Source organism: Parviterribacter multiflagellatus (assembly GCF_056863265.1).
Genome location: NZ_JBXPIZ010000002.1, coordinates 388,291 through 444,816, shown reverse-complemented (window position 1 = coordinate 444,816; position 56,526 = coordinate 388,291). Strand labels below are relative to the sequence as shown.

The 56,526-nt window shown below is 74.7% G+C and carries 48 protein-coding genes and 1 tRNA gene (2 of these 49 cut by a window edge); 32 read left to right on the top strand and 17 right to left on the bottom strand.

Features of this window, described 5'->3' with window-relative positions; translation table 11 throughout:
* From obgE to rsfS, 7 genes are all read left to right on the top strand, one after another.
* Positions 1 to 999 carry the 3' portion of a GTPase ObgE gene (obgE, locus tag AC1UE5_RS05635; protein WP_482921101.1) on the top strand. The gene continues 318 nt to the left of window position 1, outside the view, so only the last 999 of its 1,317 coding nucleotides appear in the window; its start codon lies off the left edge, out of view; the stop codon is at positions 997 to 999.
* Between the two features lie 72 nt (positions 1,000 to 1,071).
* Positions 1,072 to 4,089: a TolB-like translocation protein gene (locus AC1UE5_RS05630; RefSeq protein ID WP_482921100.1), complete on the top strand. Its 3,018-nt coding sequence runs from the start codon at positions 1,072 to 1,074 to the stop codon at positions 4,087 to 4,089.
* Between the two features lie 15 nt (positions 4,090 to 4,104).
* Positions 4,105 to 5,193, top strand: coding sequence for a glutamate 5-kinase (gene proB, locus AC1UE5_RS05625; protein WP_482921099.1), 1,089 nt, complete (start codon positions 4,105 to 4,107; stop codon positions 5,191 to 5,193).
* Positions 5,193 to 6,116, top strand: coding sequence for a hypothetical protein (locus AC1UE5_RS05620; RefSeq protein WP_482921098.1), 924 nt, complete (start codon positions 5,193 to 5,195; stop codon positions 6,114 to 6,116). Before proB ends, AC1UE5_RS05620 begins: the two co-directional genes overlap by 1 nt.
* Before the next feature lie 17 nt (positions 6,117 to 6,133).
* On the top strand, positions 6,134 to 7,384 hold the full coding sequence (locus tag AC1UE5_RS05615; protein WP_482921097.1) for a glutamate-5-semialdehyde dehydrogenase: 1,251 nt from the start codon (positions 6,134 to 6,136) through the stop codon (positions 7,382 to 7,384).
* Positions 7,385 to 7,999 (top strand): nicotinate-nucleotide adenylyltransferase, encoded by a 615-nt coding sequence (nadD, locus tag AC1UE5_RS05610; protein ID WP_482921496.1) that lies wholly within the window; start codon positions 7,385 to 7,387, stop codon positions 7,997 to 7,999.
* On the top strand, positions 7,996 to 8,343 hold the full coding sequence (rsfS, locus tag AC1UE5_RS05605) for a ribosome silencing factor (RefSeq protein WP_482921096.1): 348 nt from the start codon (positions 7,996 to 7,998) through the stop codon (positions 8,341 to 8,343). Before nadD ends, rsfS begins: the two co-directional genes overlap by 4 nt.
* On the opposite strand, the gene AC1UE5_RS05600 is transcribed toward rsfS, so the two are convergent.
* The 4 genes from AC1UE5_RS05600 to AC1UE5_RS05585 all read right to left on the bottom strand — a co-directional run bounded on the left by AC1UE5_RS05600 (position 8,289) and on the right by AC1UE5_RS05585 (position 12,821).
* The gene (locus AC1UE5_RS05600) at positions 8,289 to 9,182 is read right to left on the bottom strand and encodes a type IV toxin-antitoxin system AbiEi family antitoxin domain-containing protein (protein ID WP_482921095.1); all 894 of its coding nucleotides are present in this window, start codon (positions 9,180 to 9,182) and stop codon (positions 8,289 to 8,291) included. The genes rsfS and AC1UE5_RS05600 overlap by 55 nt on opposite strands.
* A gap of 267 nt (positions 9,183 to 9,449) precedes the next feature.
* The gene (locus AC1UE5_RS05595) at positions 9,450 to 11,714 is read right to left on the bottom strand and encodes a WD40/YVTN/BNR-like repeat-containing protein (protein WP_482921094.1); all 2,265 of its coding nucleotides are present in this window, start codon (positions 11,712 to 11,714) and stop codon (positions 9,450 to 9,452) included.
* Between the two features lie 78 nt (positions 11,715 to 11,792).
* Entirely contained in the window at positions 11,793 to 12,662 is an 870-nt protein-coding gene (locus tag AC1UE5_RS05590; RefSeq protein ID WP_482921093.1) for an ABC transporter ATP-binding protein, read from the bottom strand.
* Positions 12,663 to 12,748: 86 nt separating this feature from the next.
* Positions 12,749 to 12,821 (bottom strand) — tRNA-Ala (locus tag AC1UE5_RS05585).
* Between the two features lie 88 nt (positions 12,822 to 12,909).
* Here AC1UE5_RS05585 and AC1UE5_RS05580 point away from each other — a divergent pair.
* Positions 12,910 to 13,569, top strand: coding sequence for an SDR family oxidoreductase (locus AC1UE5_RS05580; RefSeq protein WP_482921092.1), 660 nt, complete (start codon positions 12,910 to 12,912; stop codon positions 13,567 to 13,569).
* Entirely contained in the window at positions 13,566 to 14,273 is a 708-nt protein-coding gene (locus AC1UE5_RS05575; protein WP_482921091.1) for a helix-turn-helix domain-containing protein, read from the top strand. Before AC1UE5_RS05580 ends, AC1UE5_RS05575 begins: the two co-directional genes overlap by 4 nt.
* Before the next feature lie 4 nt (positions 14,274 to 14,277).
* Here AC1UE5_RS05575 and AC1UE5_RS05570 read toward each other — a convergent pair whose 3' ends face one another.
* Positions 14,278 to 15,534 (bottom strand): MFS transporter, encoded by a 1,257-nt coding sequence (locus AC1UE5_RS05570; protein WP_482921090.1) that lies wholly within the window; start codon positions 15,532 to 15,534, stop codon positions 14,278 to 14,280.
* A gap of 264 nt (positions 15,535 to 15,798) precedes the next feature.
* On the opposite strand from AC1UE5_RS05570, the gene AC1UE5_RS05565 reads away from it, so the two are divergent.
* Complete coding sequence (locus AC1UE5_RS05565) at positions 15,799 to 17,226, top strand: HD-GYP domain-containing protein (RefSeq protein WP_482921089.1); 1,428 nt, start codon at positions 15,799 to 15,801, stop codon at positions 17,224 to 17,226.
* Positions 17,227 to 17,371: 145 nt separating this feature from the next.
* On the opposite strand, the gene AC1UE5_RS05560 is transcribed toward AC1UE5_RS05565, so the two are convergent.
* A complete protein-coding gene (locus AC1UE5_RS05560; RefSeq protein ID WP_482921088.1) occupies positions 17,372 to 18,004 on the bottom strand; it encodes a hypothetical protein in 633 nt (210 codons plus the stop codon).
* A gap of 81 nt (positions 18,005 to 18,085) precedes the next feature.
* Between AC1UE5_RS05560 and AC1UE5_RS05555 the strand changes: the two genes are divergently transcribed.
* Both AC1UE5_RS05555 and leuS read left to right on the top strand, forming a co-directional pair.
* On the top strand, positions 18,086 to 18,673 hold the full coding sequence (locus tag AC1UE5_RS05555) for a hypothetical protein (protein ID WP_482921087.1): 588 nt from the start codon (positions 18,086 to 18,088) through the stop codon (positions 18,671 to 18,673).
* Positions 18,674 to 18,829: 156 nt separating this feature from the next.
* Entirely contained in the window at positions 18,830 to 21,328 is a 2,499-nt protein-coding gene (gene leuS / locus AC1UE5_RS05550; RefSeq protein ID WP_482921086.1) for a leucine--tRNA ligase, read from the top strand.
* Here the strand turns inward: leuS and AC1UE5_RS05545 are convergent.
* From AC1UE5_RS05545 to AC1UE5_RS05535, 3 genes are read right to left on the bottom strand one after another with little or no spacing between them, the layout of a single operon-like run.
* A complete protein-coding gene (locus AC1UE5_RS05545; protein ID WP_482921085.1) occupies positions 21,325 to 21,735 on the bottom strand; it encodes a VOC family protein in 411 nt (136 codons plus the stop codon). The two genes, leuS and AC1UE5_RS05545, sit on opposite strands and share 4 nt — an antisense overlap.
* Positions 21,736 to 21,745: 10 nt before the next feature.
* The gene (locus AC1UE5_RS05540) at positions 21,746 to 22,540 is read right to left on the bottom strand and encodes a helix-turn-helix domain-containing protein (RefSeq protein ID WP_482921084.1); all 795 of its coding nucleotides are present in this window, start codon (positions 22,538 to 22,540) and stop codon (positions 21,746 to 21,748) included.
* A gap of 17 nt (positions 22,541 to 22,557) precedes the next feature.
* Positions 22,558 to 24,429 carry a CocE/NonD family hydrolase gene (locus AC1UE5_RS05535; RefSeq protein ID WP_482921083.1) on the bottom strand — a complete coding sequence of 624 codons (1,872 nt, stop codon included), beginning with the start codon at positions 24,427 to 24,429 and terminating at the stop codon, positions 22,558 to 22,560.
* A gap of 100 nt (positions 24,430 to 24,529) precedes the next feature.
* On the opposite strand from AC1UE5_RS05535, the gene AC1UE5_RS05530 reads away from it, so the two are divergent.
* From AC1UE5_RS05530 to holA, 3 genes are read left to right on the top strand one after another with little or no spacing between them, the layout of a single operon-like run.
* Positions 24,530 to 25,216 (top strand): ComEA family DNA-binding protein, encoded by a 687-nt coding sequence (locus tag AC1UE5_RS05530; protein WP_482921082.1) that lies wholly within the window; start codon positions 24,530 to 24,532, stop codon positions 25,214 to 25,216.
* Complete coding sequence (locus tag AC1UE5_RS05525; RefSeq protein WP_482921081.1) at positions 25,216 to 27,747, top strand: ComEC/Rec2 family competence protein; 2,532 nt, start codon at positions 25,216 to 25,218, stop codon at positions 27,745 to 27,747. The genes AC1UE5_RS05530 and AC1UE5_RS05525 overlap by 1 nt, the downstream gene beginning before the upstream one ends.
* A gap of 12 nt (positions 27,748 to 27,759) precedes the next feature.
* Positions 27,760 to 28,734 carry a DNA polymerase III subunit delta gene (holA, locus tag AC1UE5_RS05520; RefSeq protein WP_482921080.1) on the top strand — a complete coding sequence of 325 codons (975 nt, stop codon included), beginning with the start codon at positions 27,760 to 27,762 and terminating at the stop codon, positions 28,732 to 28,734.
* A 4-nt stretch (positions 28,735 to 28,738) separates the two neighbouring features.
* Here the strand turns inward: holA and AC1UE5_RS05515 are convergent, their stop codons facing one another.
* Genes AC1UE5_RS05515 through AC1UE5_RS05505 form a run of 3 tightly spaced genes read right to left on the bottom strand, consistent with a single transcriptional unit; the run spans position 28,739 to position 34,636 of the window.
* Complete coding sequence (locus AC1UE5_RS05515; RefSeq protein ID WP_482921079.1) at positions 28,739 to 29,443, bottom strand: TetR/AcrR family transcriptional regulator; 705 nt, start codon at positions 29,441 to 29,443, stop codon at positions 28,739 to 28,741.
* Between the two features lie 10 nt (positions 29,444 to 29,453).
* Positions 29,454 to 32,444 (bottom strand): hypothetical protein, encoded by a 2,991-nt coding sequence (locus AC1UE5_RS05510; protein WP_482921078.1) that lies wholly within the window; start codon positions 32,442 to 32,444, stop codon positions 29,454 to 29,456.
* 8 nt (positions 32,445 to 32,452) lie between these two features.
* Positions 32,453 to 34,636 carry a TolB family protein gene (locus AC1UE5_RS05505; RefSeq protein ID WP_482921077.1) on the bottom strand — a complete coding sequence of 728 codons (2,184 nt, stop codon included), beginning with the start codon at positions 34,634 to 34,636 and terminating at the stop codon, positions 32,453 to 32,455.
* 233 nt (positions 34,637 to 34,869) lie between these two features.
* Between AC1UE5_RS05505 and AC1UE5_RS05500 the strand changes: the two genes are divergently transcribed.
* Entirely contained in the window at positions 34,870 to 36,630 is a 1,761-nt protein-coding gene (locus AC1UE5_RS05500) for a S8 family peptidase (protein WP_482921076.1), read from the top strand.
* Between the two features lie 111 nt (positions 36,631 to 36,741).
* On the opposite strand, the gene rpsT is transcribed toward AC1UE5_RS05500, so the two are convergent.
* On the bottom strand, positions 36,742 to 37,011 hold the full coding sequence (rpsT, locus tag AC1UE5_RS05495; RefSeq protein ID WP_482921075.1) for a 30S ribosomal protein S20: 270 nt from the start codon (positions 37,009 to 37,011) through the stop codon (positions 36,742 to 36,744).
* Between the two features lie 76 nt (positions 37,012 to 37,087).
* Between rpsT and murJ the strand changes: the two genes are divergently transcribed.
* From murJ to AC1UE5_RS05455, 8 genes are read left to right on the top strand one after another with little or no spacing between them, the layout of a single operon-like run.
* A complete protein-coding gene (gene murJ, locus AC1UE5_RS05490) occupies positions 37,088 to 38,647 on the top strand; it encodes a murein biosynthesis integral membrane protein MurJ (RefSeq protein WP_482921074.1) in 1,560 nt (519 codons plus the stop codon).
* Between the two features lie 11 nt (positions 38,648 to 38,658).
* Positions 38,659 to 40,479: a translation elongation factor 4 gene (gene lepA, locus AC1UE5_RS05485; RefSeq protein ID WP_482921073.1), complete on the top strand. Its 1,821-nt coding sequence runs from the start codon at positions 38,659 to 38,661 to the stop codon at positions 40,477 to 40,479.
* A gap of 53 nt (positions 40,480 to 40,532) precedes the next feature.
* Complete coding sequence (locus AC1UE5_RS05480; protein ID WP_482921072.1) at positions 40,533 to 42,938, top strand: HD domain-containing phosphohydrolase; 2,406 nt, start codon at positions 40,533 to 40,535, stop codon at positions 42,936 to 42,938.
* Positions 42,935 to 43,948, top strand: a complete 1,014-nt coding sequence (locus tag AC1UE5_RS05475) for a hypothetical protein (RefSeq protein ID WP_482921071.1) — start codon at positions 42,935 to 42,937, stop codon at positions 43,946 to 43,948. The genes AC1UE5_RS05480 and AC1UE5_RS05475 overlap by 4 nt, the downstream gene beginning before the upstream one ends.
* Entirely contained in the window at positions 43,945 to 44,535 is a 591-nt protein-coding gene (locus AC1UE5_RS05470) for a DUF4129 domain-containing protein (protein ID WP_482921070.1), read from the top strand. The genes AC1UE5_RS05475 and AC1UE5_RS05470 overlap by 4 nt, the downstream gene beginning before the upstream one ends.
* Entirely contained in the window at positions 44,532 to 45,506 is a 975-nt protein-coding gene (locus AC1UE5_RS05465; protein ID WP_482921069.1) for a DUF4350 domain-containing protein, read from the top strand. Before AC1UE5_RS05470 ends, AC1UE5_RS05465 begins: the two co-directional genes overlap by 4 nt.
* Complete coding sequence (locus AC1UE5_RS05460) at positions 45,503 to 46,432, top strand: AAA family ATPase (RefSeq protein WP_482921068.1); 930 nt, start codon at positions 45,503 to 45,505, stop codon at positions 46,430 to 46,432. The genes AC1UE5_RS05465 and AC1UE5_RS05460 overlap by 4 nt, the downstream gene beginning before the upstream one ends.
* Positions 46,429 to 47,676 (top strand): DUF58 domain-containing protein, encoded by a 1,248-nt coding sequence (locus AC1UE5_RS05455; RefSeq protein WP_482921067.1) that lies wholly within the window; start codon positions 46,429 to 46,431, stop codon positions 47,674 to 47,676. The genes AC1UE5_RS05460 and AC1UE5_RS05455 overlap by 4 nt, the downstream gene beginning before the upstream one ends.
* A 42-nt stretch (positions 47,677 to 47,718) precedes the next feature.
* Here AC1UE5_RS05455 and AC1UE5_RS05450 read toward each other — a convergent pair whose 3' ends face one another.
* Positions 47,719 to 48,651 carry a stage II sporulation protein M gene (locus AC1UE5_RS05450; RefSeq protein WP_482921066.1) on the bottom strand — a complete coding sequence of 311 codons (933 nt, stop codon included), beginning with the start codon at positions 48,649 to 48,651 and terminating at the stop codon, positions 47,719 to 47,721.
* 5 nt (positions 48,652 to 48,656) lie between these two features.
* Here AC1UE5_RS05450 and AC1UE5_RS05445 point away from each other — a divergent pair, with 5 nt between their 5' ends.
* The gene (locus AC1UE5_RS05445) at positions 48,657 to 49,421 is read left to right on the top strand and encodes an RDD family protein (protein ID WP_482921065.1); all 765 of its coding nucleotides are present in this window, start codon (positions 48,657 to 48,659) and stop codon (positions 49,419 to 49,421) included.
* Here the strand turns inward: AC1UE5_RS05445 and AC1UE5_RS05440 are convergent.
* Together AC1UE5_RS05440 and AC1UE5_RS05435 are read right to left on the bottom strand one after the other, a co-directional pair.
* Positions 49,412 to 50,263, bottom strand: coding sequence for a fructosamine kinase family protein (locus AC1UE5_RS05440; RefSeq protein ID WP_482921064.1), 852 nt, complete (start codon positions 50,261 to 50,263; stop codon positions 49,412 to 49,414). The two genes, AC1UE5_RS05445 and AC1UE5_RS05440, sit on opposite strands and share 10 nt — an antisense overlap.
* Positions 50,260 to 50,736 (bottom strand): low molecular weight protein-tyrosine-phosphatase, encoded by a 477-nt coding sequence (locus tag AC1UE5_RS05435; RefSeq protein ID WP_482921063.1) that lies wholly within the window; start codon positions 50,734 to 50,736, stop codon positions 50,260 to 50,262. Before AC1UE5_RS05435 ends, AC1UE5_RS05440 begins: the two co-directional genes overlap by 4 nt.
* A gap of 25 nt (positions 50,737 to 50,761) precedes the next feature.
* Here AC1UE5_RS05435 and AC1UE5_RS05430 point away from each other — a divergent pair, with 25 nt between their 5' ends.
* From AC1UE5_RS05430 to AC1UE5_RS05420, 3 genes are read left to right on the top strand one after another with little or no spacing between them, the layout of a single operon-like run.
* Complete coding sequence (locus AC1UE5_RS05430; protein ID WP_482921062.1) at positions 50,762 to 51,535, top strand: SDR family NAD(P)-dependent oxidoreductase; 774 nt, start codon at positions 50,762 to 50,764, stop codon at positions 51,533 to 51,535.
* Between the two features lie 54 nt (positions 51,536 to 51,589).
* On the top strand, positions 51,590 to 52,690 hold the full coding sequence (locus AC1UE5_RS05425) for an inorganic phosphate transporter (protein WP_482921061.1): 1,101 nt from the start codon (positions 51,590 to 51,592) through the stop codon (positions 52,688 to 52,690).
* Positions 52,690 to 52,887, top strand: coding sequence for a hypothetical protein (locus AC1UE5_RS05420; protein WP_482921060.1), 198 nt, complete (start codon positions 52,690 to 52,692; stop codon positions 52,885 to 52,887). The genes AC1UE5_RS05425 and AC1UE5_RS05420 overlap by 1 nt, the downstream gene beginning before the upstream one ends.
* 32 nt (positions 52,888 to 52,919) lie before the next feature.
* On the opposite strand, the gene AC1UE5_RS05415 is transcribed toward AC1UE5_RS05420, so the two are convergent.
* A complete protein-coding gene (locus AC1UE5_RS05415) occupies positions 52,920 to 54,383 on the bottom strand; it encodes an aminotransferase-like domain-containing protein (protein WP_482921059.1) in 1,464 nt (487 codons plus the stop codon).
* Between AC1UE5_RS05415 and AC1UE5_RS05410 the strand changes: the two genes are divergently transcribed.
* The 4 genes in view from AC1UE5_RS05410 to AC1UE5_RS05395 are tightly spaced (at most 36 nt apart) and all read left to right on the top strand, a layout consistent with a single transcriptional unit that may run on beyond the window.
* Positions 54,382 to 55,329, top strand: coding sequence for a DMT family transporter (locus tag AC1UE5_RS05410; RefSeq protein ID WP_482921058.1), 948 nt, complete (start codon positions 54,382 to 54,384; stop codon positions 55,327 to 55,329). The two genes, AC1UE5_RS05415 and AC1UE5_RS05410, sit on opposite strands and share 2 nt — an antisense overlap.
* Positions 55,330 to 55,336: 7 nt before the next feature.
* Positions 55,337 to 55,867, top strand: coding sequence for a hypothetical protein (locus AC1UE5_RS05405; RefSeq protein ID WP_482921057.1), 531 nt, complete (start codon positions 55,337 to 55,339; stop codon positions 55,865 to 55,867).
* A gap of 36 nt (positions 55,868 to 55,903) precedes the next feature.
* Positions 55,904 to 56,344, top strand: coding sequence for an FAS1-like dehydratase domain-containing protein (locus AC1UE5_RS05400; RefSeq protein WP_482921056.1), 441 nt, complete (start codon positions 55,904 to 55,906; stop codon positions 56,342 to 56,344).
* Between the two features lie 2 nt (positions 56,345 to 56,346).
* Positions 56,347 to 56,526, top strand: partial view of a MaoC/PaaZ C-terminal domain-containing protein gene (locus AC1UE5_RS05395; RefSeq protein ID WP_482921055.1) — the start only. The gene runs 213 nt beyond the window's last position; the window shows 180 of its 393 coding nt (coding positions 1-180); its start codon is at positions 56,347 to 56,349; its stop codon lies off the right edge, out of view.

Genomic DNA, 56,526 nt, shown 5'->3' with positions numbered 1-56,526 from the left:
ACGCCCGGCCAGCGCGTCGTCGTCGCCAAGGGCGGCTCCGGCGGCCGGGGCAACAAGCACTTCGCCACCCCGACCCGCCAGGCCCCGAAGTTCGCCGAGCGCGGGCTGCCGGGGGAGGAGGGGTGGATCGAGCTGCGCCTCAAGCTGCTCGCCGACGTCGGCTTCGTCGGCCTGCCCAACGCGGGCAAGTCGTCGCTGCTCGGCCGCATGACGCGCGCGGCGCCGAAGATCGGGTCGTACCCGTTCACGACGCTGGAGCCGGTGCTCGGCACGCTCGACGGCGACGAGCGCCAGCTCATCCTCGCCGACATCCCCGGTCTGATCGAGGGCGCGTCCGAGGGGCACGGCCTCGGCCACGACTTCCTCGCGCACGTCGAGCGCACGCGTCTGCTCGTCCACGTGCTCGACCTCGCGCCGCTCGACGGCAGCGACCCGCACGACAACTACACGACGATCGAGACCGAGCTGCGCTCCTACGACCAGCGCCTCGCCGACCTCCCGCGCATCCTCGCGCTCTCCAAGGCCGACCTCGTGCCCGCCGAGGACGCCGAGGCCGCGCGCGAGCTGTGGCAGGAGCACGTCGGCCCCGACGTGCCGGTGATCGTCACCTCCAGCGCCACCGGCCTGGGCCTGGACGAGCTGCGCGGCGAGCTGTTCGCCCGCGTGCCCGACATCGCGCCCGGCGACACGATCGCCACCACCGGCGCGCCCGCCGACGTCGCCGAGCCCGTCGCGCTGGCCGAGCACCGCGTCTTCCGCCCGGCCGCCGGCAAGGGCTTCGAGGTCGAGCAGACCGGCGAGGGCACGTTCCGCGTCACCGGCCCGCAGGTCGAGCGCCTGCTGCAGCGGTTCGACGTGGAGAACGAGGAGGCGGCGAACTACGTCGAGCGCCGCCTGATCCGCATGGGCGTCATCGACGCGCTCGAGCAGCGCGGCTTCGAGCCGGGGGACGAGGTCGAGATCGCGGGCGTCGAGCTCGTCCTCGACCCCGGGGCGTAGCCCAACCTCAGGGGTTCGGGTTCAGGGGCGCCCCCGATGTTCGGGGGCGCGCGGGAGGCCAGGGTTGCGGCCATGCTCCGCCTTCCCTTGACGACCCTGACGCTCGGCGTCGCGCTCGCGGCCGGCCCCGTCGCCACGGCCCTGGCTGCCGACGCGGACACGACGCTGCTCCTCGACCGGCCGTTCGGCGCCGTCTTCCCGACCGACGGCGTCGGCGCAAGCTCCGCGCCGGTCGGCACCGCGCTGAGCGACGACGGTCGCTACGTCGCCTTCGTCTCGACCGGCGACGACCTCGCCGCCGGCGACGACGACACGATCACCAACGTCTACCGGCGGGACCGCCAGACCGGCCAGACGACGCTCGTGACCGTCGGCGCGCACAAGTCGGCCTCCGACCCGGCGATCAGCGGCGACGGCTCCGTGGTCGCGTTCGTCACCCCGGAGGCGCTCGCGCCGGGCGACACCAACGACGACCCGGACGTCTACGTCCGCGACCTCGCGGCCGGGACGACCGAGCTCGCGGCACGCGCCGACGGCGCGAACGGCGCCCCGGGCGCGCTCGGCTCGTACAGCCCCGCCCTGGACGACGACGGGTCGATGGTCGCGTTCGTGAGCGGGAGCGCGCTCGAGGGCACCGACGTCTCCGCGGCCGCAGACGTCTACCGGCGCAACCTGCAGACCGACACGACCGACCACGTCAGCCGCGCGTCCGGCGGCAACGGCACGAGCAGCGGCGGCGCCTGGGCCACCAGCCCGGCGATCTCCGCCGACGGCTCGGTGGTCGCCTTCACGACCAGCGCGGCGTACGACGCGGCCCACGACACGAACGGCGAGCCTGACGTGTACCTGCGCGAGGGCACCGCGACCGAGCTCGTGGCGCGCGCCGGCTCCGCGGGCGACACGCCGGCCAGCGGCTCGCGCGAGCCGTCGATCAGCGACGACGGCGACCGTGTCGCGTTCGAGACGCGCACCGAGATGCTGGCGGGGGACCCGAACGGGACGTACGACGTGTACGTGCGCGACCGCGCGCTGTCGGCGCTCCTGCTCGGCTCGCGTCGCAACGGGCCCGGGAACGTGACCGGCGACGGCGCGGCGATCAACGCGGCGCTCTCGCCCGACGGCGGCCACGTCGCGTTCGTGTCGCGGGCGACGAACCACGCGCCGGGCGACACGGATCCCGACGAGGACGTCGTCGTCCGCGCGATCGCGGCGGGCACCACGACGCTGGTGAGCCGCGGGCCCGGGCCGGACGGCGCCTCCGCCGAGGCCATCGCCAGCGCACCCAACGTCTCCTCAGGCGGCGCGGTGGCGCTCTTCACCACCTACGGCCACGGCATCAGCGAGTTGGCCGAGGGCGACGCGCAGGGCGTGTTCGCGCGGGTCGACGGCACGAACGAGCTGATCTCGCGGCCGACCGGGCCCGCTGACGCGCCGTTCCGCGGCGGCGTCGGCGATGCGTACCTGACGCCCTACGGGCTGAGCGCCGACGGGCGGTTCGCGGTCTTCAGCTCGACGGCGGACCACCTCTCGGACGCCGACGACGACCGCTACGAGAACGTCTTCCTGCGCGACCTGGTGACCGGCGAGATGCGGCTGCTGAGCCGGCCGCCTGGTGGCGGGGCCGCGGACGGCGACTCGACGAGCGCCACGATCAGCGCGGACGGCCGGCGCGTCGCGTTCACGACCTACGCCCCGAACATCTCCGGGGTCGTGCTCCCCAAGGGCTCGCGTCTGATGGTGGTCGACGTCGCGACGGGCGCGATGCAGGTCGCCGACGTCGGCACCGATGGGGCGCCGTCCGCGTCGGGCGTCGACAACTACGGCGTGCTCGACGCCGACGGGTCGCGGATCGCGTTCGTCGCGTTCGACAAGCTCCACCCCGACGACCCGAGCGAGCTGGCGAGCGTGTACCTGCGCGACCTCGCGGCGGGCACGACCGAGCTCGTCAGCCGGACGGCGGCCGGCGCCGGCGACGCGAGCACGAGCGACCAGCCGTCGATCAGCGCCGACGGCACGCGCGTCGCGTTCGCCTCCCAGGGGCAGCTGCATCCGGGAACCGCCGCGGACGGCGATCCCGACGTCTACGTGCGTGACCTCGCCGCCGGCACGACGCTGCTGGCGAGCGCCGCCGACGGGAGCGACCAGGCCCCGCCGAAGGGCCACGACGCGCCGTCGATCAGCGCCGACGGCCGCCGGGTGGCGTTCCGCTCGCGCTCGGCCGGCCTGGGCGACGGCGACACCGACACGACGGCGGACATCCACCTGCGCGACCTCGCGACCGGCCGCACCACGCTCGTCAGCGTCGACGGCGCGGGCGTCAAGAACGACGGCCCGGCGGACGAGCCCGTGCTGTCCGCCGACGGCACGAAGGTCGCCCTCGAGGCGCGCGGCCTGCTCACGGGCGGGACGGTGGATCAGGTCGTGCTGCGCGACCTCGCCGCCGGCACGACCCGCGTGGTGAGCCGCGGGCCGGGCGCGGACGGGGCGCTCGCCAACGGCCAGGTCGAGGGGCCGTCGATCAGCGGCAACGGCAGCTGCGTCGGGTTCGGCACAGCGGCCACGAACCTCGTCCCCGGCGGGTACGACTCCGCCGAGCACTGGCACGCGTACGTGCGGGCGGTCGACGGCGGCTGCGCGGTGGGGGCCGCGAACCCGACGCCGCCCGTGGCGCAGCCCGACCCGCCCGCGTCCCCCACGACTCCGGCGCCGCCGGCCGTCGCGAAGGATCGGATCGCCCCGAAGGTCAGCGGCCTGAAGGTCGTGCGCGGGCGCGGCAGGAAGCCGAAGACGACCCTCCGGTTCACGCTCTCCGAGGCGGCCCGCGTCACGGTCACCCTCGCCCGCAAGACGGCCGGCCGGCGCCGCGGGAAGGCCTGCGTCAAGCCGTCGCTGGTGAAGAAGCGCGGGGCGAAGCGGTGCACGCGGCTGGTCGTGGCCAGGACGATCAAGGTGGGCGGCCGCGCGGGCGCGAACACGGTGACGCTCCCGAAGGGCCTCGCGCGCGGCGGCTACGTCGTCGGCGTGAGCGCGCGCGACGCGGCGGGGAACGGCTCGAACCCGCGGACGGTGGCCCTGCGCGTGGGGTCGTAGGCTGCGGGGCGCCTCATGAGCGCCACGGTCATCAAGCTCGGTTCGAGCATCACGGCCGAGGACGACGGCACGCTGCGTGCCGACGTCCTCGCCGCGATCTGCGAGGAGGTCGCGCGGCTCGACGACGTCGTGGTCGTCACGAGCGGCGCGATCCCCCGCGGCATGCAGGTCATGGGCCTGCCCGCCAAGCCGACCGCGATCGCCGACCTGCAGGCCGCCAGCGCCGTCGGGCAGGGCAAGCTGTTCGGCGTCTACGACGGCCTGCTGCGCGAGCGCGGCCGGATCGCCGCGCAGGTGCTCCTCACGTTCCACGACATGCGGGAGCGGACGCACTACCTCAACGCGCGCCAGACGCTCCAGCGGCTGCTCGAGTGGGGCGTCGTGCCGGTCATCAACGAGAACGACACGACGACGACGGACGAGATCTCGTTCGGCGACAACGACTTCCTCGCCGCGCAGGTGGCGGTCCTCGTGGGTGCCGAGCGGCTGATCCTGCTCACCAACACCGACGGGCTCTTCACGGCCAACCCGGTGAAGGACCCGGGCGCGCGGCTCATCGAGGAGGTCCGCGACCTCGCCGAGGTCGAGGCGCTGGCGGTCGTGGGGGAGGGCACGTCGGCGCTCGGCACGGGCGGGATGCGCTCGAAGGTCGTCGCGGCGGAGATGGCGACGGCGGCCGGCATCCCGACGACGATCTGCAGCGGGCTGCGGTCGGGCGCGCTCGCGGGCGCGCTGGCGGGCGAGCGCGTGGGGACGCGGTTCCTCCCGCAGGCGGCGCGCACGTCCTCCTTCAAGCTGTGGCTCAAGTACGCCAAGCCGGCGCTCGGCACGCTCGTCGTCGACCCGGGCGCCGCGCGGGCCCTGCGCGAGGGCGGCACGTCGCTGCTGCCCGTCGGCATCGTCGGCGTCCGCGGCGAGTTCGCGGCCGGGGACGCGGTCGACGTCGTGGCGCGCGACGGCGGCGGGGTCGTCGGCAAGGGCATCGCGGCGTTCGGCGCGGAGGAGCTGCGGCTCGTCTGCGGCAAGCGCTCGGGGGAGGTGCGCGACCTCCTCGGCGGCGCCGGCGACGAGGCCGTGCACCGCGACTACTTCGTCCTGGCCTGATGCCTCGGTTCGTCGACCTGGTGCCGGAGCTGCTCGCCGACGTGCGGCGGTCGCCGGACCCGGGTTCGGTGGAGCTCGAGGCGCTCGGGTTCGCGATGACGCTCGAGCGGATGTCGGAGGAGCCGGCGGTCGAGGCCGAGGAGGTCGTCGCGGCGCTGCGGGCGGCGGAGACCGACGACGCGCGCGCGGCCCTGCGCGTGCTCGGGCTCTTCGCGCCCCGGACGTTCCCCGCGGCCGAGCCCGCCGGCGACGTCGGGACGCTCGCCCCGACTGGCGTGTGGCGCGCCGAGTCCGACGACGTCGTCGTGCACCTGGCGTGGTTCGAGCGGCCGGGCTCCTGGCCCGACCAGTCGTTCACGCTCGTCACCGGGCCGGACCGGTACGGCGCGCCGCTGCTCGGCGGCGGGATGGGCACCGCGCCGGCGGACGAGAGCGCCGACACGTGGCGCGCGGCGGTGGTCGAGGCGCTCGGGACGGCCGAGCCGGTGCCGGTGGAGGCCGACGACCTGCTCTCCCGCCTGCGGCTGGGCGCCGCGACGAACCGCGCGGCGGTGGTCGAGGTCAGCGCCGCGCTGGCGATGGGCGCGCGGATCGCGGCCGTTGCGCTGGGCGTCTCCGACGGGGAGGACCAGGCGTTCCGCCTCCCGTGGTCGGTCGACGACACGGAGACCGACGACGAGCGCGCGGCCTACCTGCAGCGGCTCCTGCTGAGCGCGGTGTCGGAGGGCGTCGACGTGCGCGATCCCGCGGCGCTCGCCGCCTGGACGGCCGAGCTGCAGCGCGGGCGCCCGCGCGAGCAGCTGCGGCGGCTCGGGCTCGGCTCCGAGGCCCCGGACCCCGCTCGCTCCCGCCCGCGCGCTCCCGACGGGGCGAAGAAGGCCAAGCGGAAGGCGGCCCGAAAGGCCCGCAAGCGCAACCGGTGACGCGTACTCTTCCCCGTATGGCCCTCGCGACCTCCTCCGTCACCGACCTCTGCCGGCAGGCCAAGCGGGCCGCGCGGCAGCTCGCCCAGCTCGACCGCGGCAGGAAGGACGCCGCGCTGCTGGCGATCGCCGACGCGCTGGAGGCCCGCACGCCAGAGATCCTCGAGGCCAACGCGCGCGACATGGAGGCGGGCCGGGAGAGCGGGCTGTCCGACGCGCTGCTCGACCGGCTGAAGCTCGACGAGGGCCGCGTCGCGGCGATCGCGGGGCAGGTGCGCGACATCGCGGCGCTCCCCGATCCCGTCGGCGAGGTCGTCGACGGCGGCCGCCTGTACAACGGCCTCCAGCTGCGCCGCGTCCGCTCCCCGCTCGGCGTCGTCGGCGTGGTCTACGAGGCGCGGCCGAACGTCACGATCGACGCGACCGCGCTGTGCCTGAAGTCGGGCAACGCGATCGTGCTGCGCGGCTCGTCGTCGGCGGCGCACTCCAACGCCGTGCTGGCGGGCATCGCGGCCGAGGCGTCGGGGCTGCCCGAGGGCGCGGTGACGCTCCTCGGCGGCGGCCGGGAGGAGCTCAAGGAGCTCGCGACCCAGGACGGCCTGGTCGACCTCATCATCCCGCGCGGCGGCGAGGGGCTGAAGAAGGCGCTGGAGGCGGTCGCGACCGTGCCCGTGATCTACGCGGCGTCGGGCAACTGCCACGTCTACGTCGACGCGGACGCCGACCTGGAGATGGCCGAGCGCATCATCGTCAACGCCAAGACGCAGCGGCCGGGGGTGTGCAACGCGGCGGAGACGCTGCTCGTGCACGCCGACGCGGCGCCCGCGTTCCTCGCCCGCGCGCTCCCGGCGCTGCGCGACCGCGGGGTGGAGCTGCGGCTCGACGGCCGCGCGCGCACCCTGGCCGGCGCCCCCGGCGACGGCGACGCGACCGACGAGGACTGGGACACCGAGTACCTCGCGCTCATCCTCGCGGTGAAGGTCGTGGACAGCGTGGACGAGGCGATCGAGCACATCACCGAGCACGGCTCGGGGCACTCCGAGGCGATCGTGACGTCGTCGACCCGCGCGGCGCGGGCGTTCCAGCTCGGCGTCGACGCGGCGTGCGTCTACGTCAACGCCTCCACCCGGTTCACCGACGGCGGTGAGTTCGGGATGGGCGCCGAGATCGGCAACTCGACCCAGAAGCTCCACGCGCGTGGCCCGATCGGGCTCCGCGAGCTGTGCACCGTGAAGTACATCGTCGAGGGCGACGGGCAGGTCCGCTAGCTGCCCCTGCGGATCGGGATCCTCGGCGGGTCCTTCAACCCGCCGCACCTCGGGCACCTCATCATGGGGCAGGAGGCGCTGACGCAGCTCGGGCTCGACCGGCTCGTGCTCATGCCGGCGTTCGTCCCGCCCCACAAGCTGCTGAGCGACGACCCGGGCCCCGAGGAGCGGTTCGAGCTGTGCTCGCTGGCCGTCGCGAAGGACGAGCGGTTCGCCGTCTCGCGGCTGGAGCTCGACCGCGGCGGGACGTCCTACACCGTCGATACGCTGCGCGCGATCCATGAGGGTTCACCGGGAGATGAGCTGACGTTCATCGTCGGCGGCGACGTGGCACAGGGTCTGCCCACGTGGAAGGAGCCCGAGGAGCTGCTCTCGCTCGCGACCCTGGCGGTTGCGGAGCGGGAGGGGATCAGGCGGCGGGACATCGCCGAGCGGGTGGTCGCGCTGCGGGGCGCCGACCGGCTCGTGTTCTTCGACATGCCCCGCTTCGACGTCTCGTCCTCGGCGATCCGCCGCCGCGTGCGGGAAGGCAGGCCCATCCGCTATCTCGTGCCCGACGACGTCGCTCGCGTCATCGGCGCACGGGGCTACTACCGTTCAGTGGTGAGCGCATGACTTCGGAAGAGCTGACACAGGCCATCGCGGGGTACGCCGACGACGTCAAGGCCACGGATGTGGTGGCCCTCGACGTGCGCGGGGTCCTCGACTACACGGACGCGTTCGTCATCGCCAGCGGCAACACCGACCGGCAGACGAAGGCGATCCACGACCGCATCTACGAGGGGATGAAGAAGGACCACGGGCTGCTGCCCCGGCGTGTCGAGGGCACGCAGGAGGCGAAGTGGATCCTCATGGACTACCTCGACGTGGTCGTGCACGTCTTCACGCCCGAGACGCGCGAGTTCTACGCGCTCGAGCGCCTCTGGGGCGAAGTCCCCGCCAAGGCCCTCACGGCCTGAGCGACCACCTGCTCCGGCCGCCCGTCCACCTGGACGTCGGTGAACCGGAGCGGTTCGAACCCCGCGTCGCGCAGCGCGGCGTCCTTCGCGCGATCGGTGAGGACCTTCGCCGCGTGGGTCCCGAGCGTGTCGAGCTCGACGGCGACCCGCTCGTCTCGCCACAGCGCGTCGACCTCGTAGCCGGCGACGCGCGCGTTCGTCTCGGGCGTCGGGAGCCCGGCGCGCTTGATGAGCGCGAGGAACCGCCGCTCGACGTTCGACCGCGTCACCCCGCGACCCTCCAGCACGGCCCGCAGCCGCGCGGCCCCGCGGACGTTCGCCGGCACGACCAGCTCGCCCGGCCGGAGGAGTCCGCGCGCGTAGGCGGTGTCCACCGCCTTCGCCAGCTCCACCGGGCCGGCGGTGGCAGCGAGGTCGAGGATCGTGCGCCGCGGCGCCGTCATCCGCAGCCCATCGCGGATCACGACGTCGCCGCGCCCGAGCGCGCCGTGGTGCGTGCGGATGCCGGCGATCCGCACCCGGCGCCCCGGCGGGACGATCACGTCGACGGGCGCGTCGGCGCGCGCCGGGAGCAGCGCTGCGCCCACGACCGCCGAGCGGTGGCCCAGCGCCGACCCCGGTCCGCACGCGAGCAGCGCCGCCGCCTCCCGCGCGAGCGGCGCCCGCGGCACGTAGCCCACCGCGTACACCCCGCGGTGGACCCTGTGCAGCTCCTCCTTCGCGACCTTCCTACGGATCGCAGCCTCGCTCAGACCCGCCGCGAGCAGCTGCGCAGTGGTCACGAACCCGCGCTGACGCGCCGCCAACCGCGCGAGGTTCGCGCCGACGGTTTCTGTCATCTCGGGCTCCCCGGCGGCGCGAGATGACGCTGACCGTCGCTGGGCGACGGTGGGTGACATCTCGGCGTGAGGGCCGCGGCGAGATGACGGTTTCCGTCGGGGGTGGGCATGCGCCCGATCCTGCCTGGCGCCGGCGCGACCGCGGGGCGGCGCGGGCCGGTTGGCGCAGGTCCTCCGCACCCGCGTGGCAGATCGCGCGCCTTCCGTGACGCATCGCGGCCCGCCGCGCCCCAGACGACGGGGCGCGGCGGGGGAGCGAGGTGTCGCCTAGCGGCGGACGGTGACCACCAGCGGGCGGGAGCCCGCGCCCTGGCGGCCCGAGTCGCCCGCCCAGCGGGCGACGAACTGCGTGGTCCGCGAGAGGCCGCGGAAGGTCGCCGTGAAGCGGCCGCCGTTGGCGCCCGCGGTGACGACCTGCTCGTTCCAGGCGGTCGAGCCGTCCTGGCGGGCGGAGACGACGATGCGCTCGCCGCCCGAGGCGCCCGCGAGCTGGCCGTTGACCGTCACGCGGCCGTTGGCGCGGCGGAGCGCGCGGCGGGTCAGCGTGCGGTCTGCGGTGGTCAGCGTCGCCAGGCGCGACGCGCTGCCCTGGTCGCCGCCGGTCGCCGTCGTGAACAGCGAGCGGAAGACGTTCGGGCCCGCCGCCGGGGTCGACGTCAGCGCGTAGGACTTCGTCGAGGACGGCGAGATGACGCCCTCGGTGCCCGGGAACTGGCCGGTCGCGATGCGCTGCGGCCGCCAGGTCGCGCCGCCGTCGCTGGTGCGCAGGACGTACGAGGCGCCCTCCTCGGCCGGGTACGCGCTCAGCGTCAGGTAGCCGCCGGTCGCGCTCCCGAACGCCAGCGCCAGGCCCGAATCGGTGCCGACGCCGGGCAGCTCGCGCCAGCGCCGCCCGGCGTTCTGGGTCCGCCACACGCGCCCGTTGACGTCCAGCGCGTAGCCGTTCGTCGCGCTCGTCATCTCGAGGTCCTGCAGGCGCAGCGCGCGGAACTTGCGCTTCACCGTCCGGCCGGGCCCACGCACCGCGCGCCAGGTCCGGCCGCGGTCCGTCGACCGCGCGATCGCCGTCGAGCCGTACGCGAACACCGCGCTGCCCGCCCGGTCGAACTTGTCGACCGCGGCGCGCCGCACGGCGCGGGAGTCCACGAGGTCGAAGGCGCCGCCGCCGTCGGCCCGCCGCACGCCGCGCGGGCCCGCGAGCAGGACGGCGTCACCGGACGTGATCACCGCGCGCGGGGGCGAGGTCGTCCCCGGGTCGATGGGCGACCACGAGCCGCCGCCGTTGGCCGTCCGGAACAGGCCGCCGCGCTGGTCGAGCGCGTAGCCGTTGTCGAGCGAGGTGAACGACGCGTCGACGATGTTCGTGGACGTCGCGACGTTGATCGCCCGCCAGGTGGTGCCGCCGTCGGTCGTCCGCGCGAGCTGGCCGCGCGCGCCGAGCGCGAACGCCACGCCCGGCCCGGTGCCGAGCCGCAGCCCGAACTCGAACGAGCCCGCGATGTCGCCGCCGACGGGCGCGAAGTTCTTCCCGCCGTCGTCGGACACGACCGTCGCGCCGCCGACGCCCGCGGCGACCGCCCGCGACCCCGTCGCCAGCCCGGCGGCGAAGATCTTCTGCGTCGAGGGCACGACCCCCGCCGCGGTGCCGCCGCCGTTCTCCGAGCGCAGCAGCTGGTCACCGCTGTTGATCGACATCAGGCACAGCTCGCCGGCGCAGGCGATGCCGGTGATGTGCTGGCCGGAGCCCGCCCCGCGGCGCACCCAGGTCTGCCCGCCGTCGGTCGTCTGGAGCAGCGTGTCCGGCCCGAACGCGTACGCGGTCGTCGCGCTCAGCACGCGGATCCGCTGCACGGAGCCGGTCTGCACGTCCGGCTCGGGCGTCCACGACGCGCCGCCGTCGGTGGTGCGGAACGCGGTGTTCGTGTTCGCCAGGAACACGACGCCCTCGTTGGCGTTCACGAAGAAGGAGTCGGCCGGGACGCCGGAGCCGCCGCCCGCGCCCGCGGCGGTGCCGGGGATCGCGGTGACGCGCGCGACCGTCTCGCCGCCGTCGGTCGTCCGGTAGACGTTGCCCTCGCGGGTGAGCAGGTAGCCCGTGTTCGCGTCGACGAACTGCGTCGCCGCGATCTTCTCGGGGCAGCCGATCTCGTTCAGCACGAAAACCTTGGCGAACGTCCGGCCGCCGTCGGCCGAGCGCCGCACGACGCAGCCGTCGCCGCCGAGGATCGTCACGACCTCCGGCGTCACCGCCTGGACGCGGGTGAGATCCTGCGAGGTGCCGGTCGCCAGGCCGGTCCAGGTCGCGCCGCCGTCGTTCGTGCGCAGCGCGGTGCCGTCGTCGCCGATCGCGTAGCCGACGCCGCCGTTGAAGTCCATCGCCCGGATCGTGTTGCCCTGCGGGGTCGGGTTCCCCCACTGCCAGCCGGACTGGCTGACGTTGACTGCCGCCTGCGCGGACGTGGCCGCAACCAGCGCGGCGGCCGCGCTCAGCAGCGCGGCGAGGCTCCTTCGTGTCACGTCGATCGCTCCCATCGTCAGGTGTACGGCGCGTCAACGGACGATGGACGCGAAGGTTCCGCGAAACAGCGAGGACTTCTCTCGCGGAACCTCTCAGGCGTGGGGAGCGACCGCCGCGGCGGCCTGGGCGGCCGCCGCGCGCGAGGCGCGCGCGCCCGGGACGACGAGCGGCGTGCCCGTCTCCGGGTCGTCGATGACCCGGCAGGAGAGCCCGAAGACCTGCTCGACCATCGCCGCGTCGACGATGCCCGACGGCGCGCCCTCGGCGACGATGCGCCCCCGCGACATCGCGATCAGGTGCGTCGCGTAGCGGCAGGCGTGGTTGAGGTCGTGGAGGACGGCCACGAGCGTGCGGCCCTCGCGCTCGTGCAGCTCGGCGCAGAGGTCGAGGACCTCGATCTGGTGGGCGATGTCGAGGAACGTCGTGGGCTCGTCGAGCAGCAGGATCGGCGTCTGCTGCGCGAGCGCCATCGCCAGCCACACGCGCTGGCGCTGGCCGCCGGACAGCTCGTCCACGGCGCGGTCGGCCAGCTCGTCGACGCCGGTGGCGCGCATCGCGCCCAAGACCTCGCGCTCGTCGTCCTTGGACCACTGCCGCAGCAGCCCCTGGTGCGGGTAGCGGCCGCGTGCGACGAGGTCGGCGACCGTGATCGCGTCCGGCGCGACGGGCGACTGGGGGAGGAGCCCGAGCCGGCGGGCGACCTGCTTGGACGGCAGCGCGTCGATCGCCTTGCCGTCCAGGACGACCTGGCCCTCCTTGGGCTTGAGCATCCGCGCGAGGGAGCGCAGCAGCGTGGACTTGCCGCACGCGTTCGGCCCGACGATGACGGTGAACGACCCGTCGGGGATCTCGACGTCGAGGCCCTCGCTGATGACGCGCGAGTCGTACGCGAGGGTGAGCCGGTCGCCGTGGAGGCGCGCGCGGCCGTTGCCGTTGCCGTTGCCGTTCAGGGCAGCGTCCATGTGTTCGGTCACCCTAACAGCGTGTCGCCGCGAACCGCGCCGACAACGCGGAAGACCCCGCAGTTGCGGGGCCTTCCGTGTGACAGTGGAGCTAGCCGGGCTCGAACCGGCGACCTTCTGGCTGCCAGCCAGACGCTCTCCCAGCTGAGCTATAGCCCCAGGTCGAGACGTAGTGTAACGACCTCCCGTTCGTCGGTCGTACGACCTGCATCTTGAGGCTCGGGCGCGCGCTGTCATGCTCCCCGGCATGGACGTCGTCATCGCCGGAGGGCACGGCCAGATCGCCCGTCGCCTGACCCGCCTGCTCGCCGCCCGCGGCGACCGGGTGCGCGGGATCATCCGCAACCCCGACCACGCCGCCGACCTCGAGGCGGACGGGGCGGAGCCGGTCGTGCTCGACCTCGAGCAGGACGTGGACGTCGCGAGCGCGATCGCCGGCGCCGACGCCGTGGTGTTCGCCGCGGGCGCCGGCCCGGGCAGCGGAGCGGCGCGCAAGGAGACCGTCGACCTGGGCGCGGCGGTCAAGCTCATCGACGCCGCGAAGGCCGCGGGCGTCAGGCGCTACGTCATGGTCGGCTCGATCGGCGCGCACGACCCCGCCTCCGCGGGCGACGGGCCGATGCGCCCGTACCTGGAGGCCAAGGCGAAGGCCGACGAGGCGCTCCAGGCCAGCGGCCTCGACTACACGATCATCCGTCCCGGCTCGCTCTCCAACGACCCCGGCACCGGCAGGGTCGACCTCTCCACGGAGCTCGGCCGCCGCGGCCCGATCACCCGCGACGACGTCGCGCAGCTCCTCGCGGGCATCCTCACCACGCCCGAGACGATCGGGCTCACGTTCGAGGCGTTCGGCGGGGAGCAGGAGATCGACCTGGCCCTGCGCGCGCTGGCGCGGGAGAACGCGTGAGCGCCTCCCGCGCCGCGGACGCGGAGGAGATCCCGGGGGAGGAGGAGCTCGATCCCGGCTTCGAGCCCGCGTCGGGGCTCGACTTCTTCGCGGACGCCGAGCGCCTGCGCCCGCTCACCCACCCGCTGCGGATGAGCGTCTACCTGGAGGCGATCCTCGAGCCGGTGAGCGCCAAGGAGCTGGCCGAGCGGTTCGAGCAGCCGCTCCCGCGCATGAGCTACCACGTGCGGACGCTCGCGGACGCGGGGCTCCTCAAGCCGGTCCGCCGCACCCGCCGGCGCGGCGCGATCGAGACGCACTACCGCGCCATCGCGCGCATCGAGATCGACGACGCGACGTTCTTCGGGGCCGACGAGACGTTCCGCGTCGCGTTCATGACCGAGGCGGTCGCGCGCATCGCGCTGGACCAGCAGCGGACGCTCGAGCGCGAGGGCGTCGCCCGTGAGGGGCTCGCGCTCGCCCGCGCGCACCTGTCGCTGGACGCGGAGGGCCGGCGCGAGGTGGGGGATGCGCTGCTCGCGCTCTACGACCGCCTGCAGGAGATCCAGGACGCGTCGGACGAGCGGGTCGCGCAGGCCGGCGGCGAGGACCCGCAGCCGGCGAACGTCGTGCTCGCCAGCTATCCCGGCGAGCGGCGCGCGGGCGCGAACGGCCCGCTCCTGTACTGGCCGGGGATCGACCGGCCGATGATCCCCGAGCAGTGAGGGGCTAGGCGGTCTCGGCCGCGGGCTCGGCGGCGGTCGCCGGGGCCGCGTCCTTGACGCCCATCGCCCGCAGCGCGGCCGGGCCGAGCGCGAGCGCGCCGCCGATCACCACGAGCAGCACGCCGGCGCCGGAGACGACGAGCGCCACGCGCGGGTCGAAGATCGAGGCGACCGCGCCACCGAGCAGGAAGCCGAGGCCGGGCGCCCCGGTCACGAGCGCCTCCATCAGGCCCGCGATGCGGGACTGGAAGCGTTCCTCGGTCGCCTCCTGCACCGCGGTGACGACCGCGACCCACTGCATGCCGTTGCCGATGCCGCCGAGGCACGCCGCGGTGCACGCGAGCGCGAGGACGGGGGAGGCCGCCATGCCGAGGTACGCGATGCCCTGCACGCCCGTGCCGAGCGCGACGAGGACGAGGATCGGCCGCTCCCGCTCCCGCGCGAAGAGCAGCGAGCCGAGCACCATGCCGACGCCCCAGGAGGCGAGCAGCACGCCGTAGCCGACGTCGCCGGCGTCGAGCGACTCCTTCGCGTAGACGACCTCGATCGGCGGGATCATCATCAGCAGCACGATCGCGACCGCCTGGCCGCCGAGCATCGTGCGCAGGAAGCGGTGGCCCTTGACGTACGCGAGGCCCTCGCGGAGCTTCTCGGCCCACGGGGCGGGCTCGGGCTCGCCGGCGGGCAGGTCGCGCGCGCCCATGATCGCGACCGACTGGGCGAGGAACAGCGCGGCGGCGACCGCGAGCACCGCTCCCTCCCCGGCCACCGCGACGAGCACGCCCGCGAGCACCGGCGCGCCCGCGTTCATCGACGAGAAGGAGAAGTTCATCGTCGCGTTGCCTTCGCGCAGCAGACCCTTGGGCTCCATCAGCGCGACCGTCGCCGAGCGCGTCATCGCGCGGGCGGTGGCTGCGACCGTGCCGTCCGCGCACGCGAGCACGAGGACGAGCGGGAGGACGAACTCGACGGTGCTCAACGCGAGGCCGGCGAGCAGGATCGCCTCGAGGACGTAGAGCGACGCGAGCGTGCGCGCCGTGGGCAGCGACTCGAGGCGCGTCGCGAGCGCCGGGACGATGAACGCGGGCAGGAACCGGTTGACGACGAACAGGGCGGTCGTGCCGAGCGCGTCCTCGGTCGCCGCGTAGACGAGGACGGCGAGGGCGATGCTGGCGCACCAGTCCGCGAGCTCGTTGAGCGCGTACGTCACAGCCAGCCGCGCGAAGCTCGGGACCTTCAGGGCACGCAGGATCTCTTGCATCGGACCTCGTATCGGCTCCGCAGACAAGGGACTTGAGGTCCAAACGGAGTCGAACGTTCGTCCAGGTCCTTGAGAACCGCTCAAGTCTCCCTCAATCTCCCTTCCAGCGGTCGTACTGATCTACGGGAGGGAGGGCTTCAAATGGCTTCCCGCATCAAGTGATTCAGGTGGAACGGCGGCGTCTCTGGACGCCGCCGTTTCGCGTTCCTGGGCCGATTCGCCCGGTGATTTCAGGTTTTCTGACGCGCGGCCGATAGAGGGGGCGTGCGGACCAGGGAGTCGCTCACTTCCGCTGTCGCCGTCGCGATCCTGATCGCGGCGGCTGGCGCGTGGGCACTCCTGGCGGACATCGGCTCGTGGGATCCGGCACTCCTGGGTGTCCTCTTCGTCCTCGTCGTGGGGGCGGATCTGATCGAGATCGAGTTCAAGCGCATCTCGCTGAGCGGCTCGTTCCTGGGGCTCGTCGTCGCGATGGCGCTGCTCGGGCCGGTGCAGGCGGCGGTGCTCGGGTTCACCGGCACGCTGCTCTGGACGCTCCGGTACCGGCCGCGCCTCTGGGGCGGGCTGGTGAACCTGGCGAACTTCGCGACGTTCCCGCTCGTCGGCGGCCTCGTGATGCACGAGGTCGCGCGGTGGCTGGACGCCGAGCCGACCGACTTCGCGTACGTCGCCGTGGTGATCGCGGGCTTCGCGGTCGCGCACGTGGTGAACACGTTCGTGACGCTGATCGGCGTCCGGTTCGTCGACGGCATCTCGATGCGCGAGCGCATCCGCACCGTGTACGTGCCGCTGCTGCCGTCCGACGCGGCGATGGTGCTCCTCGCCTCCGGCATCGTCTACGCGGAGGCGAACCTCGGCCCGGTGTCGCTCGCGATGCTCGTGGCGCTCTTCTTCCTCTACCTGTACCTCTACCGCGAGCTGATCGTCTCGCAGCAGCGGGCCGAGGAGCTCCAGACGCGGATGCAGCAGCTCGCCTCGCTCCAGGTGGGCGTCCTGACGGCGATGCTGCGGACGCTGTCGATGCGCGACCAGATGACGGCGCGCCACTCCGCCGCCGTCGCGCGCTACGCGCGGGCCATCGCGCGCGCGGCCGGGTGCACGCCCGAGGAGCAGGACCTCGCGCACACCGCCGGCCTGCTGCACGACATCGGCAAGTTCATCCTCCCCGACCACATCCTCCTCGCCGACACGAAGCTCGACGAGGAGGACTGGCAGCTCATCCGCATGCACCCGTACCAGGGCGCGAAGGTCGTCCGCGAGGTCGAGGGCTACGGCCCGGTCGCGGACATCATCTGGTGCCACCACGAGCGGATCGACGGCCGCGGCTACCCGCGCGGCCTCAGCGGCGACCAGATCCCGCTGATCTCGCGGATGATCTCGATCGCGGACACCTACGACGTGATGACGTCCCGCGACTCGTACCGCAACCCGGTGTCCTCGGCCGATGCGATCGCGGAGCTGCGCCGTGTGTCGGGCGCGCAGCTCGACGGGGAGCTCGTGGAGGTCTTCGTGCGCGTGCTGGCCGAGGAGGACCTCGCGTTCCAGCACACCGACGACACCGACTTCGAGACCGAGCTCGCCTTCGAGCGCCGTGTCCGCGACTACGCCGCCGGCGGCCCCGCGGACGAGCCGGCACCCGCGCCCGTCGCGGAGCTCCCCGCTGCGGAGCCGGCGCAGCCCGCCGCCGCCTGACCCCGCGCCGACGGCGCTGCGCAGCCCCGCTCTTCCTCCCAACGTCAGCGGTCCGCGCGCCGCTGGGAGGCTTGACCGCGCTGGAGCCGCACAGTCCTCCCACCGTCGTCGCGCTCGGGACGATGGGAGCGTCGGCGGGGTTCCGCTACCGGCGGCCCGGGTGGAACTCGGGGACGTCGAGGTCGTCGTCGCGGAACGGGCTCCCGCCGCCGCGCCGCGCCCCGCCGCGGCTGGTGGAGCCGCCCGGGGGCTCGACCTGATCCAGCCGCGCGGTCATCTCCGCGTGCGCGAGCCGGATGTCGCGCAGGAGCAGCTCCGCGTTCGCGCGGAGCGAGTCGGAGAGGTCGCGGAGGTTGCCGCTCAGCTCGCCGCCCTCGCGGGTCACCTCGCGCGCTGCGGTGCGCGCATCGCCGACGACCGCCCGCGCCTCGTCGCGCGCCTCCTCGAGCCGCGCCGCCGCTTCGCGCTGCGCTGCCGCGGTCTCCTCCGCGGCGGTGGTGCGCGCGTGGGTCAGCACCCGGTCGGCCTCGGCCCGCGCCTCGGTCAGCACCCGCTCCGCCTCGGCCCGCGCCTCACCGAGCACCTGCTCGGCCTCGGCCCGCGCGGCCGCCAGCAGCTCACCCGCCTCGGCCTCCGCGGCCGCGACCCGGTTGGCCGCCGCGCGGTCGCCCTCGGCGATCCGCTCTCGCATCCGCGCCTCGGCGTCCGCGCGGAGCTGCGCGGCGGCCTGCTCGGCCACCGCGACGATCTCGGCCACGCGCTGGGACGCGTCGGGCATCCGGCAAGCGTACGTGGCACCGGAAGCTGGGTCCGCACGAACGCTGTCACGATCGCGGACCGCGGGCAGGGAACCTCACGCATGGCGCCGCTCCGCCTCCTCCTCATCGCCGTCGCGTCCGTCGTGATCGGCGCCACCATCGCCGCCCATCCGGCACCCGCCGACGACGTGTGCGCGGCGTTCGGCACCCGCGAGGCCATTGCGTGGACGACGGAGCTTCGGACCTGGCCCTACGGCCGGGCCTGCGAGTACTCCGACGGCACGTCGCAGTTCCTCGGGACGTCGGCGGCGGAGACCCTCCTCGTCACGGCCGCGGTGCTCGCGCTCCTCCTGGTCGCCGCCCGCCGCTGGCCGGCGCCGGCGAGCCGCGCTCTCGCCTCGTCCCTCGCGCTCCTCGGCCTGATCGGCCTCTTCGCGCACGCGCTCGGGTACCCGGGGCTTCCGGTCCTCGTGGCGATGTTCGCGTGGCCGCTCGCCTTCGCGGTGCAGCGCGAAGGGTTCCCCAGCCTCGTCGTGACGGCGTGCGTCGTGCCGGTGTGGCTGGCCTTCGACCTCGCGGGGTTCGACTGGATCGGCATCCCGCTCGCGGTCGCCCTCGCCACGCTCACCGCCCCGCGCGTCAGCGCCTGGGCAGCAGGTCTCGCGGCGACGCCCGCACCGCGTCGTTGAGCTCGTCCGCCTGCTCCACGGAGGACATGACCCGCACCCGGCGCGACGCAGGCGGGCCAGGTGGTTCCGGAACGCGCGCGCGGCGCGCTCGGGCAGTCGGGCCGGACGCATCTCGTGAGCCGGCTCCGCGCGGCGCGAAACTATCCTCTCGGGGCAATGGCCGAGCACCGGTATGACCCGCAGGAGATCGAGCCCCGCTGGCAGCGGGTGTGGGAGGACGAGCAGACGTGGCACGTCGGCAACGACGAGGCCCTCGGGCAGAACGCGTCCTACGTGCTCGAGATGCTCCCGTACCCGAGCGGGCAGCCGCACATCGGCCACCTGAAGGTCTACTCCGTCGGCGACGCCGTCGCGCACTTCCACCGCCGCACCGGCCGCCGGGTCCTGCACCCGATGGGCTACGACGCGTTCGGCCTGCCCGCCGAGAACAACGCGATCAAGACCGGCCAGCACCCGCGGGAGTCGACCGCGGAGTCGATCGCCGAGTTCCAGCGCCAGTTCCGCCGCTGGGGCATCTCGATCGACTGGTCGCGCGAGTTCGGCACGCACGAGCCCGCGTACTACCGGTGGACGCAGTGGATCTTCCTCAAGCTGTACGAGGCTGGCCTGGCCTACAAGAAGGAGGCCGCGGTCAAGTGGTGTCCGAACGACCAGACCGTGCTCGCCAACGAGCAGGTCGTCGACGGACGCTGCGAGCGGTGCGGCTGGGAGGTCGAGGTCCGGCAGCTCGAGCAGTGGTTCTTCCGCATCACGGACTACGCCGAGCGCCTGCTCAACGACCTCGACACCATCGAGTGGCCCGAGCACGTCAAGACGATGCAGCGCAACTGGATCGGCCGCTCGGAGGGCGCCGAGGTCACGTTCCGCTGCGAGGAGCTCGGGATCGACTACCCGGTCTTCACCACGCGCCCGGACACGCTGTTCGGCGCGACGTTCTTCGTGATGGCGCCCGAGCACCCCGACGTCCTGCGTCTGGCGGAGGGGACCGAGCACTACGAGGCCGTCCGCGACTACGTCAACCACACGGCTGGCGAGACGAACGAGGAGCGCGGCGACGCCGACCGCGAGAAGACCGGCGTGCCGCTGGGCCGCACGGTCACCAACCCGGTCACCGGCGAGCAGCTGCCGATGTACGTCACCGACTACGTGCTCGTCGAGTACGGCACCGGCGCCGTCATGGGCGTCCCGGGCCACGACCAGCGCGACTTCGACTTCGCGACGAAGTTCGGCCTGCCGATCCGCCAGGTCGTCGCGCCGCCGGAGGGCGCGGGGGACCCGGACGAGGTCTTCGCGGACGGGGCGTTCGTCTCGCACACCGAGGGCGAGGTGCTCGTCAACTCCGGCGAGTTCACCGGCATGCTGGCGACCGAGGGCAAGGAGGCGATCGTCGCCTGGCTCGACCGGGAGGGCAAGGGCCACTCCACCGTGCAGTACCGCCTGCGCGACTGGCTGCTCTCCCGCCAGCGCTACTGGGGCTGCCCGATCCCGATGGTGACCTGCCCCGAGCACGGCCTGCTACCGGTGCCCGAGGATCAGCTCCCGGTCGTCCTGCCGGACATCACCGACTACAAGCCCAAGGGCAGGTCGCCGCTGGCGGCGGCCGAGGACTGGGTCAACACGACATGCCCGCAGTGCGGCGGGCCGGCCAAGCGCGAGACGGACACGATGGACACGTTCGTCGACTCGTCCTGGTACTTCCTGCGCTACACCGACGCGCACAACGACCGCGCGCCGTGGGACCGCGACGTGGTCGACCACTGGATGCCGGTCGACCAGTACATCGGCGGCGTCGAGCACGCGATCCTGCACCTGCTGTACGCGCGGTTCTTCACGAAGGCGCTGGCGGATCTCGGCCTGGTCGGCTTCCAGGAGCCGTTCGCCAAGCTCTTCACGCAGGGGATGATCACGCGCGACGGCGCGAAGATGTCGAAGTCGAAGGGGAACGTGGTGTCCCCGCTGGAGCTGGTCGAGCAGTTCGGCGCCGATACCGTCCGCTGCTACATCCTCTTCATCGGCCCGCCGGACCGCGACGCGGACTGGTCGGACAGCGGTGTCGAGGGCATGCACCGCTTCCTGTCGCGCCTGTGGCGGCTGTCGGCCGAGGCGGCGGAGACGCTGCCCGGCGAGCCGGCGCCGGTCGAGCTGGGCGCGGGCAACGCGGACGACGACCGCATCCTGCGCAAGGTCCACTGGGCCATCGAGAAGGTCTCCGGCGACCTCGGCGGCGGCTCGTTCTCGTTCAACACCGCGATCGCCGCGGTGATGGAGCTCGTGAACGAGCTGGGCGTCGAGAAGCGGGGCGCCGCGTCCGCGGGCTCCGTGCGCTTCGCGCTCTCGATGGCGGCGTCGCTGATCTTCCCGTTCGCGCCGCACGTCGGCGCCGACGCCTACGCCCGCCTGCGCGGCGGCGCGCGGGTGTGGGAGGAGCCGTGGCCCGAGGCCGACACCACGTTCCTCGAGCAGGACACGTTCGAGCTCGTCGTGCAGGTCAACGGCAAGGTCCGCGACCGCGTCCCGGCCCCCGCCGACGCCGGCAAGGACCAGCTCCTCGACCTCGCCCGCGGGCTGTCGAACGTGCAGGCGCACGTCGACGGCAAGCAGGTCGTCAAGGAGATCGTGGTGCCGGGCAAGCTCGTCAACCTCGTCGTCCGCTAGGACACGGGCGTGTTCGCGGCCTCCGGGTCGGCGAGCGCGCCCGCGTAGGTCCCGATCGCCCAGACGTTGCCCTCGGGGTCGGTGACGCGGCAGTCGCGCGAGCCGTAGACGAGGTCGACCGGCTCCGTGACGTCGGCGCCGGCGGCCTTCGCGCGCTCGTACAGCGCGTCGGTGTCGTCGACCACGACGTACACGACGGCCTGCCCGGGCGGGGTCGCGAGCCCGTCCTCGCGGACGCTGCCGGCCATCACGAGGCTCTCGCCGATCCGGATCTCGGCGTGGACCACGTTGCCGGCGTCGTCCTCGTGGACGGTGATGGGCTCGGCGGCCAGGGCACGCTCGAGCCAGTCGATCTGCGCCTTCGCGTCGCGGAACGCGAGACAGGGGAAGACGGTCTGCTTGCTCATGGGCGCGACGCTAGGCCGCGCGGGGCGGGGGGTCTTGAACGGATGGGAACGGCGGCCGCGCCGCCGCGTACGCCGCGGGCGGCGCGCCGCCCAGCGCGGTGAACTCGCGGGTCAGGTGCGCCTGGTCGGCGTAGCCGTGCTCCGCGGCCAACCGGGCGAGCGGCACCGAGCCGAGCCGCGCCCGCGCCGCCTCGAACCGGATCAGCCGCGCGGCGGTCTTCGGCGGCACCCCGATCTCCTCGCCGAACCGCTTGGCGAGGTGGCGACGCGAGCAGCCCAGCTCCGCCGCGAGCTCCTCCACGCGCAGCCGGCCCTGGCTCGCGCGCAGCAGGCCCCAGGCCCGCGCGATGTCGGCACGAAGTTGGGGGCCTTTCGTGACGGCCCTGCGCAGTTCCGCGTCGAGGATGGTGAGACGCTCACGCGCGTCATGTGCATCGTGGAGCCGCTCCTGGAGGCGCCGCGCCGCCGGCCCGAGGAGGTCCTCCAGCTCCACCGTCCGATGGCCCAGCTCCCCCGCCGGCACGCCGAGCAGCGCGCGGGCGGCGGTCGGCTCGAGGTCGAACTGCACGCCGCGGCTCGTCCCGCCGTGCCCGACCGTGACCGGGTGGGCGTACAGGCCGCCCGCGAACGAGCCGTACCGCTCGCCCTCGACCGTCCACCCGCGATCGAGGTCGACGATCACCACCAGGCTCCGGCCCGGCGCCTCGTGCATCACGCTCGGGACGCCGGGGCTGTCCTCGAAGTCGACGTAGCGGCTGACGATGCCCGTCAGCGCGGCGGACGGCTGTGCACGGGTGAGGCGCACACGTGCAGGATGTCACGTCACCCGCGGATCATCTTCGGCACGGGCAGGGGCCCGCAGTCCTTCGTGGCACAGCGCGCGCCGACCTTCGGCAGCGTGACCGACGACGGATGCTGCGGATCGGTGAGCACGGTGACCTGCCCGAGCAGCGAGCCCGCGAGCTGCGGCAGCGGCGGCGTCGCGTGCGGGAAATCGGACGGGCCGACGAGCACCTGGAGGCGGTGGCCGGCCTTGATCACGGCGTGTGTGGGGAAGACCTCGACGGGCAGCTCGGTCGGCTCGCCCGGCGTCACCGGCAGCACGGACTCGCGCGTGAACGGGTGGTACGGCTGCAGGAGCTTGCCGCGCACGAGGCGGTGACGCGTCGTGTCGTTGGCGCGGAACGAGCCCGCCAGCCAGCCCGCCGTCAGCTCCTTCGGCGTCCCGTCCGGCGCGACGTCGTTGACGCGCACGGTGACGACGGCGTCCTGTCGGGTTGTCGTGACCCAGAGGTTCGCGAGGATCGGGCCGTCGAGCGTGAGGTCGCGCGTGAGCGGCTCGGTCGTGTACGTCGCGCCGGTGGTCGCGTCGAGGCGGTTGTCGCGCGTGCACGGGATGGCGGAGCCCAGGCCGGCGGTCCACTGCGACGTCGACTGCGTGCAGATGCCCGAGAGCGGCTGCTGGACGAACGACTGCGGCGGCTCGGCGGCGCGCGGCTTCTCAGCGGCGAGCTTCCCGCCGGCGCGCAGGTGGAGCTTCTCGGGCGCCAGGCGCGGGTCGGGCCAGTTGGGCTGCGTCCCGTACTTCTCGTCGCCCCACGCGTACTGCGTCACCTTCGGGATGTCCTCGACGCGGGTGTCGATGCCCTTGAGGTAGCGGTCGAACCACCGCAGCTGGATCTGGTTCAGGCTCGCCGGCACCTCGGGCGTCGGCAGGCCCTCGCCCGCGGAGGCGCCGACGTGCGTCCACGGGCCGACGAGCAGGCGCGCGTCGACGCGCTGCTTGAGGCGCTCGTAGATCATCGGCTCGCCGCGCTGGAAGATGTCGTGGAGCCCTCCGACGACGAACGCCGGCACGTCGATCCGGTCGACGACCTCCAGCGGCGAGCGCAGCTTCCAGAACGGGCCGTCGAACGCCTGGTCGCCGCCGGTCAGCGTGCTCACGACCGTCCCGAGCTGGAAGTCGGCGGCGCCGCCGAGGTGGCTGAGGAGCGTCGTGACGCCGCGGACGAGGTCGCCGGGGTCGCCGCTCAGCGTGTTGGACGGCGGCACGAGCCCGCCCGCCGTCACGAGGCCGAGCCACAGCGGGATGAACCCGGAGTTCACCTGGCCGCCGGACATGACGATGTCGCGGTAGGCGTCGCCCATCGGGACGACCGGGAAGATCGCCTTCAGCCCAGGTGGGCGCTGGGCGGCGGTCAGCAGCTGGTTGAGACCCATGTAGGAGGGGCCGAACAGGCCGACGTTGCCGTCGCTCCACGGCTGCGACGCGGCCCACGCGGTCAGCTCGTAGCCGTCGCGCTGCTCGCGGTCGTCGAAGGATCGCCAGCTGCCGCCGGAGCCGCCCGTCCCGCGGACGTCGGCGACCACGACGACGTAGCCGCGCTCGGCGAAGTACGAGCTGCCGCCGAACGCGCCGGTCGCGACGAGCGCCTTGTTGTACGGCGTCTGCTGGAGCAGGACCGGGTGGCGACCGGGCGTGTCGGGCCGGGTGACGTCGGCGAGGAGGACCGTGCCGTCGCTCATCGTCACCTTGACGTCGCGCTCGGTGATCGTCCCGTTCTGGGGCGGGCGGTCGTAGGGCGTCCAGGAGGGTGTCGCCGCGGCCGCCGTCCCGCTCGCCACGGCGCCGGCGAAGAGCGCCGCCGCGGACACCACGAGGCACGCGAACGCGCGCCGGCACGACCAAGCCATCCCGTTCCCCCCTGCGTGGACCCCTGCTGGCGCAGAACGTACAGAGAACCGGTGCGTTGCGTCGCAGTTCCTCCGCAGTTGCCCGCGTACGGTCGCGCCGGTGACTCGTGGACAGGCGATCCTCTACGGCGCCGTCGTCGTCGCGGTGGTGCTCCTCGGCGCGCGCTACCTGCGCGATGCGCCCGCGCCCGCTCCGTCGCCCGCGGCGGGGGAGGAGGAGCGCCCGCCCGGTGGTGCGTCCGCCGTCGAGACGACCCCTGCCGGCGACGTCACCGTCCACGTGGCCGGGGCGGTTCGGCACGCGGGCGTGTACCGGCTGAAGGCGGGGGAGCGGATCGACGACGCGATCCGGCGCGCCGGCGGGGCGACCGCGCGGGCGGACCTCGGGGCGGTGAACCTCGCGGCGAAGGTGGAGGACGGGCGGCAGATCCTCGTGCCCGAGCGGCCGCGCGGGGGAGCGGGGGCGGCCGGCGCGGCCGCGGCGGGTGGCCCGGGCGGCGCTGGCGGCACGGCGGCGGCGGGTGGCGCCACCGGGGCCGGGGCGGGCGGTGCCGAGGCCGCGGGCGGTGCGGTCGGAGCGGGCGCGGCAGGCGGCGTCCCGCTCGACCTCAACACGGCCACGCTCGAGCAGCTCGACACGCTCCCCGGCGTCGGCCCCGCGACGGCGCAGAAGATCCTCGCCTACCGCGAGGAGCGGGGCGGGTTCGGGTCGGTGGAGGAGCTCGGGCAGGTCCCGGGCATCGGCGAGAAGCGGCTCGCGACGCTGCGCGAGCTCGTGCGGGTCTGATGGCGCGGCTGCCCTTCGCGCGCGAGACCGCGCCGCGGCTGACGCTTCCGGCGTTGCCCCGCACGGCGCGCTTCCGGCCGCTCGCCGCGCTGCTCGACGGGCCGCGCGAGCGCCTCCCGGAGCGGTTCGGCGCGCTGTGCGGCCTGTATCCCGTCCACCTCGCGCTGGCGGCGCTCTCCGTCGGGCTCCTCGCCGGCCCGCGCGCCCCGCTCGTCGTGGCGGCGGTGGCCGCGCTCGGGCTCGCGGGCGCGGCCGCGGCGCTCCGGGGCCACGCCGTCCTCGCGCTGCCGCGGCCGCTGTCCGAGCCGCCGGACCTGCCCGGTCTGCCATCGCTCGACCCGCCGCCGGCGACCCTCGTGCCGGCCGCCCGGGCCGCGATCGCCGGGGCGGGCATCGCGCTCGCCGCGGTCGCCGGCGCCGCGGTCGCGCACGAACGGCTCCGGGCCCTCGACGCGAGCGCGCTCAGGCCGCCGGGGGACGCCCGGGTCGCCGGCTTCGTCGCCGACGCGCCGCGCACCCGCGCGCGGGGGACGCGCGTCGTGCTCGTCCGGCTGACCGCGCCCGAGGAGGGCAACGGCGAGACGGTCCTCGTGCGGGCGCCCGCGCGGGTCGACCTGCCGGAGCTGCGCGCCGGCGACGAGGTGCGCGTCGAGGGACGGCTGCGGGAGCTGACGGACTGGGAGGCGTTCGAGCGCCGCCGGGGTGTGCACGCGGTCGTCGAGGCAGAGCGGGTCGTCCGCACCGGCGCGACCCGCGGCGCGCCGCTCGACACGGTGCGCCGGCGGGCGGAGGATGCGCTGGGCCGCGGCCTGCCGCCCGAGCAGGCGGCGCTCGCGCGCGGGATGGTCCTCGGGCAGGACGGCGCCCTGCCCGAGGACCTGCGGGACGCGCTGCGCGACGCGGGCCTCGCGCACCTCGTCGCTGCGAGCGGCCAGAACGTGATGCTCCTCGCCGCACTCGTGCTCGGCCTCCTCGGCGCGGCCGGGGTGCCGCTCCGCCCGCGCCTGGCCGTCGCGCTCGTCGCGGTCCTCCTCTACGTCCCGCTCGCGGGCGCCGGCCCGTCGATCCAGCGCGCAGGCGTCATGGGCGCCGCGGGTCTCGTCGCGGCCCTCGCCTCGCGGTCCTCCTCCCGCGTCCACGCGCTGCTCCTCGCCGCCGTCGCGACCCTCGTCCTCAACCCCCGCGCGGCGGAGGATCCCGGCTGGCAGCTCTCGTTCGCCGCGGTCATCGCCATCCTCGCGCTCCACCAACCCCTTCGGCGGTGGCTCGCGGGGGAGGAGGACGGCGGCGCGCCGACGGCGGGACACGCGAGCGCCGAGGGCGACTCCGTGCCCCCGCGCCGCGGGCTCCCGGGGCCGCTGGCGGAGGCGGTCGCGCTCACCGTCGCGGCGACGATCGGGACGGCACCGCTGCTGAGCCTGCACTTCGGCGAGGTGTCGCTGGTGTCGCTTCCCGCGAACGTGCTCGCGGTGCCGGCGGTCGCGCCGGTGATGTGGCTCGGGACGCTCGCGGGGGTCCTCGGCGGGCCGGCGGCCGAGGTCCTCAACCAGCTCGCCGCCTACCCGCTCGCGTACCTCGCGTGGCTGGGGCGCAGCGCGGCGACGCTCCCGTACGCCAGCGTGGGCGCGGCGCTGCCCGGGGCGCTCGCCGCGGCCGCGACCTACGCGCTCCTCGCCGCGCTCCTCCTCGTCCTCCGCCGCTGCCGCCCGCGCCTGAGCCTCCACACGCTCGTGCCCGCGGTCCTGCTCGCCGCCGCGCTCCTGCTCCTCCTCGCGCCCCGGCCGCCGGGCCCGCCGCAAGGCCCGACGCTGTCGCTGCTCGACGTCGGCCAGGGCGACGCGGCGCTCGTCCAGGACGGCGACCGCGCGATCCTCTTCGACACCGGCCCACCGGGCGCGCCGCTGGTCAAGGAGCTGCGCGCCGCCGGCCTCACGAAGCTCGACACCGTGGTGATCACGCACTCGTCCGCCGACCACGAGGGCGGCCTGCCGGCGCTCCTCGACGCGATGCCCGTCGGGCTCGTCGTGGACGGCCGGGGCCCGGGCCGCGAGCACGGCGGGGAGGGCGGCGGCGCGCGGTTCGAGGGCCTCCCGCCGTCCCAGCCGCGCACGATCCCCGAGCGCGGGCAGCGCCTGCGCGCCGGACGCATCACGGTCGACATCCTGTGGCCGCCGCCCGCCGAGACGCGCCATGGCGACCCCAACGCCACGGCCACCGTCGCGCTCGTCCGCGCGCCCGGCGCGACGGCTCTGCTCACCGCCGACGCCGAGTCGCCCGTGACGCTTCCGCTCGACCTTCCGCGCGTGGACGTCCTGAAGGTCGCCCACCACGGCTCAGAGGACCCCGGCCTGCCCGCGCTGCTCGACCGCCTCAAGCCCCGCACCGCGCTCATCCCGGTCGGCGAGAACACGTACGGGCACCCCGACCCGAAGACGCTGCGCGCGCTCGAGGAGAGCGGGGCGGAGGTCCGCCGGACCGACCGCGACGGGACGGTCCGCGTGCCGCTCGGCGACGACCGCCCCGCGAAGTAGCCTGACCTCCCGATGCCGCCCGCCTGGAAGCCCGCCTACCTCATCCACGGCGACGACCACGGCCGGATCGCCGAGCGCCGTGCGCGGCTGCGCGCGATGGCCGAGAACGAGTCCGGCGCGAACGGGGCCGAGCTGCTCGAAGGCGACGACGCGACGCCCGAGGCCGCCGCAGCCGCGCTGAGCGCGATGACGTTCGCGATCGGCCGCCGGTTCGTGATCGTCGACGGCGTCGAGAAGTGGAAGGAGGCGGAGGTCAAGCAGCACCTGACGCCGCTGCTGAAGGACCTCGCGCCCGACACGACCGTCTCGTTCTTCGGCCGCGAGGAAGGCCGCTTCAAGGTCCCCAAGGCGCTGATCGACGCGGTCAAGTCCGCGGGCGGCGACATCAGCTCCGAGCAGACCCTGAAGGCGCGCGAGCTGCCCCGGTGGGTGCAGGCGCAGGCGCAGAAGCTCGGCGTCCAGATCGACAACACCGCCGCGCAGGCGCTCGTCTCCGCGGTGGGGGAGCGCCAGCAGCGCCTGCTCCGCGAGCTGGAGAAGCTCGCGCTCGAGCACGGCCGTGGCGCGAGCATCGGCATCGAGGAGGTCGAGGCCGTCGCCGCGCACTCCGCCGAGCGCCAGGTGTGGTCGCTCGTGGACGCGCTCGTCGCCCGCGACCGCGAGGCCGCGACCCGCTGGTACGTCGAGCTCCGCGCGCAGGGCGAGTCGCTCGCCCGGCTGGTCCCGCTGATGGCGCGGCGCATCCGCGACGTGCTGGGGATCGCGGAGCGGATCGAGGCCGGCGAGCCGCTCGGCAAGATCAAGCCGACGCTGAAGATGAGCCCGTTCGCCGCCGATCGCCGCATCGCGGAGGCGCGCAAGGCCGACGTCGACGACCTGCGCCGCGCCCTGATCGCCCTCGCCGACCTGGAGCTGGCGAGCCGCGGCGGGCAGGAGCTGGAGGAGGACACGCTGGCCCTCCGGACGATCGACCTGATCGCGGCGTAGACCGCTACCGCTCGAGGAAGAGCGTCAGCGCGGTCTCGACCAGGTCGTCCTCGAGTTCGACGAGCCGGTCGCCCTCGCCGCGCAGGATGCGCGCGTAGACCGCCTCGTACATGCCGCCGACGAACAGCTCCGGCGCCAGCGCCGGAGTCACCGCGCGGCGCGCCGGCGCCTCGGCGAGCCCTTCCGTGATCACCTGCGCGAACGCGCGCATCACCTGGTCGCGCCGCGCGAGCGCACGCGGCCCGGCCGCGACGACCTCGACGATGCACATGCGCGTGAACGCGGGCTCGGCCTGCAGCGTCTCGAGGAACGACCGGATGCCGATGCGCATCCGCTCCTCCCACGGCAGCCCGAGCGACGCCACCAGCGCCTCGCGCACCCGCGAGAAGAGGATCGCCGAGACCGTGTCGTAGGTCGCGAGGAAGCACGTCTCCTTGTCGGAGAACAGCTCGTAGAACGTCGTGCGCGACACGCCGGCGCGCGAGGTGATGTCCGCGATCCGCGTCCCCGCGAACCCCTGCGCGGCGAACGCCTGGCCCGCGCCGTCCAGCAGCCGCTCGCGCTGGTCGCTGACCACGAACGCGCGCGGGAGTCCGTGCCTGCCCGACGGCAGCCGGCGCCCGCTCAGGGGCGCCGGCTGCCCAGGATCCCCCTCGCCACCCGTGTCGAAGACGGGCGGCGAGACGGGAGATCCAGGGGAGTCGGGCATCAGCTCAAGCTCAGCGCCGGCGCGTCGCCGCCTTCAGCTTGACCTGGACGGTCGTCGAGGCGGACGGGCCGGAGGTGGGAACGTACCCCACGCGCACCGCACCCGTGTAGCGCCGGGACGCCCGGAGCTTGCGCTGCCCGGCCTTCGACAGCTGCACGCGCACCGTCACGGTGCCCGCCTTCGTGACCTTCTTCGTGGCCCGCCGCAGGCGGCTGCCCGTCACGGTCACGCGGCCGGCGCCGCGGACGCGCACGCCCAGGACGAGCGTCGAGCCCGACAGCCGCCGCGACGTCACCGCCGGCCGCCTGGCCGCCGCCTCGGCCCGCTTCTGCGCCGCCGTGCACGCGACCTTCACCGGCACCTTCGAGGTGCGCCGCGCGTTGTTCTGGCCGACGGCCACGGCGTCGAGCCGCAGGCCGCTGCACGGCAGCGCCGCCGCCGTCTGGAGCACGGCGTTACCCGTGGCGGGCAGCGAGAGGTCGAACGACGCGATCGGCACGTCCGGGATCGACGCGAACGTCGTCCGCAGCCGCCCGTCGAGCAGCGCCACGTCGCCCATGAGCGGGAGCGTGATGCCCGAGCCGCGCAGCTGCGCGACCAGCCGCGGCAGCGGCTGGCCGGCGTCGACCAGGAACACCGGCCCGCGCAGCGGCGCGGCGAGCACCGGCGTCGACGCGGTCGCGGTGCCGACCTGCGCGGCGGCGGGGCACTGGTCCGCCGCGGCCTGCGCGGCGGAGCACAGCGTCCCGAGCGCCGCGAGCCGGACGGCCAGCTGCCTGGGGACGTCGACCTGGACGGAGCGCAGGTTCGCCTGGCCGGCCTTCTGCCCGACGTGGACCGTCAGGCCCGCCGGCTTGCCCTTGCCGCCGCGCGTCGCGGTGGCGCTCATCGTCGGGGCGAGCGGCAGCGCCGCGCACCCGGCGACCTGGAAGCGGCTCGCCTGCTCCACCGACGTGCCGCCGGCGGACTTGAGCGTCGCGCCGACTTCCATCGGGTCGCAGCTGGTCGGGTTGAGCATGAAGCCGTCCCGGTCGAGCGTCAGCGCGATCGAGCGCAGGCGCAGCGGGATGCCGCCGAGCATCTGCGGGAGCGGGTCGGTCTCGACCGTGATCCGGCTGTCGGCGCCGACGCGGATCGCGGAGCGGACGACGATCGTCCCGAAGTCGAGCGGCCCGGCGACCGCGCGGACGGTCAGGGCGAGCCCGAACGGCGCGCCGCCGTAGCCCTCGGTCAGGTACGCGTCACCGCCCAGGTGCAGCGGGGCAGAGCCCGCGCCCGCGCCGACGGTCACGCTGCCCACGCGGCTCGCCGCGGGGCACGCGCCCGCCGCCGCGGCACCCGCGCCGCACAGCGGCACCGAGCCGATGTTCGCCATCAGACCCTGCGGCAGCCGCACCGACGCGATCTGCCCGAGCGCGGCCGTCCGGTCGTCACGACGCAGCTGCATCGTGAAGCCGGTGCCCTTGCCCGCGGCCGCGGTGGTGGTGCCCGCGACGAACTGCGGCGCGAACGGCTGGGCGCCGCAGCCCTCCCACGTCACCTTCGACGTGGCGCCCAGCACGGACGGCGTCAGCGGCGCGCCCCACGGGATGAGGTCCGCGGTCGTCGACCCGGTCGCGTCGGCGCAGGCCGCCGGGGTCGCGAGCGCCGCGCGCGGCCCGCCGTCGAACCGCAGGCGGAAGCGGCTGAACGGCAGCTCCGGGTTGTCGGCGAAGGTCGCCGTCAGCCGGCCGGTGCGCTGGTCGACCGCGACGTCGCCGACGAGCTTGAGCCGCACGCCCGCGGTCGCCGCGTCGATGTACAGCGGGTACGAGCCGGCGCGCGCGTCCGCCGGCCCGAGCCACACGGGCCCGGTGAGCGGGTTGGGCACGAGCGGCGAGGTGATCTCGACCGACCCGAGCGTCGCGCCGTCCGGGCACGCCGCGGGCTCCTTCGCGTGCTCCGCGAACTGCGCGGGGGTGCACGTCCGCAGCCCGTCCGCGACGCCGGGCGAGAGCGTCAGGCCCTCAGGGAGCGTCACGACGGCCTTCCGCAGATCGCCGGCGGCCTGGTCGTCGGGATCGCTGTTCTGCGGGACGTTCACGTCGACCGTCAGCCCGGTGGGGGAGTCGGTCCGGGTGGTGTCAGGCGTGACGCCGATCGACGCGTCGAACGGCACCGTCTCGCAGCCGGTCGGGGCCGGCGTGGTCGCCTCCGCCGTCGCGACCTGCGCGGGCTCGCCCCACGTGGAGACCCGCAGTCGCGAGACCAGGGGCCCGGAGGGGCAGCTGGTCGGCGCGCGCATGAAGGGGCGCTGGGGCGCCGTGGACGGACACTCGCGGTCCACCGGCTCGTTCTGATCGGCGCAGACGCCGCGATCACGGTCGTGCGCCGGGCTGGCCGGGACGCCCCACAGCGTGAGCGTGGTGCCGTAGAGACGAGCCGCGCGGTTCAGCCCGGTGATCGTCGCGGTGAGCCCGTAGTCGCCGCCCGTCCGGATGCTCGTATGGATCACGACGCGCGGCGCGAGGATCGCGAAGCCGAACGACGCAGGGTCACCGGCCTCGGGGGGCACGTTGAAGACCGGGATCTCGTACTGCTCGCGTCCGAGCTCGCCAGGCGACAGGCCGATGTCCAGCACCGCCATCCCGACCTGCGTCTCGCCCGGGCACTCGGTGAGCAGGCTCCCAGCGCCGAACTTGTCGAGCGGGCAGAACGGCGTCGCGCTCGGATCCCCGACGAGGCCCGGCGGCAGCTCGACCTGCACCTCTCGCGCGAATCCGGAGGGCAGGACGTAGCCCTCGTCGGGCGCCGGAACCGTCGTGAAGCTGAACGCGGTCGTGACGTCCGGGTGGCCGCCCGCGCGCGTGTCCGCGGTGGCGGTGGCGGTGAACTCCTCGATCTCGAACGCCGCGCCGGCGGGCGCGGCTGCGAGGCACGGGGCAGCGAGCGCCAGCACGGCGGCGAGCACCGCCCGCTTCAGGGCGCGCGTGGTCATGTACCGCTCCTTGGTCGTGGTCATCGCGGCGTTCACCGGGACGCCTTCTCGTGCGTGCGCAGGACGACGGTCGCCGTCGACCTGCGCGAAGTGGCGGTGCTCGTGGCGGAGAGCCGCACCGAGAGCCGGCCACGCCCGCGCAGCGTGCGCCGCGCCTTCGCCGACAGCCGCAGGGTCACGGAGGCGGTGCCCGCCTTGCGCAGCGTCGCACTGCCGGTGGCGACCGTCATGCGCTTGCCGCCGATCGTCGCGGAGGCGACGACCCGGACGCGCCCTGCCGCGCCGAGCGTGACCTTCACACGCACGCGCCCGGTCCGAGCCCAGCGCGCCAGCGCGGTCTTGCTCAGCTTGGCCGTGACGAGCCTCGGCGCGGTCGCGGCAGGCGGGTCAGCGGGCACGGGCGGGTTCCCCGGACCGGCATGCGACGCCGACGCCGCGCCGGGCGCGTTCGGTGCGGCTGACCGGGGCCCGTGGCAGGCCTCGCCCTGACACCGCTCGGGCTTTCCGGCGACCGGGAACCCGCCGCCGGGGCGCAGCGCGTAGACGTCGATGTAGCCCGGGTCGGTGTCCTGGGGCACGAGCGACGAGGCCGTGCGGAAGAACACCGTGGAGCCGTCGCCGCTGTTGTCGATGTAGTGCGCGTCCTCCGCGGTCCCGGGTGTGAGCAGCCGCGCCGCGTCGCCGTCCCACGAGTAGACGTCGAACTTCTCGTCGGTGTCGTCGGCGGTCAGCGGCTCGTCCGTCTCGAAGAGGACCTGCGCCCCGTCGTCGGTGTAGCTCCGCGGGTTGAGGTAGAGGCTCGGGCCCATGCCCGGCCAACGGTCGACGATCGACCCTTCGCCGGTGGTCGGCGAACCGTCCTGGTGGCAGGAGAGGCAGACGAGGTCGTCGGCGCCGGCGTCGTACTCGTACACCTGCGGCTTGAAGCCCGGGGTCGGGTAGCCGGCCACGTCGGCGGCGCTGAGGAAGAGCAGCCGCGAGCCGTCTGGTGAGAACTTCGCCGGGTGCACCCGCTCACCCTCGGTGCGCCACAGGTTGCCGTCGTCGCCCGGGAGCTCCATCACGAACCCGAGACCCTCTGGGCCGGCGACGTAGAGGTTGTACCGGTCATCCGTCGCGTCGGGCGTCAACGCGCCACGGGCGACGAACGCGACGCGTCGGCCGTCACGCGACGCTGCCACGACGTCCTCGAAGTTCACCGCGCCGGACGCACCGGTGCTGACGAAGGTCAGCTTCCCGGTCTCCACGTCGTACCGGTAGAGGCCACCGCCGGCCGTCGCCTCGTCGGTCAGCTGGTCGGGGCTGGAGAGGTACACGGTGGAGCCGTCGGCCGAGAGGCTGTGGAACCGGGCACCGGTCGGTGCGGGCTGGCCGTTCCCAGGACCCGCGGCCTGCGACCACGACAGCGGGCGGGTCGGGCGCCCCTCCTCCCACAGGTACACCTGCGCCGGCGCGTCCATCGTCGTGAACGCGATCCGCTTGCCGTCGGCCGAGACGGCGTGCTCGGCCGGCGAGCCGCCCTCCCCGCCCGGATCGTCCCACGCCACCCCGCTGCCGGTCGTCGCGTTCGGCGCGGGCGTGCCGTCAGGCAGCACGCTCACCAACCGGATCGCGCCGCCGGACCACGCGTACACGTTGCGGGTCCACGCCGAGCCTCCCGTGGCGAGCGGCTTCTCGGAGTCGAACACGACGACCCGGCCGTCCGTCGAGCGGCCCGTGTACGCCGAGCCCTGGAACGCGTCCCAGTCGACCAGCCCGGAGGGTCCGGACAGCCACTGCGCTGACGTGGCGTCGCCGACGTAGACGTCGCCGCTGAAGTCGGTCGTGTCGCCCTCGGCGAGCCGCGCGAACCAGCCGCCGTAGAAGGTCGTCAGGTCGTTCGAGAGGTCGGAGGGGAACGAGGCGTCGACGACGACCGGCGCGGCTCGGCGGATCGGCGGCGAGATGGACGTCGTCCGCCAGCCGTCCGGGGTGCGGCGGGCGACGTAGGCGCGGTTGGCGAAGACGACACCGGGCTGCCCCGGCACGGGGGCCGAGGTCGTGTACGCCACGGCCGAGCCGTCGGCGGTCGCGCGCGAGCCGGCCTGGACGTCGTTGCCGTGCTTCGCGGCGGGCGACACCAGCTCGTACGCGCGGTCCGCCGCGCTGGCGGGCGCGGCGGTGGCGAGGGCGGCCGCGGCGGCGACCAGCCCGACGCCTGCTCTGGGGTGGAGCAAGACCCTCTCTCCTGTCTGTCTTGGGGTGGTTTCGGCGGCCTCCCAGCGCCGGGACAGGCGTGAACCATATACGCATCCGTACACGAGGTACTAATCCGTTTCTCAGGTGTCCGATCGACGTTGGTCGGACCGGAATCTGGGGCTTTGGTCGAGCGCGCCCCGCGGGCCATCGCAGTTGTGCGCGTGCTGACCAGCGCGCTCAAGCTCCTCGCTCAGCCGTCGATGCTGCGGGGGTGCCTTCGTTCCCCCGGGCCGCTCTTCTCGCGCTGATCGCTGCGCTGGTGCTCGCCGCGCCGGCCGTCGCCGACGACCAGGTCGTCGTGCTGGAGGAGGGTGCCGAGTCCGTCGCCGCCCAGACCGCCGAGCTGGAGCAGGAGGTCGGGTTCGCCGCCGAGCAGCGCTACGACGACGTGCTCGACGGGTTCGCCGCCGACCTGACGCCCGAGCAGGTGGCCGAGCTGGAGGCGCAGCCCGAGGTCGCCGCGGTCGTGCCCGACCGGCCGGTCCGCATCGCGGGCGCGCAGAGCTCTGCCGCGTGGTCGACCGTCCCGCCCGGCGTGCGGCGCGTCACCAGCGGCGCGGCCGGTGAGGTCCGCGGGGCCGCCACCGGCGCCGTCGCGGTCGTCGACACCGGCGTCGACCTCGACCATCCCGACCTCAACGTCGTCGGCGGCTACGACTGCGTGGGCCGCGACGCCGTCGCCGACGACGGCCACGGGCACGGCACGCACGTCGCGGGCATCATCGGCGCGCGCAACAACACCTTCGGCGTCACCGGCGTCGCGCCCGGGACGCGGATCGTCGCCATCCGCGTGCTCGACAGCAGCGGCAACGGCTCGCTGAGCACCGTGGTCTGCGGCCTGGAGAAGGTGCGCGAGCTCGCGCCCTCACTCGGCATCACGGTCGTCAACCTCAGCCTCGGCGGCGGCGCCACCGACTCGACCTGCACGAGCGATCCCGAGCACCAGGCGCTGTGCCGCCTGGCCTCCGCGGGCATCGTCCCGGTCGTCGCCGCGGGCAACGAGTCGGCCGACGTCGCGGCGCTGCCGACCGGCTACGACCGCCTCTGCCCGGGCTACATGTCGACCTGCCGCTCGGCCCCCGCGGTCTACCCGGAGGTCCTCACGGTCGCGGCGATGACCGAGACGGACGGCCTGCCAGGCGCGCTCGGCTCCTCCTGCGCCGGCATGCGCGACGGCAGCGCGGCCACCGGCTACAGCAACTTCGCGACGCGCGCCGAGGACGCGGCCCACCTGGTCGCCGCGCCGGGCACGTGCGTGCGCTCGACCTACCTGCGCGGCGGCTACACGTCGATGAGCGGCACGAGCATGGCGACGCCGCACGTCGCGGGCCTCGTCGCGCTGTGCGACGGCGAGGGTGGGGGAGCCGGCCCGTGCGCCGCGCTCTCGACGCCCCAGGTGATCGAGCGGATGCGGCTGACCGCCGACGCCGCCGGCTTCAACGGCGTCAACGGCCGCCAGTACGGGCCGCTCGCGCGCTACTCGGAGGCGCCGGTCGAGCTGACCGCGGGCGGCGGCCCGGTGGGGGCCGACCCGCAGACGTCCACGGGCGAGCCCGGCGGCACGCCCGCTCCGGTCGCCACGCCCACGCCGGCCCCCGCGCCCGCGCCGGCTCCCGCGCCGGCCCCGGCTCCCGCGCCCGTCACCGCGGCGCCCTCGACCGGCTCGCCGGTGCGCGTCACGCTCTCCGCCTCCCGCACCACGCTCACCACGCTGCGCCGCAGCGGCCTGCGCGTCCGCATCCGCGCGACCGAGGCGGTCCGCGGCACGCTGCGTCTCACGGTCTCCCGCGCGGTCGCCCGCAAGCTGCGCCTGCGCTCCACGACGCTGGCCCGCGTCGGTGTCACCAAGGCCGGCACGGTCCGCCTGCGCGTCTCGCGCAAGACCGCGTCCGCGCTGCGCCGCGCGCGGGGGAGCGTGACGGCGACGTTGTCGCTCGGCACGACGAAGACGCGCATCACGTTCCGCCGCTAGAACCGCGCGCGCCACACCGGCCGTTGGCGCGTGCCTGGCGCAGAACGACGAAACGCCCGCTCTGGCGAGCGGGCGTGGACGCGACCTGCGAGCTGAGCCGGAGGCTCGGAGCTAGGCGGTCGGGGCGCCCTTGCGGACGCGAGCGGCGCGCGACTTCTTGCGCGAGCCGGTGTTGCGGTGAAGCGCGCCGCGCTTGACGGCCTTGTCGATCGTCGAGGTCAGGGTCTTGAACTCGGCGTCGGCAGCGGCGTCGTCCCCAGCGGCGACAGCGGTCTCGAGACGACGGAAGTACGTCTTGATCGCCGAGGTGTAGCGGCGGTTCTCGAGGCGCTCGCGCTCGGAGCGGGCGTTGCGCTTGATCTGCGAAGCGATGTTGGCCATAAGTCGACGGGCAAGGATAGCGGGAGAAGGCAACCTGCCCGGAATCCGCACACGCGCCGAGTAAGTTCCTCCGGCCTTGGCACGCATCGCCCGGAACACGGTGATCTTCAGCGTCGCGACCGGGCTGAGCCGCATCGCCGGCCTCGCGCGGGAGATCGTGGCGTCCTCGTACTTCGGGACGAGCGGCCCGTTCTCCGCGTTCACGATCGCCTTCCAGGTCCCGAACCTGCTGCGCAGCCTGTTCGCCGACGCCGCGCTGTCGGCCGCGTTCGTGCCCGTCTTCACCGAGCTGCTCGAGCACGGCCGCCGCAAGGACGCGTTCAAGCTCGCGTCCACGCTGTTCTTCCTCATCGTCGCCGTGCTCGGCTCCATCAGCGCGCTGTTCGTCGTCATCGCGCCGCAGGTCATGCCGCTCTTCACCGGCGACGAGTTCTCCGACCAGCTCGACCACCTCACCAGCGGCCTCGCGCAGGTGATGTTCCCGATCGTCGTGATGCTCGGCGTCAACGGCCTCCTCGTCGGGATCCTCAACGCGTACGACCACTTCACGATCCCGGCGCTCAGCCCGGTCGTGTGGAACCTGATCATCCTCGCGTTCCTCGTCGGCGCGCGCGGCTGGTTCGACGAGGAGAAGCAGCTCTACGCCTACGCGGTCGGCGTGCTGGTCGGCACCGCGGTCCAGCTGCTGATGGCGATCCCGGTGCTCGCGCGGCTCGGCTTCAAGATCACGCTGAGCTTCGACCTCAGGGACCCGCGCGTGAAGCAGGTCCTGACGCTGATGCTGCCGGTGACGATCGGCCTCGGCCTCATCAACTTCAACCTGCTCATCAACAGCTCGCTCGGCTCGCTCGTGTCCGACGAGGCCCCAAGAGCGATCGACGCCGCGTTCCGCATCTACATGCTCCCGCAGGGCATCTTCAGCGTCGCGATCGCGACCGTCCTGTTCCCGGCGCTCTCCCGCTTCGCCGCCCGCCGCGACTACGCCGGGCTCCGCGCCCTCAACGCGACCGGCACGCGCCAGATCTGCCTGCTGCTGATCCCGGCCGCGGCGTGCATCCTCGTGCTGGCCGAGCCGATCACGCGCCTGATCTACGAGCACGGCGAGTTCGGCCCGGACGAGACCGAGCTCGTCACGAGCGCGCTCGTCTGGTTCAGCTTCAGCCTCCCGTTCAACGGCGTCAGCCTGCTGCTCACGCGCACGTTCTTCAGCCTCCAGCGCCCGTGGATCACCACCGCGCTGAGCCTCGCCAGCCTGCTCGTCAACGCGGCGGTCTCGATCGCGCTGTACAAGCCGTTCGGGATCCCCGGCATCGTGCTCGGCACGGTCGTGTCGACCGCGGTCACCACCGGCCTGCAGGCCTACTACCTGCGCAAGGAGCTGCACGGGAGCCTCGAGCTCGGCGCCACCAGCCGCGCGGTCGCGAAGATGCTGCTCGGCGCCGCCGTCCTGGCGATCGTGTCGTTCTGCTTCCACGACGTGCTGGCCGACGCGCTCGGCGACAGCCTCCTCGGCCAGGCGCTCGCGGTGAGCATCGCGATCGCGCTCGGGGTGCTCGGCTACGGCATGACCGTCGTCGGGCTGCGCGTCCCCGAGGCGGACCTCATCTGGAACCGCATCCGCGCGCTCCTATCCTGACCGGCTACGCCATGGCCGATTCCGCGCACATCCGCAACTTCTGCATCATCGCCCACATCGACCACGGCAAGTCGACGCTCGCCGACCGGATCCTGGAGCTGACGAAGTCCGTCGACCCGCGCCTCATGCGCGCCCAGCTCCTGGACTCGATGGAGCTCGAGCGCGAGCGCGGGATCACGATCAAGTCCCAGGCCGTGCGCGTCTTCTACACCGCGCAGGACGGCGAGACCTACCAGTTCCACCTCATCGACACCCCCGGCCACGTCGACTTCACGTACGAGGTCAGCCGCAGCCTCCAGGCGTGCGAGGGCGCGCTGCTCGTCGTGGACGCCTCGCAGGGGGTGGAGGCGCAGACCGTCGCCAACACGTACCTGGCGATCGAGGCGGGGCTGGAGCTGATCCCGGTCCTCAACAAGATCGACCTCCCGGGCGCCGAGCCCGAGCGCGTCGCCGCCGAGGTGCAGGAGCTGATCGGCGAGGACGCCGAGACGATCCGCCACATCTCCGGCAAGACCGGCGAGGGCGTCCTCGACGTGCTGGAGCAGCTGGTGCAGCGGGTGCCCGCGCCCGGCGGCGACCCCGGCGCCCCACCGCGCGCGCTGATCTTCGACTCCGAGTTCGACCAGTACCGCGGCGTGATCGCGTACATCCGGGTCGTCGACGGGACGCTCAAGAAGGGCGAGGCGATCCGCGCGATGCAGGCCGGCACCGAGGCCGACATCGACGACATCGGCTTCTTCACGCCGGCGATGACGCCGGTCGACCAGCTCAGCGCGGGCGAGGTCGGCTACCTCATCACCGGCATCAAGGACGTCACGCTCCTGCGCGTCGGCGACACGATCACGACCAAGCACCACGGCGCCGAGGAGGCCCTCCCGGGCTACCAGGAGGTCAAGCCGATGGTGTTCTGCGGCCTCTTCCCGATCGACGGCGAGGACTACCCGGACTTCCGCGACGCGCTGGAGAAGCTCACGCTCAACGACGCGGCGCTGTCGTGGGAGCCCGAGACCTCGGACGCGCTCGGCTTCGGCTTCCGCTGCGGCTTCCTCGGCCTGCTGCACATGGACATCGTCCGCGAGCGGCTCGAGCGCGAGTACGACCTGGAGCTGATGGCGACGCCGCCGTCGGTGTCGTTCGAGGTCGAGATGACCAACGGCGAGACGCTGGACATCCACAACCCGTCCGACATGCCCGACGCGGCGAAGATCGCCGAGGTCCGCGAGCCGTACGTGCGCGGCTCGATCCTCTGCCGCAAGGAGGACATCGGCCAGGTGATGGAGCTGTGCCAGGACCGGCGCGGCGAGCACCAGGGCATGCACTTCCTGAGCGCCGACCGCGTGCAGGTGCAGTACGACCTGCCGCTCGCGGAGATCGTGCTCGACTTCTTCGACCAGCTCAAGTCGCGCACGCGCGGCTACGCCTCGTTCGACTACGAGATCACCGGCATGCGCGCGTCGAACATGGTCAAGCTCGACATCCTGCTGTCCGGCGACGCCGTCGACGCGCTGTCGATGGTCGTCCACAAGGACAAGGCGTACGTGAGCGGCCGGGCGCTGACCGAGAAGCTGCGCGAGAAGATCCCGCGCCAGCAGTTCGACGTCCCGATCCAGGCGGCGATCGGCTCCCACATCGTCGCGCGCGAGACCGTCAAGGCGTTCCGCAAGGACGTCACCTCCAAGTGCTACGGCGGCGACATCAGCCGCAAGCGCAAGCTGCTCGAGCGGCAGAAGGAGGGCAAGAAGCGCATGAAGCAGGTCGGGCGCGTCGAGGTCCCGCAGGAGGCGTTCCTCGCGGTGCTCGAGCTGGGCGACACCTCCGCCGCGAAGTCGTAGCGAAGCTCCCGGGCTGAAGGTTCTCGCCCTTCCTGTCGAAACAGGTAGGGCCCATGTCCAGCGCAGCACGGAAGCTCGAGGCGCTCCGCGAGGAGGCGCTGGCCGCTGCGCGCGGCCTGTCCAGCGGGGAGTCGGCGCTCGCCGGCGTGCTGCGCGAGATGGAGGACGAGCGCTCGCGTGCCGCGCACGCGTACCACGCGGTGATCCGCTCTCTTGCCGCGGCGCTGGAGGCGCGGGACGGGTACACGGGCGAGCACTCGGACGACGTCCACGACCTGAGCGTCGCCGTCGCCGAGCGGCTGGGCCTGGAGGCGCGCGCGGTCGGCGAGGTGTCTGCCGTGGCGCTCCTGCACGACATCGGCAAGATCGGCGTGCCCGACCACGTGCTCCACAAGCCCGGGCCCCTGACGCCCGAGGAGTGGGAGCTGATGCGCCAGCACCCGGTGATCGGCGAGCGGATCCTGCTCCCCCTGCCCGGGCTGGGCGACGTCGCGCGGGCGGTGCGGCACGAGCACGAGCGGTGGGACGGCGGCGGCTACCCGGACGGCCTGGCGGGCCCCGACATCCCGCTGCCGTCGCGGATCGTGCTGGCCTGCGACGCCTACCACGCGCTGGTGAGCGACCGGCCGTACCGGCGGGCGATGTCGGCCGAGTACGCGATCGGGGAGCTGCGCGGCGGCTCAGGGACGCAGTTCGATCCCGCCGTCGTCGATGCGCTGCTGTGGTGCGTGTCGGTGGAGGGCGGCGTGCTGTCGCGACGGGACGGGGCCGAGGAGGTCGCGCGGGCGCTGAGCGGGCCGGGCGACGAGGGCTCCGACGGGGGCCGCGGCGAGCGCGAGCTGCACGCGCTGCTGGCGATCGCGTCCGCGGTCGGTGCGGCGCACCGGCTGGAGGACGTGGTGGAGCTGGCGGCCGAGCAGGCGTGCGCCGCGATCGGCGCGGCGTCGCTGGCGGTGTCGCGGTGGGAGGTCCAGCGGCGGGTGCTGCGGACGCTCGTCAACGTCGGGGACCTGCATCCGTCCGAGGAGCGGCGGCCCGTCGACGAGGTGTACCGCCTGGACGGCGACGACGCGATCCGGCGGCTGATCGAGGACGGCGAGGCGTACACGTTCTCCCTGGACTCACCGGACATCCCCGAGCGTGAGGCGGAGCTGCTCCGCGCGCTGGGCAAGGCGCACGTGGCCGGCGTGGCGATCATGCTCGGCGGGCGGCCGTGGGGTGAGCTGTGGGCCGTCCGGACGGGCGAGCAGCGGCCGTTCTGCGCGCGCGACGTGCGGTTCCTGCAGACCGTCGGCGGCCAGATCGCGGCGGCGGCGGGGCGGGCCGAGGTGTTCTCGCGGATGGCCGAGCTGGCGTTCGAGGACGGGCTGACCGGGGTCGCCAACCGGCGGGCGCTGGACGAGCGGCTGGAGCTCGCGTTGGAGGACGCGGCGTCGTCGTCCGGCCGGGACGTCGCGGTGCTGCTCTGCGACGTGGACAACCTGAAGGAGCTCAACGACCTGTCCGGGCACGCGGCGGGAGACGAGGCGCTGGTGCGCGTCGCGTCGGCGCTGCGGACCGCGGTGCTGGCCCAGGGACGCGGCGAGTCGTCGCTGGTCGCGCGGTGCGGTGGGGACGAGTTCTGCGTGCTGCTGGAGGGCGCGTCGGCGGAGATCGCGCAGGCGACGGGGGAGCGGGTGCTGGCGCTGCTGCGCGACGACGGCGGGCCGGCGCTGACGGTGTCGTGCGGCGTGGCGTCGCTGGGGCTGGGCGCCGAGCGCGGCGGCGACCTGCTGCGCGCGGCCGACGCGGCGCAGTACACCGCCAAGCGCACGGGGCGCGGCCGGGTGTGCGTCGCCGACCCGGACCTCGAGGGACACTGGCGGGCGCGGCGGAGCGAGCGGCGCTCGATCCGCGGGCGGCGCGAGGCCGGCGGGGTCGAGGTCGGGCCGGTGCTCGCGTACACGCTCGAGGTGCTCGACGGCCCACTCGCCGCGGCGCCGGTGCTCGACCGGCTCGAGGCCGTGTCGGCGGGGTTGGCGGACGCGGTCGACGCGACCGGGATCGCGATCTCCTGGCGCGCGCCGGGCGGGGCGCTGATCGAGTCGTGGTTCGCGCACGACCGCCGCTCGGGCCGCACGACCGGCCGCCGCTTCGGCACCGCCTCCGAGGACTTCCCGGCGGAGCGGTACCCCGCCAGCGTGGAGCTGCTCGAGCGTGGCGGCCTGCTCCACGTCGCGGTCGACGACATGGACGCCGACGCCGCCGAGCGCGCGCTGCTCGACGAGTACGGCATGTCCGCGATGATCGCCGTCGGCCTCCCCGAGCCGTCCGTGGCGGACGGCGCCTGGCTCGTCGAGCTCTACGCCGACGCCCGCACCCGCCCGCTCGCGCCCGTCGGCGCGGCGCTGCGCCTCCTCGGTGCGGAAGCCGTCCGCGGCGCCCCAGCGCGGGTGCGCCAGCTACGGTTCCGCGCGTGAACCTCCGCCCGATGGGCATCGGCGAGCAGCTCGATGCCGCGTTCAAGGTCTGCACCGCGAACTTCCCGACGCTCCTTCGGGTGGTGCTGTTCGTCGTGGTGCCGGTGCAGCTGCTCTCGATCGTGATCCTCGCGTCCACCACGCCCGAGGACTGGTCGGCGAACACGTGGGACATCACCGTCGACGAGGAGGAGACCGCGACCGACGAGGAGCTCTGGACGTACGTCGCCGGCCAAGGCGCGTGGCTGATCCTCGTGCTGGTGATGCAGGTCTTCGCGACCGCCGCGTGCTTCCGCGCGATCGCGCAGGCGTGGCTGGGCAACGAGGTCGACGCGGCGGAGTCGCTGCGGTTCGCGCTCAAGCGCACGCCGGCGCTCCTGTGGGCCACGTTCCTCTTCTTCCTGCTGGTCGGCCTCGGCTTCGTCGCCTGCTTCCTGCCCGGCATCTGGCTCGCGGTGCTGCTCGGCCTCTACACGCCGGTGCTGCTCGTCGAGGGCACGAAGGGCACCGGTGCCCTCAAGCGGTCGCGCTGGCTGGTGAAGGACCGCTGGTGGGCGACGTTCGCGGTGATCGCGCTCGGCTACCTGATGGTCTCGATCCTCGCGGCGCTCATCGGCGCGCTGATCAGCATCCCGCTCTTCCTCGCGGTCGACGACTCGTCGGTCGCCGGCTACGTGATCCAGTCGATCGCCGACGGGATCGGCTACGTCATCGCCCTGCCGTTCCAGGCCGCGCTGGTGGCAGCCGTGTACTTCGACCTGCGCGTCCGCAAGGAGGGGCTCGACCTCCAGGTGCTCGCGCAGCGGATCGGCGCCGACGCACCCGCGGGGCCGGCCGGCACCGACCCGTTCGGACGCCCCTACCAGCCGCCGACTCCGGCTCCGGGCGCGGGCACCGCCACGTCCCCCTCAGCCTGGCCGGCGCAGCCACCGCCCGAGCGCCAGCCGTGGGAGGAGCAGCAGGACTGGCAGCCGCCAGCGGGGTGGGAGCCGCCAGCGCCGGGCCGGTGAGCGCGTACGCCGACGACGCGCGCCGCGACGCGCAGGAGATCCTCGACGGCCGCGAGTACCGCGACACCGATCTCCCGCGTCCGCTCGAGGACCCGTTCGAGCGGCTCGGGGAGCTGCTGGAGGACGGCTGGGACGCGCTCGTCGACGCGCTTCCGGGCGGCGGCGTCACCGCGTGGACGCTGCTCGCGCTCGTGCTGCTCGTGGCCGGCGCAGCGGTCGCCGCCCGCGTGACGCGGCGGCAGGTGGCGGCGGAGGTGGCGCGTGCCCGGGCGGCGCTCACCGAGGAGGAGGATCCCCGGGCGCTGCTGCGCGCCGCCGAGGACGCCGAGCGCGCGGGCGAGCTGGAGCTGGCGCTGCGCCTGCGGTTCCGCGCCGGGCTGCTCGACCTCGACCGGCGCGGCGTGCTCGCGCTGCGGCCCGCGATGCCGACCGGCGAGATCGCGCGGGAGCTGCGGTCGCCGGCGTTCGACACGCTCGCGCACACGTTCGAGGAGGTCGCGTACGGCGGCCGAACCGCGCGCGCGGAGGACGTCGCCGCTGCCCGCGCCGAGTGGCCGCGGGTGCGTGCGGAGGCGGGTACGCGGTGAGCACGACCCGCCTCGTCACGCTGCTGGTGCTCGCGGTCGTCGGGCTCAACGCGCTCGTCCTGCTCACCCGCGAGCTGGCGCCCGAGCCGGAGGGCCGCGACGGCTCCTCGCTCGCCACCCAGCCGCGTGGCGTCAAGGCCTGGGCGGAGCTGCTGGAGCAGCGCGGCCACCCGGTCCGGCGCCTGCGCGAGCTGCCGCGTGACCAGCTCCCCGCGCCGGGCAGCGCGACCGTCGTCGTGGTGGAGCCCGACCAGGAGCTGGCCCGCGCCGACGCCGCCGCGCTCGGGCGCTTCGTGCGCGACGGCGGGCGGCTGGTCGCGGCGGGCCGCAGGCTGGAACCGCTCCACGAGGAGCTGGACGCGGAGCCGCGCGCCCCGCGCGGCGAGCTGCCGCCCGCGCCGGTGAGCGCCGGACGGGGCCACGCGGTGCTGCTCGACAGCGCGGCGCCGCTGCGCAACCGCGCGCTCGGCCAGGAGGGCAACGCCGCACTCGCGCTGCGCCTGGCGGGCGAGGGGGCGCGACCCGTCGTCTTCGTCGAGTCCGTCCACGGCCTGGAGCCGCAGACCGGCCTCGCCGCGCTCCCCGACCGCTGGAAGGCGCTGCTGATCGGCCTGACGCTCGCGGCCGCCGTGCTGCTGTGGTCGCGCATCCGCCGCTTCGGCCCGCCGGAGCGGGCCGCGCGCGAGCTGCCGCCGCCGCGCCGGGCGTACGTCGACGCGCTCGCCGGCACCCTGCGCCGCACGGACGACCCGCTCGCCGCCACCGCGAACGTCCGCGCCGAGGCGCGCCGGCTCGCCGCCGCCCGTGCGGGCCTGCCGCCGGACGCGCGCGTCGAGGAGATCCAGGCCGCTGCCCGTCGCCTCGGCCTGCCCGCCGACGAGGTCGCGGCGCTGGCCGAGCCCCCGGCAGGGCAAGATGCCGTGCTCGCGGCGGGTGGCGCGCTCGCCCGGCTGCGCAAGGGACCGTCATGAGAGAGCTCGCAACCAGAGTCGCCGACCAGGTCGGCAAGGTCGTCGTCGGCCAGGACGAGGTCCTGCGCGCGCTGCTGTCCGCCGTCGCGGTCGGCGGGCACGTGCTCCTCGAAGGGCCGCCCGGCACCGCCAAGACGCTGCTCGCCGGCGCCACCGCGAAGGCGCTCGGCGTCGACTTCCGGCGCGTGCAGTTCACGCCGGACATGCTCCCGTCGGACCTCACCGGTACCGCGGTCCTGCGCGGCGGCGACCTGACGTTCCGCCCCGGGCCGGTCTTCACGAACGTCCTGCTGGCGGATGAGATCAACCGCACGCCGCCCAAGACGCAGGCCGCGCTGCTAGAGGCGATGGAGGAGCGGCAGGTGTCCGCCGAGGGCACGACGCACCCGCTGCCGGCGCCGTTCGTCGTCGTGGCGACGCAGAACCCGATCGAGTACGAGGGGACGTACCCGCTGCCCGAGGCGCAGCTCGACCGCTTCCTGGCGAAGGTGTCCGTCGGCTACCCGAGCGTCGAGGCCGAGCAGCGGATGCTCCGGCTCGCCCGTGACGGCGTGCGGCCGGCGTCGCTCGACGACGTGCAGCCGGTGGCCAGCGCGGAGGAGCTGCGCAGCGCCCGCGAAGAGGTCGACGCGGTGCGGGTCGCCGACGAGGTCGCCGCCTACGTCGTCGCGCTCGTGCGGGCCACACGGGAGCTGCCGTCGGTCCAGCTCGGCGCGAGCCCGCGAGCGGCGGTCCACCTGCTCGGCGCCGCCCGCGCCGGCGCCGCGATGGACGGTCGCGACTACGTGACGCCGGACGACGTGGCGGGCGCGGCGCCGTTCGTGCTCCGCCACCGCATCCTGCTCCGCCCCGAGGCCGAGCTGGAGCGCTACGACGCCGACGCCGCCGTCCGCGCGGCGCTGTCGGGCGTGCCCGTCCCGCGATGAGCCCGACCGCCCGCTCGGCCGCCGGCGTGGCGTTGCTCGCGGGCGTCGCGCTGGCGCTGGGCCCGGTCGTCGCGGGCGCGCTGCTGGCGGTGCTGGCCGGCGCAGTGGCGTTCGACGCGCGCGCCGCCCGGCGTGCGCCGAACGCCACCCGCGACGTCCCGCCGGTGCTCGCGCGGGCGGTTCCCGGGGCGCTGCGGGTGCGCCTGGCGGGGGAGAACGCGGACCGCACGCGCGTCCGGCAGGCCGCCGTGCCGGACATCGAGGTCACACCGCGCGAGGGCGACGCCGCGCTCGCTGCGCAGGTCGTGGCGCAGAGGCGAGGCCGCCACGAGCTGCCGCCGGTCACGCTGCGCACCACGGGGCCGCTCGGGCTCGCGACGTGGGACCACGAGGCGGGGGAGCCCGCTGAGGTGCGCGTCTACCCCGACGTCTACGCCGCGCGCCGCATCGCGCTCCAGGTCCGCCAGGGCCGCTTCCGCGCGGAGGGCACGCGGGCGCGCGGGCCGCTCGGGCTGGGGACCGAGTTCGAGGCGATCCGCGACTACCTGCCCGACGACGACGTCCGCCACGTCAACTGGCGCGCGACCGCGCGGGCGGGCCGCCCGATGGCCAACACGTTCCGGGTCGAGCAGGATCGCGACGTGGTCTGCCTGCTCGACGCGGGGCGCCTGATGGCGTCGCCGCTCGGGGACCGCACGCGCCTGGACGCCGCGCTCGACGCCGCGACCGCGGTCGGGCTGACCGCCGACGGGCTCGGCGATCGCTGCGGGACGGTGGCGTTCGCGGACGCCCTGCTGCGGACCGTCGCGCCGCGCCGCCAGGGCGGTGAGGCGCTCGTCCGTGCCTGCCACGACCTCGAGCCGCTGGCCGTCGAGAGCGACTACGCGCTCGCGTTCCGCCACGTCGGCCGGATGAAGCGCGCGTTCGTCCTCGTGCTCACCGACCTGCTCGACCACGCCGCCGCGCGCTCGCTCGTCGCCGCCGCACCGGTGCTCGCCCGCCGCCACCACCTCGTCGTCGCGACCGCCACCGACCCGGACGTCGACGCGCCGCTCGACCGCGCGCCCGAGGATCTCGACGGGGCGCTCGTCACCGCGGTGGCGCTCGATGTGGTGCAGGCCCGCGAGGCCGCCGCGCGGGCGGTCCGTGCGGCCGGGGCGGAGGTCGTCGCCGTGCGGCCGGGCGCGCTCCCGTCCGCCTGCGTCGCCGCCTACCTGCGGGCGAAGGCCCGGGCGCGGCTGTAGGGCGAGATCGGCCCAGGGGGCCGACTCGCCTTGGGGCATCGCCTAGACGGCGATCCCCCGGACACGGATGAGGGTCCAGTAGGTCCCTCCGATCGCCACGCCGAGGACGATCCCAGGCACCAGCCCGAAGCCCGACCGGGTCACGAACCCCTCGATGATCCCCGCCAGCACGAGCCACGGCATCGTCCCGAGCACGATCGCGACCGCGGCGCGCGCCTCCTCGGTCAGCACTTCGCCGCGCGGGCGCGGGCCCGGCTGCAGGATCGCACTCCCGAGGCGCAGCCCCGCCGCGGCCGCGACGACGATGCACGACAGCTCGATGATCCCGTGCGCGGTGACGAACTCGACGAACGCGACGCCGTTGCCCGCCTCGATCGCGCCGCCCGCGATCACACCCAGGATCAGCCCGTTGTAGACGAGCACGAGCGCGGTTCCGAGCCCCAGCGCGATCCCGGCCGCGAAGGCCAGGAACGTGACCTGGATGTTGTTCGTCAGCACCTCGGACGAGAACGCGGCGGTCTCGGCGCTGGTCATCCCCGTGTCGCCGACCGGCTCCACCGCGCCCTGGAACTCGCCCGGCACCAGCCCGAGCGCCGCGTCAGGGTCGGCGCCCGCCCACAGCGCGGCGGCGAGGGCGGGGATCAGCAGCAGCGCGCCGGCCAGCGCCAGCAGCCGCGGCCGCTCGCCGACGAGCCCCCAGTAGGTCGTGCCGAAGAACGTGCGCAGCGACCCGCGACGCTGCGTGTCCGCGTAGACCGCCTGCCGTCCGCGCGCGACCAGCGACTCCAGCCGCACGACCTCCGGGTCGCCCGCGCCGTGGCGGCGTCGCGCGGCCGCCAGATCGGCCGCCGCGGCCCGGTACGCGGCGCCCAGCCGCAGCACCCCGGCAGGGCCGAGCCGCTCGGGACGCGAGCCGGCTTGCGCGAGCAGGGCTTCCAGTTCGCGCGCTTCGGCCGGCGCAGGCTCTACCGTCATCGCGGATGGAGGTCGAAGATCGGCTGACGATCACGACGCCGGAGGGCGTCGAGCTCGAGCTGACCCTAGCGGGACTCGGCTCGCGCATGAACGCCGGCCTGGTCGACCTGCTCCTCAAGGGGCTGGCGATCGTCCTGCTCGCGGTCGCGCTCCTCGGCCTCGGCGACCTGGGTGCGGCGGTCTTCGCGCCGTTCGCGTTCGCTGTCCTCTTCTTCTACGACGTGCTGTTCGAGGTGCTCGCGGCGGGCCGGACGCCCGGCAAGCGGTGGAACGGGCTGCGCGTCGTGCGCGACACGGGCCAGCCGGTCGACGTGCGCGCGAGCGCCGTGCGCAACCTGCTGCGGCTCGTCGACGGGCTCCCGCTGTCGTACCTGCCGACGGTCATCGCGATCCTCGTCACGCGCAAGAACCAGCGGATAGGGGACCTCGCCGCGGGCACGGTCGTCGTGCGCGAGCGCAAGGCGGCGACCGTGGCGATCGAGCGCGCCGCGGCCGTCGTGAGCGCCGGGACGGTGGCGGGGTTCGCGCCGCCGCTCGACTCGGGCACCGAGCTGTGGGACGTCAGCGCCGTCACGCGCGAGGACCTCGCCGCGGTGCGGTCGTTCCTCGCCCGCCGCACGACGTTCGCGCTCGACACCCGGCGCGCGCTGGCGGCGCAGCTCGCCGGCGCGCTGCGACCCAAGGTGGCCGGCGCGGACGAGCGCGACGACGAGCGGTTCCTGGAGCGGCTCGCCGCCGCCAAGGCCGCCCGCGGCGGCGCTCAGAGGTAGCGGCGCGCCGCGCGCTCGACCGAGCCGGCGTAGCCGCCGCCGAACAGCGCCGCGTGGACGAGCAGCGGGAAGAGCTGCCACAGCGTGACGCGTTCCTCGTGGCCGTCCGCGCGCGGCGCCACCTCGTCGTAGGCGGCGAAGAACCGCGAGGACGGCGAGCCGAAGAGCTGGAGCATCGCCAGGTCGACCTCCCGGTGCCCGCCGTACGCGGCGGGGTCGATGAGGAAGGGGCGCCCGCCGCTCGCCAGGACGTTGCCCGTCCAGAGGTCGCCGTGCAGGCGCGCCGGCGGCTCGGCCGGGCCGGCGAGGTCGGCGAGCCGGTCGCACACCGTCTCGACCGCGCGGCGGCCGGCGGCGGACAGGCCGGCCTGGGGGACGAGCGGGCGCAGGCGGGACTCGGCGTAGAACGCGGGCCAGTCGTCGTGCGGGGCGTCCGGGAGCGACAGCGGCCCGATCCGCAGCGTGGTCGTCGCGTCGCCGCCGCGCCACCCGCCGCCGAACCCGGGCGCGCCCGCCGCGTGCGTCGCGGCGAGCATCCGGCCCAGCTCCTCCTCGCCCGCGGCGTCGAGCCGCCCCTCGTCGAGCCACGCCAGCGCGAGGTGCGCGTCGGCCGCCTCCAGCACGTCGGGCACCCGCGCGCCGCCGCCGCCCAGCCACGCCAGCCCGGCGGCCTCGGCGGCGTACTCGCCCGGCGCCGCGCCCGCCCGGGTCTTGACGAACGCCCGCGTCCCGTCCTCCAGCTCGACCGCGTACGCCTCGTTGATGTCGCCGCCGCCGACCCGCCGCGCGCCGCGGACGGCGCGCCCCGCGATCCGGTCCGGGAGCGGCGGCGCCGGGCTCACACCTGCGCCGCGATCTCCGCCAGCAGCCCGCGGCAGCCCGCCTCGACGATGTCGAGCACCTCGTCGAAGCCGCCCGCGGCGCCGTAGTACGGGTCCGGCACCTCCAGCTCGCCCGCCGCGACCGACTCGGGGTCGTACTCGCGCAGGAGCTTGACCTTCGCGCGCGCCTCGTCGTCCGGTGCGCGGCGCAGCAGCTCGCGCTGGTTCTCCTTGTCCATCGCGACGAGCAGGTCCCAGTCGTCGAAGTCCGCGGCCGTCACCGTGCGCGCGGCGCCCTCCAGCGTGACCCCGCGGCGGGCCGCCGCGGCGGTCGAGCGGGGATCGGGCGGGTTGCCGACGTGCCAGCTGCCGGTGCCGGCGCTGTCGATCGTGATCCGGTCCTCCAGCCCCGCCTCGCGGACGAGCCCGCGCATGACGCCCTCGGCGGTCGGCGAGCGGCAGATGTTCCCCAGGCACACGAAGAGCACGCGCATGGGGCCAACGGTAGTGTCGGCTGCCATGGACCTGGGTCTCGAGGGCAAGGTGTGCGTCGTGACCGGCGCGAGCAGGGGCATCGGCTACCAGACCGCGGCGAAGCTGTGCGCGGAGGGCGCGAAGGTGCTGTTCGTCGCGCGGTCGGCAGGAGAGCTGGCCGAGGAGGCCGACCGCTGCGGCGGCGACTACCTCGCGATCGACGTCACCGACCCGGAGGCGCCCGAGCGCATCGTCGCCACGTGCGCCGAGCAGATGGGGCGCATCGACGTGCTCGTCAACAACGCGGGGACGTCGTTCGCCCGCCCGCTGGACGACCTGACCGATGAGGACTGGCAGGCGCAGTGGGAGCTGCACGTGATGGCGTCGATGCGGCTGATGCGCGCCGCCGCGCCGCGGATGGCCGCGCAGGGGTGGGGGAGGATCGTCAACGTCACCTCCTCCGCCGCCAAGCGCCCGTCGCTGACCAACGCCGCGTACGCCGTCACCAAGGCGGCGCAGCAGTCGCTCTCGCGCGTCTTCGCCGACACGTGGGCGCCGCACGGCGTGCTCGTCAACGCGGTGGCGCCAGGCGCGACCGCCTCGCCGCTGTGGATCGGCGACGGCGGCCTGGCAGAGCAGACCGGCGACGGCTCGCGCGAGGAGGGCGTCGCGCGGCAGGCCGCCAAGATCCCGATCGGTCGCCTGTCCGAGCCGGAGGAGATCGCCGACGTCGTCGTCTTCCTCTGCTCGGAGCGGGCCTCGTCGGTGACCGGCAGCGCCTGGTCGGTCGACGGCGGTTCGGTCGCGACGATCATGTGATCCTCGTGTGAACGAGGTTCGGCCGGGGCGCCGCGCCGGGGACGGCGGGCTCAGATGCAAGACGTCGTCCTCGTCCTCGTCATCGTCGTGGCGCTCGCGTTCGACTTCACGAACGGCTTCCACGACACCGCCAACGCCATGGCCACCTCGATCGCGACCAAGGCGCTGCCGCCGCGCGCCGCGGTCGGGCTGTCGGCCGTCCTGAACTTCGCCGGCGCGTTCATCTCGCTCGAGGTGGCCGCGACGATCGCGGAGGACATCGTGCGCGCCGACGCGGTGACGCCGACGGTGATCTTCGCCGGCCTCCTCGGAGCCATCTTCTGGAACCTCGCGACGTGGCGGCTCGGGCTCCCGTCCTCCTCGTCGCACGCGCTGATCGGCGGGGTCGTCGGCGCGGTGGTGGTCGCCGCCGGGTTCGACGCGGTGCTGGCCGACGGCCTCGTGGGGGAGGTGCTCGTGCCCGCCGTCCTGGCGCCGGTGCTCGCCGCGTCGGTCGCCGCGCTCGCGACCTTCCTCGTCTACCGCCTCGTCGGGCGGCGCCGGGCGCAGGTGCGGGAGGGCTTCCGGCTCGGCCAGCTCGCGTCCGCGTCGCTCGTGTCGCTGTCGCACGGGACGAACGACGCGCAGAAGACGATGGGCATCATCACGCTCGCACTGGTCGCCAACGGGACGCTCAGCGGCGACTCGCCGGACGTGCCGTTCTGGGTCGTCCTCGCCGCGGCGTCCGCGATCGCCCTCGGGACGTTCGTCGGCGGGTGGCGGATCATCCGCACGCTCGGCCACCGCCTGTACGACATCGAGCCGCCCCAGGGCTTCGCCGCCGAGACGTCGTCCGCGGTCGTGATCCTCGCCGCGTCGCACGCGGGCTTCCCGCTGTCGACCACGCACGTGACGAGCGGCGGCGTGATGGGCGCCGGGCTCGGCAAGCGGGCGGCGGAGGTGCGCTGGGGCGTCGCCGGGCAGATGGCGACCGCGTGGGTGCTGACGCTGCCCGCGGCGGGCGCGCTCGCGGCGCTCTTCTACGGCATGACCGAGCTGCTCGGCCCCGACACCGCCGGCCCGCTCGTGGTCGGCGCACTGGCAGCGGGCGCAGCGACGTGGCTCTTCTGGCAGGTCCAGCGCTCCGACGATCGCGTCACGGCGGCTGACGTCTGATGGTCGACACCGAGGCGCTCCTCCAGGTCGTCTGGGTCTCGCTGCTCGCGGCGGTCGGCCTCACCGTCGCGTTCACCGGCGGGGTGCTGCTCACCACGTCGCGCGGCACGGTCCGCCGGGGCGCCGGCGTGATGCTGATCGCGGTCTGCGCCGCCGCCGTCGCGCTCGGGCTGTACGTGATGTTCGCCCTCAAGTGAGCGCGAGGTCGCTCAAGCCGGGTTGAGGTGGCTCAAGGCCGCATGAGGTCGCCCAGGATCGCGACGCCGCGCTCGAGGTCCTCGACCGGCGCGCCCGCGAACGTCATGCGCAGGAACGGCGCGGGCGCCTCGGCCGGGAACCACGGGCGGCCGGGGGAGACGATGACGCCGCGGCGCGCGGCCTCGGTGGCGAGCGCGACCTCGTCGATGCCGTCGGGGAGGCGGACCCACAACGTGAAGCCGCCTTGAGGGACGACGTCGACGCGCGCGCCCGGGAGATGGTGGGCGACCGCGGCGAGCAGCGCGTCGCGACGCTGGCGCAGCACGACGGCGACCGAGCGGCGGTGGCGCTTGAGGGCGGGGGAGGAGACGACGTCGACCGCCGCCTCCTGCAGCGGCGCGGCGACGAAGAAGTCGTCGACCGCGCGGGCGGCGCGGATGCGGACGCCCGCGGCGCCGCGGGCGGCGACGGCCGCGACGCGCAGGCCGGGAGCGGTCGACTTCGTCAGCGAACGCAGGTAGACGACGTGCCCGTCGGGGTCGTCCGCGGCGAGCGGCGGGGGCGGCTCGCCCTCCAGCACGAGGTCGCGCGAGAAGTCGTCCTCGACGAGGAAGGCGCCGGCGTCGCGGATCGCCTGCATGACCTGCGCGCGCCGCTCCGGGGCGAGGATCGCGCCCGTCGGGTTGGCGTAGAGCGGCTGGATCACGGCGACCTTCGCGCCGCTGGCCTTCAGCGCGGCCTCGAGGTGGTCGGGCTTGACGCCGTCGCGATCGGCGGGGACGGGCACGATGCGGTGGCCGGCCGCGCGGGCGGCGGCGATCGTGCCGAGGTAGGTCGGCGACTCGACGATCACCGGCGCGCCGTACGGCGCGAGCACCCGCAGCGTCGTCGCGAGGCCCGCCTGCGCGCCCGGCGTCACGACGACGTCGTGCGGGCGGAACCGGCCGCCTGCCTGCCGCGCGAACCACGTCCGCAGCCGCTCGATCCCCTCGGGCGGCACGCGCGACCACGCGCCGGGCCGCCGTCCCGCCCGCGCGAGCGCCGCCGCGAGGAGACCTGTCGGCTGCAGCGACTCGTCCGGGTAGCCGGTCGACAGCGCCAGCGCGCCGGGCGGGGAGAGCGAGAGGTGCGCGTGGAGGTCGGCCGCGCTCGCGCCCGCCTCGCCGAGCGCGAGGGTCTGCCACGAGAGATCCGGCTCCGCCGGCGCGCCCGCCCGGTCGACGCCAGTCTCGTCGCGGCGTGCCTCGTCGCCGCCGCGCGTGCCGCCCCCGCCGTCACCGCCTGCGCGCTCCGCCACGAACGTCCCACGGCCCGGCACCGGCTCCACCAGCCCCTCGGCCTCCAGCGCGGCGATCGCGCGCTGCACGGTCTGCGGCCCGGCGCGGTGCGCGGCCATCAGCTCCCGCACGGACGGCAGCCGGTCGCCTGGCGCGCCCGCCTCCGCCGCCGTGCGCAGCGCTTGAGCGACCCGTTCAGAAGCGTTATCGTCGGGCATGAGGAGTCTCGATAACGCCACCGAACGCGGCGCGGTAACGGAAGGCGTCGTCCTGGGCGCGCTCGGCGTCCTGGCCTTCTCCTTCACGATGCCGGCGACGCGCGTGGCGGTGGAGGACCTCGACCCGTGGTTCGTCGCGTTCGGGCGCGCCGTCGTGGCGGGGCTGCTTGCGATCGCCTACCTCACGCTCACGCGCGCGTCGCGGCCGACCCGCGCGCAGTGGCGCAGCCTGCTCGTCGTGGCGGGCGGGGTCGTGGTCGGGTTCCCGCTCTTCACGTCGATCGCGCTGCAGACGAGCGAGAGCGCGCAGGGTGCGGTCGTCAACGCGATCCTCCCGGCGGCGACGGCGCTGGCGGCGGTCGCGCTCGCGGGGGAGAGGCCGGGCGCGGCGTTCTGGCTCGCCGCGCTCGCGGGCGTGTCGATCACGGTCGCGTTCGCGCTCACCCAGTCCGGCGGCGGCATCAGCGGCGCGCACGCGCTCTTCTTCGCCGCGGTGGTGGCGTGCGCGCTCGGGTACGCCAAGGGCGGCGCGCTGTCGCGGGAGCTCGGCGGCGCGCAGACGATCTGCTGGGGCCTCGTCCTCGCGCTCCCGGTGACCGTCCTCGTCACGGCGGCGACCGGCGCGTCGTCGACCGCGGCGTTCGCCGACGCCGGCGCGACGGCGTGGCTCGGCTTCGCGTACGTCTCGCTCTTCTCGATGTTCCTCGGCTTCTTCGCGTGGTACGCCGGCCTCGCTCGCGGCGGCGTCGCGCGCGTCGGGCAGATCCAGCTCGCGCAGCCGCTGCTCACGCTCGGCTGGTCCGCGCTGCTCCTCGGCGAGCACGTCGGCGTGGGCATGCTCGTCGCGGCCCTCGGCGTCCTCGGCTGCGTCGTCGCCACCCAGCGCGCGCGGGTCCGCGCGACGATCGTCCACCCACCGCCCGCGGTCGCGACCGCTGCGCGATGATCGCGCGATGCCCGACCGCGGCGAGCTGCCGATCGCCGTCCTCCTCCTCGCCGTCGCGGCGCTCTTCGCCGGCGCCGCGCTGTGGCTGCGGACGAGCGACGCGACGGAGCTGCTGACGCCCGTCCTCCTCGCCGTCGCAGTCGTCCTCGCCTGGATCGGCACGCGCCCGTGGCATCCGGTGCTCGCCCCGCTGTACCGCCACCGCCTCCAGGCGGCATGGGAGGAGTGGGCGGAGGCCGTCGAGCGGTGGCAGGCGCGCGACGACCGCAAGGGCGCCTACGAGGCGCAGCGCGCGACCGACGACCTCGTCACCCGCCTCGCCGCGCTCCGCCCGCCCGCGGCGCGCGCGCCGATCACGCGCGCCTGCGCGCGCAGGCCACCGAGTACGCGGCCGCGCTGCGCGCGTGGCACCGCGCCCCGCACGACGCCCAGGCCGCCGCACGGCTCCAGGCGGCGCACGACGCGCTCGGCTGACGGGCTTCCGCACGTCGTACGCGCGTTCTCCGCAGACCCGTTGCGATCCGCGTGTGAGTTGTGACAGTCCGCCGGGGCGAAGTGCGAGAGGATGCCCGCCATGCCCATCAGCGCCGAAGCCGTCGGCAAGAGCTACCCGCCCACGACCTACGCCGTGGGGCGCGAGAAGGTGCGCGAGTACGCGTTCGCGGTGGGGGAGACCGACCCGCTGCACCTGGACGTCGCGGCCGCGCGGAAGGCGGGGTACGCCGACGTCGTCGCGCCGCCGATGTTCTGCGTCGTCTACAGCGCGCCCGCGATGGGGCCGGCGATCCTGGACCCGGAGGTCGGGATGGACTTCGCGCTGATGGTGCACGGCGCGCAGGAGTTCCGCTGGGGCCCGCTCGTCGTCGCGGGGGACGAGGTCTCCACGCGCGTGTCGGTCAAGGAGATCGAGGAGCGCGGCGGGCGCGGGTTCTACGTCTTCGAGTCGGTGACCACCAACCAGCGCGACGAGACCGTGTGCGTCGGCACGTGGACCAACATCGTGCGGGGAGCGTGACCGTGGCCCACCTCGAGCCCGGCGACGAGCTGCGCCGCCTCCAGACCACGCCCGACAAGTACCTGACGGTCCGCTACGCGGGCGCGTCGGGGGACTTCAACCCGATCCACATCGACGACGAGTTCGCCCGGCAGGTCGGGCTGCCCGGGAAGATCCTCCACGGCCTGTGGACGATGGCGCAG

Coding starts and splice junctions, on each gene's coding strand:
- AC1UE5_RS05615 (WP_482921097.1), top strand. CDS start 6,134: ATGGCCCTCGCGACCTCCTCCGTCACCGACCTCTGCCGGCAGGCCAAG.
- AC1UE5_RS05445 (WP_482921065.1), top strand. CDS start 48,657: ATGGAGGTCGAAGATCGGCTGACGATCACGACGCCGGAGGGCGTCGAG.
- AC1UE5_RS05620 (WP_482921098.1), top strand. CDS start 5,193: ATGCCTCGGTTCGTCGACCTGGTGCCGGAGCTGCTCGCCGACGTGCGG.
- AC1UE5_RS05405 (WP_482921057.1), top strand. CDS start 55,337: ATGCCCGACCGCGGCGAGCTGCCGATCGCCGTCCTCCTCCTCGCCGTC.
- holA (WP_482921080.1), top strand. CDS start 27,760: ATGCCGCCCGCCTGGAAGCCCGCCTACCTCATCCACGGCGACGACCAC.
- AC1UE5_RS05415 (WP_482921059.1), bottom strand. CDS start 54,383: ATGCCCGACGATAACGCTTCTGAACGGGTCGCTCAAGCGCTGCGCACG.
- AC1UE5_RS05480 (WP_482921072.1), top strand. CDS start 40,533: ATGTCCAGCGCAGCACGGAAGCTCGAGGCGCTCCGCGAGGAGGCGCTG.
- AC1UE5_RS05400 (WP_482921056.1), top strand. CDS start 55,904: ATGCCCATCAGCGCCGAAGCCGTCGGCAAGAGCTACCCGCCCACGACC.
- AC1UE5_RS05555 (WP_482921087.1), top strand. CDS start 18,086: ATGGCGCCGCTCCGCCTCCTCCTCATCGCCGTCGCGTCCGTCGTGATC.
- proB (WP_482921099.1), top strand. CDS start 4,105: ATGAGCGCCACGGTCATCAAGCTCGGTTCGAGCATCACGGCCGAGGAC.
- AC1UE5_RS05420 (WP_482921060.1), top strand. CDS start 52,690: ATGGTCGACACCGAGGCGCTCCTCCAGGTCGTCTGGGTCTCGCTGCTC.
- AC1UE5_RS05435 (WP_482921063.1), bottom strand. CDS start 50,736: ATGCGCGTGCTCTTCGTGTGCCTGGGGAACATCTGCCGCTCGCCGACC.
- AC1UE5_RS05545 (WP_482921085.1), bottom strand. CDS start 21,735: ATGAGCAAGCAGACCGTCTTCCCCTGTCTCGCGTTCCGCGACGCGAAG.
- AC1UE5_RS05630 (WP_482921100.1), top strand. CDS start 1,072: ATGCTCCGCCTTCCCTTGACGACCCTGACGCTCGGCGTCGCGCTCGCG.
- AC1UE5_RS05410 (WP_482921058.1), top strand. CDS start 54,382: ATGAGGAGTCTCGATAACGCCACCGAACGCGGCGCGGTAACGGAAGGC.
- AC1UE5_RS05430 (WP_482921062.1), top strand. CDS start 50,762: ATGGACCTGGGTCTCGAGGGCAAGGTGTGCGTCGTGACCGGCGCGAGC.
- AC1UE5_RS05425 (WP_482921061.1), top strand. CDS start 51,590: ATGCAAGACGTCGTCCTCGTCCTCGTCATCGTCGTGGCGCTCGCGTTC.
- AC1UE5_RS05600 (WP_482921095.1), bottom strand. CDS start 9,182: ATGACAGAAACCGTCGGCGCGAACCTCGCGCGGTTGGCGGCGCGTCAG.
- leuS (WP_482921086.1), top strand. CDS start 18,830: ATGGCCGAGCACCGGTATGACCCGCAGGAGATCGAGCCCCGCTGGCAG.
- AC1UE5_RS05595 (WP_482921094.1), bottom strand. CDS start 11,714: ATGGGAGCGATCGACGTGACACGAAGGAGCCTCGCCGCGCTGCTGAGC.
- lepA (WP_482921073.1), top strand. CDS start 38,659: ATGGCCGATTCCGCGCACATCCGCAACTTCTGCATCATCGCCCACATC.
- AC1UE5_RS05450 (WP_482921066.1), bottom strand. CDS start 48,651: ATGACGGTAGAGCCTGCGCCGGCCGAAGCGCGCGAACTGGAAGCCCTG.
- AC1UE5_RS05455 (WP_482921067.1), top strand. CDS start 46,429: ATGAGCCCGACCGCCCGCTCGGCCGCCGGCGTGGCGTTGCTCGCGGGC.
- AC1UE5_RS05570 (WP_482921090.1), bottom strand. CDS start 15,534: ATGCAAGAGATCCTGCGTGCCCTGAAGGTCCCGAGCTTCGCGCGGCTG.
- AC1UE5_RS05525 (WP_482921081.1), top strand. CDS start 25,216: ATGGCGCGGCTGCCCTTCGCGCGCGAGACCGCGCCGCGGCTGACGCTT.
- AC1UE5_RS05560 (WP_482921088.1), bottom strand. CDS start 18,004: ATGCCCGACGCGTCCCAGCGCGTGGCCGAGATCGTCGCGGTGGCCGAG.
- AC1UE5_RS05515 (WP_482921079.1), bottom strand. CDS start 29,443: ATGCCCGACTCCCCTGGATCTCCCGTCTCGCCGCCCGTCTTCGACACG.
- rpsT (WP_482921075.1), bottom strand. CDS start 37,011: ATGGCCAACATCGCTTCGCAGATCAAGCGCAACGCCCGCTCCGAGCGC.
- AC1UE5_RS05510 (WP_482921078.1), bottom strand. CDS start 32,444: ATGACCACGACCAAGGAGCGGTACATGACCACGCGCGCCCTGAAGCGG.
- AC1UE5_RS05580 (WP_482921092.1), top strand. CDS start 12,910: ATGGACGTCGTCATCGCCGGAGGGCACGGCCAGATCGCCCGTCGCCTG.
- rsfS (WP_482921096.1), top strand. CDS start 7,996: ATGACTTCGGAAGAGCTGACACAGGCCATCGCGGGGTACGCCGACGAC.
- AC1UE5_RS05460 (WP_482921068.1), top strand. CDS start 45,503: ATGAGAGAGCTCGCAACCAGAGTCGCCGACCAGGTCGGCAAGGTCGTC.
- AC1UE5_RS05590 (WP_482921093.1), bottom strand. CDS start 12,662: ATGGACGCTGCCCTGAACGGCAACGGCAACGGCAACGGCCGCGCGCGC.
- AC1UE5_RS05535 (WP_482921083.1), bottom strand. CDS start 24,429: ATGGCTTGGTCGTGCCGGCGCGCGTTCGCGTGCCTCGTGGTGTCCGCG.